This is a genomic window from Daejeonella sp. (genome assembly GCF_044348475.1).
Taxonomy (GTDB): Bacteria; Bacteroidota; Bacteroidia; order Sphingobacteriales; family Sphingobacteriaceae; genus Daejeonella.
In genome coordinates this window covers 1-57,671 of record NZ_JBIKSU010000008.1, presented here as the reverse complement: position 1 = coordinate 57,671, position 57,671 = coordinate 1, and the positions used below count along the sequence as shown (strand labels likewise).

General features: G+C 36.2%; 50 protein-coding genes, 2 tRNA genes, 1 other RNA gene and 1 pseudogene (1 of these 54 running past the window's edge). 32 read left to right on the top strand and 22 right to left on the bottom strand.

Annotated elements, in window-relative coordinates; translation table 11 throughout:
• Nucleotides 1–223, top strand: partial view of an MFS transporter gene (locus ACIQZ6_RS03925; RefSeq protein ID WP_395808403.1) — the 3' portion only. It extends 917 nt beyond the left edge of the window; only the last 223 of its 1,140 coding nucleotides appear in the window; its start codon lies off the left edge, out of view; it ends in the stop codon at nucleotides 221–223.
• A 3-nt stretch (nucleotides 224–226) separates the two neighbouring features.
• On the opposite strand, the gene ACIQZ6_RS03920 is transcribed toward ACIQZ6_RS03925, so the two are convergent.
• Nucleotides 227–1,270, bottom strand: a complete 1,044-nt coding sequence (locus ACIQZ6_RS03920; protein WP_395808401.1) for an aldose epimerase family protein — start codon at nucleotides 1,268–1,270, stop codon at nucleotides 227–229.
• Between the two features lie 106 nt (nucleotides 1,271–1,376).
• Here ACIQZ6_RS03920 and ACIQZ6_RS03915 point away from each other — a divergent pair, with 106 nt between their 5' ends.
• A complete protein-coding gene (locus ACIQZ6_RS03915; RefSeq protein ID WP_395808399.1) occupies nucleotides 1,377–1,913 on the top strand; it encodes an RNA methyltransferase in 537 nt (178 codons plus the stop codon).
• A 22-nt stretch (nucleotides 1,914–1,935) separates the two neighbouring features.
• Nucleotides 1,936–2,736, top strand: a complete 801-nt coding sequence (locus ACIQZ6_RS03910; RefSeq protein ID WP_395808397.1) for a GNAT family N-acetyltransferase — start codon at nucleotides 1,936–1,938, stop codon at nucleotides 2,734–2,736.
• Between the two features lie 58 nt (nucleotides 2,737–2,794).
• On the opposite strand, the gene ACIQZ6_RS03905 is transcribed toward ACIQZ6_RS03910, so the two are convergent.
• Both ACIQZ6_RS03905 and gltB read right to left on the bottom strand, forming a co-directional pair.
• On the bottom strand, nucleotides 2,795–4,270 hold the full coding sequence (locus ACIQZ6_RS03905) for a glutamate synthase subunit beta (protein ID WP_395808395.1): 1,476 nt from the start codon (nucleotides 4,268–4,270) through the stop codon (nucleotides 2,795–2,797).
• An 8-nt stretch (nucleotides 4,271–4,278) separates the two neighbouring features.
• Complete coding sequence (gene gltB, locus ACIQZ6_RS03900; RefSeq protein WP_395808393.1) at nucleotides 4,279–8,796, bottom strand: glutamate synthase large subunit; 4,518 nt, start codon at nucleotides 8,794–8,796, stop codon at nucleotides 4,279–4,281.
• A gap of 216 nt (nucleotides 8,797–9,012) precedes the next feature.
• On the opposite strand from gltB, the gene ffs reads away from it, so the two are divergent.
• The 3 genes from ffs (at nucleotide 9,013) to fsa (ending at nucleotide 10,305) form a co-directional block, all read left to right on the top strand.
• Nucleotides 9,013–9,112: signal recognition particle sRNA small type (gene ffs, locus ACIQZ6_RS03895), an RNA gene on the top strand.
• A 43-nt stretch (nucleotides 9,113–9,155) separates the two neighbouring features.
• Entirely contained in the window at nucleotides 9,156–9,446 is a 291-nt protein-coding gene (locus ACIQZ6_RS03890; RefSeq protein ID WP_395808391.1) for a four helix bundle protein, read from the top strand.
• A 199-nt stretch (nucleotides 9,447–9,645) separates the two neighbouring features.
• Entirely contained in the window at nucleotides 9,646–10,305 is a 660-nt protein-coding gene (fsa, locus tag ACIQZ6_RS03885) for a fructose-6-phosphate aldolase (protein ID WP_395808389.1), read from the top strand.
• Between the two features lie 602 nt (nucleotides 10,306–10,907).
• Here fsa and ACIQZ6_RS03880 read toward each other — a convergent pair.
• Nucleotides 10,908–11,393 (bottom strand): D-glycero-alpha-D-manno-heptose-1,7-bisphosphate 7-phosphatase, encoded by a 486-nt coding sequence (locus ACIQZ6_RS03880; protein WP_395808388.1) that lies wholly within the window; start codon nucleotides 11,391–11,393, stop codon nucleotides 10,908–10,910.
• A 100-nt stretch (nucleotides 11,394–11,493) separates the two neighbouring features.
• Between ACIQZ6_RS03880 and ACIQZ6_RS03875 the strand changes: the two genes are divergently transcribed.
• Together ACIQZ6_RS03875 and ACIQZ6_RS03870 are read left to right on the top strand one after the other, a co-directional pair.
• The gene (locus ACIQZ6_RS03875) at nucleotides 11,494–13,545 is read left to right on the top strand and encodes an OPT family oligopeptide transporter (RefSeq protein WP_395808386.1); all 2,052 of its coding nucleotides are present in this window, start codon (nucleotides 11,494–11,496) and stop codon (nucleotides 13,543–13,545) included.
• Between the two features lie 64 nt (nucleotides 13,546–13,609).
• A complete protein-coding gene (locus tag ACIQZ6_RS03870) occupies nucleotides 13,610–14,731 on the top strand; it encodes a hypothetical protein (RefSeq protein ID WP_395808384.1) in 1,122 nt (373 codons plus the stop codon).
• A gap of 174 nt (nucleotides 14,732–14,905) precedes the next feature.
• Here ACIQZ6_RS03870 and ACIQZ6_RS03865 read toward each other — a convergent pair whose 3' ends face one another.
• Together ACIQZ6_RS03865 and ACIQZ6_RS03860 are read right to left on the bottom strand one after the other, a co-directional pair.
• Entirely contained in the window at nucleotides 14,906–15,496 is a 591-nt protein-coding gene (locus tag ACIQZ6_RS03865; protein ID WP_395808382.1) for a DUF502 domain-containing protein, read from the bottom strand.
• On the bottom strand, nucleotides 15,489–17,948 hold the full coding sequence (locus tag ACIQZ6_RS03860) for a bifunctional UDP-N-acetylmuramoyl-tripeptide:D-alanyl-D-alanine ligase/alanine racemase (RefSeq protein WP_395808380.1): 2,460 nt from the start codon (nucleotides 17,946–17,948) through the stop codon (nucleotides 15,489–15,491). The genes ACIQZ6_RS03865 and ACIQZ6_RS03860 overlap by 8 nt, the downstream gene beginning before the upstream one ends.
• Nucleotides 17,949–18,007: 59 nt before the next feature.
• On the opposite strand from ACIQZ6_RS03860, the gene ACIQZ6_RS03855 reads away from it, so the two are divergent.
• From ACIQZ6_RS03855 to ACIQZ6_RS03815, 9 genes are all read left to right on the top strand, one after another.
• Nucleotides 18,008–18,496 carry a regulatory protein RecX gene (locus ACIQZ6_RS03855; protein ID WP_395808378.1) on the top strand — a complete coding sequence of 163 codons (489 nt, stop codon included), beginning with the start codon at nucleotides 18,008–18,010 and terminating at the stop codon, nucleotides 18,494–18,496.
• A gap of 68 nt (nucleotides 18,497–18,564) precedes the next feature.
• Nucleotides 18,565–18,640 (top strand) — tRNA-Gly (locus tag ACIQZ6_RS03850).
• A gap of 57 nt (nucleotides 18,641–18,697) precedes the next feature.
• A tRNA-Leu gene (locus tag ACIQZ6_RS03845) sits at nucleotides 18,698–18,783 on the top strand.
• 210 nt (nucleotides 18,784–18,993) lie between these two features.
• A complete protein-coding gene (locus tag ACIQZ6_RS03840) occupies nucleotides 18,994–19,239 on the top strand; it encodes a DUF6364 family protein (RefSeq protein ID WP_395808377.1) in 246 nt (81 codons plus the stop codon).
• The gene (locus ACIQZ6_RS03835; RefSeq protein ID WP_395808375.1) at nucleotides 19,236–19,649 is read left to right on the top strand and encodes a type II toxin-antitoxin system VapC family toxin; all 414 of its coding nucleotides are present in this window, start codon (nucleotides 19,236–19,238) and stop codon (nucleotides 19,647–19,649) included. The genes ACIQZ6_RS03840 and ACIQZ6_RS03835 overlap by 4 nt, the downstream gene beginning before the upstream one ends.
• A 270-nt stretch (nucleotides 19,650–19,919) precedes the next feature.
• Nucleotides 19,920–20,249 carry a nucleotide pyrophosphohydrolase gene (locus tag ACIQZ6_RS03830; protein ID WP_395808373.1) on the top strand — a complete coding sequence of 110 codons (330 nt, stop codon included), beginning with the start codon at nucleotides 19,920–19,922 and terminating at the stop codon, nucleotides 20,247–20,249.
• Nucleotides 20,239–22,446 (top strand): DNA/RNA helicase domain-containing protein, encoded by a 2,208-nt coding sequence (locus ACIQZ6_RS03825; protein ID WP_395808371.1) that lies wholly within the window; start codon nucleotides 20,239–20,241, stop codon nucleotides 22,444–22,446. The genes ACIQZ6_RS03830 and ACIQZ6_RS03825 overlap by 11 nt, the downstream gene beginning before the upstream one ends.
• A gap of 573 nt (nucleotides 22,447–23,019) precedes the next feature.
• Complete coding sequence (locus tag ACIQZ6_RS03820; RefSeq protein ID WP_395808369.1) at nucleotides 23,020–23,211, top strand: helix-turn-helix domain-containing protein; 192 nt, start codon at nucleotides 23,020–23,022, stop codon at nucleotides 23,209–23,211.
• 165 nt (nucleotides 23,212–23,376) lie between these two features.
• Nucleotides 23,377–24,414, top strand: coding sequence for a LacI family DNA-binding transcriptional regulator (locus ACIQZ6_RS03815; protein ID WP_395808367.1), 1,038 nt, complete (start codon nucleotides 23,377–23,379; stop codon nucleotides 24,412–24,414).
• A 20-nt stretch (nucleotides 24,415–24,434) separates the two neighbouring features.
• Here ACIQZ6_RS03815 and ACIQZ6_RS03810 read toward each other — a convergent pair whose 3' ends face one another.
• The 6 genes from ACIQZ6_RS03810 to ACIQZ6_RS03785 all read right to left on the bottom strand — a co-directional run bounded on the left by ACIQZ6_RS03810 (nucleotide 24,435) and on the right by ACIQZ6_RS03785 (nucleotide 34,321).
• The gene (locus ACIQZ6_RS03810) at nucleotides 24,435–26,711 is read right to left on the bottom strand and encodes an FAD-dependent oxidoreductase (RefSeq protein ID WP_395808365.1); all 2,277 of its coding nucleotides are present in this window, start codon (nucleotides 26,709–26,711) and stop codon (nucleotides 24,435–24,437) included.
• 27 nt (nucleotides 26,712–26,738) lie between these two features.
• Nucleotides 26,739–28,433: a sodium:solute symporter family protein gene (locus ACIQZ6_RS03805; RefSeq protein WP_395808363.1), complete on the bottom strand. Its 1,695-nt coding sequence runs from the start codon at nucleotides 28,431–28,433 to the stop codon at nucleotides 26,739–26,741.
• A gap of 98 nt (nucleotides 28,434–28,531) precedes the next feature.
• The gene (locus ACIQZ6_RS03800) at nucleotides 28,532–30,229 is read right to left on the bottom strand and encodes a hypothetical protein (protein ID WP_395808361.1); all 1,698 of its coding nucleotides are present in this window, start codon (nucleotides 30,227–30,229) and stop codon (nucleotides 28,532–28,534) included.
• Nucleotides 30,230–30,459: 230 nt separating this feature from the next.
• On the bottom strand, nucleotides 30,460–31,356 hold the full coding sequence (locus tag ACIQZ6_RS03795; protein WP_395808359.1) for a dihydrodipicolinate synthase family protein: 897 nt from the start codon (nucleotides 31,354–31,356) through the stop codon (nucleotides 30,460–30,462).
• 228 nt (nucleotides 31,357–31,584) lie between these two features.
• Nucleotides 31,585–32,826, bottom strand: a complete 1,242-nt coding sequence (locus ACIQZ6_RS03790; protein ID WP_395808357.1) for a dipeptidase — start codon at nucleotides 32,824–32,826, stop codon at nucleotides 31,585–31,587.
• A gap of 97 nt (nucleotides 32,827–32,923) precedes the next feature.
• A complete protein-coding gene (locus tag ACIQZ6_RS03785) occupies nucleotides 32,924–34,321 on the bottom strand; it encodes a hypothetical protein (RefSeq protein ID WP_395808355.1) in 1,398 nt (465 codons plus the stop codon).
• Between the two features lie 307 nt (nucleotides 34,322–34,628).
• On the opposite strand from ACIQZ6_RS03785, the gene ACIQZ6_RS03780 reads away from it, so the two are divergent.
• Nucleotides 34,629–35,774, top strand: coding sequence for a serine hydrolase domain-containing protein (locus ACIQZ6_RS03780; RefSeq protein WP_395808353.1), 1,146 nt, complete (start codon nucleotides 34,629–34,631; stop codon nucleotides 35,772–35,774).
• Between the two features lie 692 nt (nucleotides 35,775–36,466).
• Here the strand turns inward: ACIQZ6_RS03780 and rlmF are convergent.
• The 4 genes from rlmF to ACIQZ6_RS03760 all read right to left on the bottom strand — a co-directional run bounded on the left by rlmF (nucleotide 36,467) and on the right by ACIQZ6_RS03760 (nucleotide 39,637).
• On the bottom strand, nucleotides 36,467–37,387 hold the full coding sequence (rlmF, locus tag ACIQZ6_RS03775) for a 23S rRNA (adenine(1618)-N(6))-methyltransferase RlmF (RefSeq protein WP_395808351.1): 921 nt from the start codon (nucleotides 37,385–37,387) through the stop codon (nucleotides 36,467–36,469).
• 247 nt (nucleotides 37,388–37,634) lie between these two features.
• On the bottom strand, nucleotides 37,635–38,234 hold the full coding sequence (locus tag ACIQZ6_RS03770; RefSeq protein WP_395808349.1) for a TIGR04282 family arsenosugar biosynthesis glycosyltransferase: 600 nt from the start codon (nucleotides 38,232–38,234) through the stop codon (nucleotides 37,635–37,637).
• Nucleotides 38,235–38,243: 9 nt separating this feature from the next.
• Entirely contained in the window at nucleotides 38,244–39,293 is a 1,050-nt protein-coding gene (arsS, locus tag ACIQZ6_RS03765) for an arsenosugar biosynthesis radical SAM (seleno)protein ArsS (RefSeq protein WP_395808347.1), read from the bottom strand.
• 8 nt (nucleotides 39,294–39,301) lie between these two features.
• On the bottom strand, nucleotides 39,302–39,637 hold the full coding sequence (locus ACIQZ6_RS03760) for an arsenosugar biosynthesis-associated peroxidase-like protein (RefSeq protein WP_395808345.1): 336 nt from the start codon (nucleotides 39,635–39,637) through the stop codon (nucleotides 39,302–39,304).
• A 240-nt stretch (nucleotides 39,638–39,877) separates the two neighbouring features.
• Here ACIQZ6_RS03760 and ACIQZ6_RS03755 point away from each other — a divergent pair.
• The 11 genes and pseudogenes from ACIQZ6_RS03755 to ACIQZ6_RS03705 all read left to right on the top strand — a co-directional run.
• A pseudogene (locus tag ACIQZ6_RS03755) lies at nucleotides 39,878–40,066 on the top strand (ubiquinol-cytochrome c reductase iron-sulfur subunit); the annotation flags it as partial.
• Complete coding sequence (locus ACIQZ6_RS03750; RefSeq protein ID WP_395808343.1) at nucleotides 40,063–40,497, top strand: thioredoxin family protein; 435 nt, start codon at nucleotides 40,063–40,065, stop codon at nucleotides 40,495–40,497. The pseudogene ACIQZ6_RS03755 and the gene ACIQZ6_RS03750, both read left to right, overlap by 4 nt.
• A 43-nt stretch (nucleotides 40,498–40,540) precedes the next feature.
• Nucleotides 40,541–41,437 (top strand): FAD:protein FMN transferase, encoded by an 897-nt coding sequence (locus ACIQZ6_RS03745; RefSeq protein WP_395808341.1) that lies wholly within the window; start codon nucleotides 40,541–40,543, stop codon nucleotides 41,435–41,437.
• Nucleotide 41,438: 1 nt separating this feature from the next.
• On the top strand, nucleotides 41,439–41,669 hold the full coding sequence (locus ACIQZ6_RS03740) for a DUF4266 domain-containing protein (protein WP_395808339.1): 231 nt from the start codon (nucleotides 41,439–41,441) through the stop codon (nucleotides 41,667–41,669).
• A gap of 17 nt (nucleotides 41,670–41,686) precedes the next feature.
• Nucleotides 41,687–42,916, top strand: a complete 1,230-nt coding sequence (locus ACIQZ6_RS03735) for a DUF3570 domain-containing protein (RefSeq protein ID WP_395808337.1) — start codon at nucleotides 41,687–41,689, stop codon at nucleotides 42,914–42,916.
• A 299-nt stretch (nucleotides 42,917–43,215) separates the two neighbouring features.
• Nucleotides 43,216–44,304, top strand: coding sequence for a tRNA 2-thiouridine(34) synthase MnmA (gene mnmA / locus ACIQZ6_RS03730; RefSeq protein WP_395808336.1), 1,089 nt, complete (start codon nucleotides 43,216–43,218; stop codon nucleotides 44,302–44,304).
• Between the two features lie 141 nt (nucleotides 44,305–44,445).
• Complete coding sequence (topA, locus tag ACIQZ6_RS03725; protein WP_395808334.1) at nucleotides 44,446–47,031, top strand: type I DNA topoisomerase; 2,586 nt, start codon at nucleotides 44,446–44,448, stop codon at nucleotides 47,029–47,031.
• Nucleotides 47,032–47,104: 73 nt separating this feature from the next.
• Nucleotides 47,105–47,524, top strand: a complete 420-nt coding sequence (locus ACIQZ6_RS03720) for a hypothetical protein (protein ID WP_395808332.1) — start codon at nucleotides 47,105–47,107, stop codon at nucleotides 47,522–47,524.
• Nucleotides 47,525–47,598: 74 nt separating this feature from the next.
• On the top strand, nucleotides 47,599–48,312 hold the full coding sequence (locus tag ACIQZ6_RS03715; RefSeq protein ID WP_395808330.1) for a 3'-5' exonuclease: 714 nt from the start codon (nucleotides 47,599–47,601) through the stop codon (nucleotides 48,310–48,312).
• A gap of 96 nt (nucleotides 48,313–48,408) precedes the next feature.
• Nucleotides 48,409–50,541: a ribonuclease R gene (gene rnr / locus ACIQZ6_RS03710; protein WP_395808328.1), complete on the top strand. Its 2,133-nt coding sequence runs from the start codon at nucleotides 48,409–48,411 to the stop codon at nucleotides 50,539–50,541.
• 104 nt (nucleotides 50,542–50,645) lie between these two features.
• Nucleotides 50,646–51,617 carry a polyprenyl synthetase family protein gene (locus tag ACIQZ6_RS03705; RefSeq protein WP_395808326.1) on the top strand — a complete coding sequence of 324 codons (972 nt, stop codon included), beginning with the start codon at nucleotides 50,646–50,648 and terminating at the stop codon, nucleotides 51,615–51,617.
• Between the two features lie 53 nt (nucleotides 51,618–51,670).
• Here ACIQZ6_RS03705 and rpmA read toward each other — a convergent pair whose 3' ends face one another.
• The 4 genes from rpmA to ACIQZ6_RS03685 all read right to left on the bottom strand — a co-directional run bounded on the left by rpmA (nucleotide 51,671) and on the right by ACIQZ6_RS03685 (nucleotide 54,658).
• On the bottom strand, nucleotides 51,671–52,108 hold the full coding sequence (gene rpmA / locus ACIQZ6_RS03700; protein WP_395808324.1) for a 50S ribosomal protein L27: 438 nt from the start codon (nucleotides 52,106–52,108) through the stop codon (nucleotides 51,671–51,673).
• A 133-nt stretch (nucleotides 52,109–52,241) separates the two neighbouring features.
• Nucleotides 52,242–52,553, bottom strand: a complete 312-nt coding sequence (rplU, locus tag ACIQZ6_RS03695; protein ID WP_306550108.1) for a 50S ribosomal protein L21 — start codon at nucleotides 52,551–52,553, stop codon at nucleotides 52,242–52,244.
• 131 nt (nucleotides 52,554–52,684) lie between these two features.
• On the bottom strand, nucleotides 52,685–53,191 hold the full coding sequence (locus ACIQZ6_RS03690) for a hypothetical protein (RefSeq protein ID WP_395808322.1): 507 nt from the start codon (nucleotides 53,189–53,191) through the stop codon (nucleotides 52,685–52,687).
• Nucleotides 53,192–53,239: 48 nt separating this feature from the next.
• Entirely contained in the window at nucleotides 53,240–54,658 is a 1,419-nt protein-coding gene (locus ACIQZ6_RS03685) for a dicarboxylate/amino acid:cation symporter (protein WP_395808320.1), read from the bottom strand.
• 65 nt (nucleotides 54,659–54,723) lie between these two features.
• Here ACIQZ6_RS03685 and ACIQZ6_RS03680 point away from each other — a divergent pair, with 65 nt between their 5' ends.
• Genes ACIQZ6_RS03680 through ACIQZ6_RS03670 form a run of 3 tightly spaced genes read left to right on the top strand, consistent with a single transcriptional unit; the run spans nucleotide 54,724 to nucleotide 56,366 of the window.
• Nucleotides 54,724–55,242 carry a hypothetical protein gene (locus tag ACIQZ6_RS03680; protein WP_395808318.1) on the top strand — a complete coding sequence of 173 codons (519 nt, stop codon included), beginning with the start codon at nucleotides 54,724–54,726 and terminating at the stop codon, nucleotides 55,240–55,242.
• Nucleotides 55,243–55,282: 40 nt separating this feature from the next.
• Entirely contained in the window at nucleotides 55,283–55,777 is a 495-nt protein-coding gene (locus ACIQZ6_RS03675) for an RNA polymerase sigma factor (RefSeq protein ID WP_395808316.1), read from the top strand.
• A complete protein-coding gene (locus ACIQZ6_RS03670) occupies nucleotides 55,764–56,366 on the top strand; it encodes a hypothetical protein (RefSeq protein ID WP_395808314.1) in 603 nt (200 codons plus the stop codon). The genes ACIQZ6_RS03675 and ACIQZ6_RS03670 overlap by 14 nt, the downstream gene beginning before the upstream one ends.
• 191 nt (nucleotides 56,367–56,557) lie before the next feature.
• On the opposite strand, the gene ACIQZ6_RS03665 is transcribed toward ACIQZ6_RS03670, so the two are convergent.
• Both ACIQZ6_RS03665 and ACIQZ6_RS03660 read right to left on the bottom strand, forming a co-directional pair.
• Complete coding sequence (locus ACIQZ6_RS03665) at nucleotides 56,558–57,004, bottom strand: hypothetical protein (RefSeq protein WP_395808312.1); 447 nt, start codon at nucleotides 57,002–57,004, stop codon at nucleotides 56,558–56,560.
• Nucleotides 57,005–57,190: 186 nt separating this feature from the next.
• Nucleotides 57,191–57,671 (bottom strand): NAD(P)/FAD-dependent oxidoreductase (locus tag ACIQZ6_RS03660; protein ID WP_395808310.1); only part of this gene is annotated, 481 nt, incomplete at its 5' end.

Sequence of the window (57,671 nt, the reverse complement as noted above, 5' to 3'; positions counted from 1 at the left end):
CTGGACCAGCAGATCAAATTCAAATAACCGTGGAGAATACGCAGCACTATATACTATATCTTGGTCGATAGCCCAGATCATAGGTCCGATCTATGGTGCCTTATTAATAAGGCACGGTGGTTATTCTTTGTTATGGTGGTCTATATGCGGTATTTGTATACTTTCATCATTAGGGTTCTTTACCTTAAACCATTTAAATCAGAAGAAAACAAGATCCAATTAAACTCTATCGACTAGTAATGCAATAACTTGTTTTATGTCTGTAAACCTGACCGGGACGAAGTAGCGTTGAAGGAAATTCAGGGATATTTATAGCATTACAATGATGCTGTGTCTCGAAACAAAATCCTGAAAATGGCTCATAGAACTGTCCATTTTTAGCATTTGTAATTCCAAGATGCATTCCTGAATAAAAATGAACAGTTGGTTCATCTGTAAAAACCTCTAATTGAATTCCACTTTTTTCAGAATATGCTGTAGCCGCCATACCGTAAGCACCATATTCTTTATCTAAAACAAATGATTGATCGTATCCTGAAACAGGGTCCCAATCCTTATTAATCTGCTTTGAACTATTAAAATCATATTTTGTTCCATTAACTGAAAGTATTTCGCCATTAGCCAGATTATCTGAATACTGACCAAGATATAATCCGGATGGTATTTGAACAATATGATCGTCTATTCTACCAGATCCATTGAGATTAAAGTAGTCGTGATGCGTCAAATTAATAGCTGTTGGCTTATCTGTTTCCGCCTCTGTTTCGATCATCAATTCATTATCATCATTCAAAGAAAAGCAGACCGATACCTCCAAATTTCCGGGGTAACCTTCTTCATTGTCTTTGCTTAGGTATGACATTTTAAGCTTCCCCTCAGAAAGTTGGTCTGAATTTTTAATTTGCCATACCTTATTCTCAAATCCTTCAAAACCACCATGTATTTGATGAGGAGGCCTATTGGGTGATAATTGATATCTCTGACCGTCAATTACTATCGATGCATTACCTACCCTGTTTGCGTATCTTCCAACAATAGCGCCTAGGTAAGAGTTATTATTCAAGTATTCGGAAGATAAATAGTGTTCCATCGTATCAAAACCAAGAACGATATCTAGTACATTTCCATCTCGGTCTGGGACTTTAAACGACTGTATAATAGTTCCTAAATTGCTGATGCAAACCTCAAGGCCAGCTTTGTTTCTAAGTGTAAAAAGAAAAACATCATGCCCCTTATGCTTAAACAAAGCCTCAGACTGTACTATCTTCATGATCTAGATTTAGTATTTAAACAAAATTTAATCGAATGGTTTAAAATACTGCAAAAACTTGAATAAAACATATAGCTCTTTCAATTTGAACAAGCTATTTTTGAACATGCGAAAATTAAAAACAGATGAACTTGGCCGTGTAGGTATTGATGCCTTTAAAAAGCAGGAAAAACTACCCCTTGTTGTAATTCTTGATAATGTACGAAGTATGCATAATATCGGTTCGATCTTTCGTACTTCAGATGGTTTCGCCATTGAAAAGATTTATTTGTGCGGAATTACTGCTCAACCACCGCATCGAGATATTGAAAAAACAGCACTTGGAGCTACTCAATCAATGGAATGGGCGTATTCAGCAAACGTTTGTGATACAATAAATGAGTTAAAATTGGAGGGATACACCATCATTGCCATAGAACAGGCAGAAAACAGCATCATGCTGAATAATTATATTCCAGATAATTCTATGAAATATGCACTTATTTTTGGCAATGAAGTAAATGGTGTAAGCAATGAAGCCATGAATTTGATTGATACCTGCATAGAGATTCCACAATTTGGCACTAAGCATTCTTTTAATATTGTGGTATCGGCCGGAATTGTGCTTTGGGACTTTTTTGCTAAATTGAAGCTAAACAGTTGATATATACTGGTGTTAAAAAATAATGATAACAGAAAGAATTCAAAATCAGGATATTGATCTTTTAAATGAACTTCAACCTCCTGGTTGGGAAGATATCAGGCCCTATTTTTATTATTATATTTCCTCTCCATCATGCGATCCTATTAAAATATCTGTCGATAATAAAATTGCGGCAGTTGGTACAACCATTAGGCATCCTGATACTGCTTGGCTTGCTCATGTAATTGTTCATCCTGATTTTAGGAATAATGGACTCGGACTAGCATTGACTGAGGCTCTTATAAACCGATTAGATTCAGAAAAGATAAAAACTGTTTACCTGGATGCTACAGATATGGGATATCCTGTTTACAAAAAAATTGGTTTTGAAGTTGAAGCCGAATACATACATCTCGATGGTGATCTTATCAATCAAAATCTTAACAATCCAGCAGCTGTTATCCCTTTTCAAGAAAAATTTCGTGATGCAATTTTACAGCTCGATAAACAAACCTCAGGCGAGAACCGTGGTTTAATTTTGCATGATCATTTTAAATCATCGCTCATCTATTTAAAAGATGGGATTGTTTGCGGAGTTTATTTCCCTCATTTTTTTGAAAAGGCCATTATTGCAAATGATCCTGAAGCAGGCACAGAGCTTATGAAATTGAGAATGCGCGTGAATAATAAGTTCAGGTTTCCGATTGAGAATCAAAGTGGTATATATTTTTTGCAACAGAATAATTATCAAAAAACGAGAACTTCTAGGAAGATGATCTTAGGTATAAAGCGAGAGTATTCTGGTGAATATAATTACAATAGAATAAGCGGTGGAATCGGATAAAAAACACCCTGCCTTTGTCTATTCTGGATTAAAGCAGGGTGCCAATAATTAGTATAAATTATAAATTCACATATTCATTGATACGATCTTTGCTTGGCAAATTGGTTCGACCCATCAAAAACTCATCTGCTTTACGTGCAGCTTCCCTACCTTCAGAAATAGCCCAAACTACTAATGATTGACCACGTCTCATATCACCTGCTGCAAAAACTTTTTGAATATTAGTTTGGTATTGACCTTCAACTGCTTTAACGTTCCCTCTGGCATCAAGTTCAAGGCCTGAATTTTGAACAAGCCCCTCATACTGCGGATGCAGGAAACCCATAGCTAATAATATCAACTGGCAAGGAATTTCTCGTTCTGAACCTTCTACTTCGTTGAACTTTACCGGACGTCCTAAAGAATCAAGTTCCCAACTTACATCAGAAACAAGAATTGCCCTTAATTCACCTTTATTATCCCCCAAAAACTCTTTGGTATTGATACCCCAGAACCGTTCACATCCTTCTTCATGCGAGCTTGTTGTTTTTAGAATCATTGGATAGGTTGGCCATGGCATATTCTCGTTGCGTTGTGCCGGTGGCTGTACCATTAGCTCAAACTGTTTCACTGAATTTGCATGTTGCCTATTCGAGGTTCCAACACAATCAGATCCCGTGTCACCACCACCGATTACCACTACATCCTTGCCTGTAGCAAGAATACGCTCACCAGGTATTGCAGCATTACTTACATTTTTATTCTGTTGCTTTAAGAAGTCCATTGCAAAATGAATCCCTTTAAAATCACGGCCTGGAATAGTTAAATTACGAGGAATAGTAGATCCCGTAGCCATAATTACAGCGTCATGTTTGTTAATAAAGGATTTCATATCATCTTTGACACCAATTTCAGTATTACATATAAACTTGATGCCTTCCTGCTCCATTACCTCCAAACGACGATCAATCACTGATTTTTCAAGTTTAAAATCAGGAATTCCATAACGCAATAAACCTCCCGGACGATCATCTCGTTCATAAACAATTACCGTATGACCAGCTTTGTTCATTTGTGCTGCTGCAGCTAATCCTGCAGGGCCTGAACCTATGATAGCTACGTTCTTACCCGACCTTGAAATGGGTGCATTCGGCTTCACAAAACCTTTAGAAAACGCAATTTCAATAATATGTCTTTCAATTTCCTCAATAGCTACTGCGGGTTTATTGATTCCAAGAACGCAGGCAGCCTCGCAAGGTGCCGGACAAATACGACCTGTAAATTCAGGGAAATTATTAGTAGAAGAAAGAATAAGATAGGCTTCTTCCCATTTACCCTGATAAACTGCATCATTAAACTCAGGAATAACATTGCCAAGCGGACAGCCTGAATGACAAAAAGGAATTCCGCAATTCATGCATCTGGCTGCTTGCTCATTTAATTTTTCAGGCTCATATTCCTGAACAAATTCATTGTAATTTTCTAATCGCTCTGCAGGGGCAATTTTATTAGGAAGCTCCCTGTCATACTCTTTAAATCCTGTAACTTTTCCCATTATCCTGCTTATTGTTGTAATTGTTGTTGCTGTAAAACCTTTTTGTATTCTGAAGGAAACACTTTTATAAATGATGCAGAAGCATTTTTCCAATCATCAATAATATATTTAGCTACCTGGCTTTGGGTAAGCTTGAAGTGTTTTTTGAGCAAAATCAAGATCTCTTCTTCATCTTTTGGAGTAAGTGGATCCAATTCCACCATTTCGGTATTACAATTACTCAAAAATGAGTTATCGGTATCATAAACCCAGGCAATACCTCCACTCATTCCAGCAGCAAAGTTCCGTCCTGTTTTACCCAGTATTAGGGCTCTTCCTCCAGTCATGTATTCGCAGCCATGATCACCGACTCCTTCAACTACTGCAATTGCACCTGAATTTCTAACTGCAAAACGCTCTCCTGCTTGACCTCTGACAAATAATTCACCCGAAGTTGCGCCATAAAGTGCCACATTACCGATAATGATATTATCCTGTGATAAAACCTTACTCTTTACAGAAGGATAAATAGCCAATTGAGCACCTGAAAGACCCTTACCAACATAATCATTAGCCTCACCCGTCAATTCAAAGGAAATACCCTTAGTACAGAAGGCGCCAAAACTCTGACCTGCAGAACCCGTAAATTTATAATTTATCGTATTTTGAGGTAAGCCTGCAGACTGATATTTCTTAGTAATCTCATTAGATAGCAATGTACCAGTAGTTCGATCTGTATTTTTTATATCAAAATCTGCAAATACAGGTTCTTTTGTATCTATGGCATTTTGAGCCTGTTCCAATAGTTTCCAATCCAGTATATGATCTAAATTATGATCCTGATTTTCACTATTATAGAGGGTCATACCCGATGGATTATCCATAGCGTATAAAATAGATGAAAGATCAATATTTTTAACTTTCCAATGATCTACATCATCACGCATTTTAAGAAACTGGACCCTTCCAACCATATCATTAATGGTTCTGAATCCTAGTTCAGCCATGATCTCACGTAATTCTTCGGCAATGAATCTGAATAGATTAACGATGTGTTCGGGCTTACCAGAAAATAATTTCCTTAACTCTGGATCCTGAGTTGCAACACCAACAGGACAAGTATTTAGATGACATTTACGCATCATGATGCAACCACCAGCAACCAGAGCTGCAGTAGCAACACCCCATTCTTCTGCACCCAAAAGGGTAGCAATGGCAATATCTTTACCAGTTTTTAATTGTCCGTCGGTTTGAAGTACAACCCGGCTTCTTAATTTATTCTTAACTAAAGTTTGCTGAGCCTCGGCAAGTCCAAGTTCCCAAGGCAAACCAGCATGCTTGATAGATGTTAATGGAGAAGCTCCTGTTCCACCATCATAGCCGGCTATAAGAATTACATCAGCATGTGCTTTGGCCACACCAGCTGCAATTGTTCCTACACCTGCTTTAGATACCAGTTTTACGCTTATTCTAGCTGCACGATTGGCATTTTTTAAGTCAAAAATCAGCTGAGCAAGATCTTCAATTGAATAAATATCATGATGTGGTGGAGGTGAGATTAATCCTACACCTGGAGTTGCATGACGAACTTTAGCGATCCATTCATCCACTTTATCTCCTGGTAATTGACCACCTTCGCCAGGTTTAGCACCCTGAGCCATTTTTATCTGTAATTCATCTGCGTTGGTCAGGTAGTTAGCGGTTACGCCAAACCGACCAGATGCAATCTGCTTAATTGCTGAACGCATTGAACCTCCATCTGCCAAAGTCTCATATCTCAATTCATCCTCTCCACCTTCGCCCGTATTACTTTTTGCGCCAATACTATTCATTGCAATTGCAAGAGTGCTGTGCGCTTCATGTGATATTGATCCGAATGACATCGCACCGGTTGCAAATCGCTTAAGGATAGTTTCTACAGGTTCAACTTCATCAAGAGGAACCGGCTGACGGTGATGTGCAAAGTCAAGTAAACCACGAATAGTATATAAGGAATCAGTTTGCTTATTAATATGCTGTGCATATTTCTTATACACTTCGTAATTATTGGTTCTGGTTGAATTCTGCAATAAATGAATAGTTTCCGGATTAAAAAGATGAGCCTCACCCTTTCTTTTCCATTGATATACACCACCCTCTGGTAGCAATTTGGCTTCTACGCCTGTGCGTCTAAAACCCTGGTAATGTTTGCGCAATGCTTCTTCAGCTAGATCGTCAAGCCCCATACCACTGATACGTGAAACGGCTCCTGTGAAATAGTTTTCAATTACATCCTGATTCAATCCAATGATCTCAAAAATCTGAGCTCCATGGTAAGACTGAAGTGTAGATATTCCCATTTTAGAAAATATCTTTAAAAGCCCATCGTTAATAGATTTAGTATAGTTTTTATATAAATCCTTCAAATCTAATTGAGTATCTAGCTTCTCATCAGTTTTTAGTTTACGGATAGTTGCACGTGCAAGATATGGGTTAACAGCAGTTGCACCGAAAGCAATAAGGCATGCAAAATGGTGAACTTCCCAAACATCACCTGCTTCAACCATGATTCCTACGGCACCACGAAGACCTTTTTTGATCAGGTGATGATGTACCGCTGAAACAGCAAGCAATGAAGGAATCGGTGCATGCTCAGAGTCAATTGCACGATCTGAAAGAATCAATACCTCAAAACCATCATGAACGGCATCTTCAGCATATCTACATAATCGTTCTAAACCTCTTTGCAAAGAACCTGATTGTCCGTCAGCTTTAAAATAAGTTTGCAATGTTTTGGCCTGAAAAGATCCGGTATCAATACTTCTAATCTTTTCGAGCTCCGTATTGCTTAATACAGGGTGAGGTAAAGCCACACAATGACAGTGCATTTCATCTTCATCAAGCATATTACCATTATTCCCCATAAATCCGGCAAGACTCATGACCAATCGCTCTCGTATTGGGTCAATTGGCGGATTAGTTACCTGTGCAAACAACTGCTTAAAGTAATTTGCAAGGTGTTGAGGCCGGTCAGAAAAAACTGCCAATGGAGTATCAGTACCCATAGAACCAATTGCTTCCTTGCCAGTAAGTGCCATCGGCATAATTAGGGTTTCAATATCCTCTCGGGAGTAACCAAATACCTGTTGATACTTAAACGTTGATTCATTAGATAATAGTGTAAAGGCAACTCTAGGCTCATCAAGATCTTCTAGTTTGATTTTATAAGTATCAAGCCAAGTACCATAAGGCTGCTGAGAAGTAATTTCCTTCTTTATTTCATCATCTTCAATAATTTCACCTTTAACAGTATCTACAACTAACATTTTGCCTGGCTGTAAACGACCTTTCTTAATTACTTTTGACTCATCTACAGGTAAAACACCTGCTTCTGAAGCAACAATGATCTGATCATCACTGGTAATCACAAAACGCTGTGGACGAAGCCCGTTACGGTCAAGTGTAGCACCAATTAAGTGACCATCAGTAAATGCAATGGCTGCTGGTCCATCCCATGGTTCAATTAATGTTGCATGGTATTCATAAAATGCCTTTGTAGCAGGATCCATTTGCTCGTTGCCATCCCATGCTTCAGGGATAAGCATCATCATAACGTGGGGCAATGAACGTCCGCAATGAAAAAGTAATTCAATCACATTGTCAAGACAGGCAGAATCTGATTGATTATTATCAATAACTGGCAAAAGCATATCCATCTCATCTTTAGAGAAAAATGGAGATGCAAAAGAGCGAATACCAGAGTAAAACCAGTTCAAATTACCCTTTAGCGTATTTATTTCGCCATTATGGGCAATAAACCTGAAGGGTTGTGCAAGACGCCAAGATGGAAAAGTATTGGTAGAAAAACGTGAATGGATCATACCAAAAGCAGAAGTCAATTTAGCCTCATTCAAATCAGGAAAATAGATTCGAACCTGACTACTGGTAAACTCTCCTTTGTAAATGATGACATTTTGGGATAATGAAACAATATAAAATTGCTGCTCTGCCCCTATTACAGTTTCTCTTATTAATTTAGTTAAATAGTTTTTTAGTACATATAATTTTCGCTCAAAATCTTCAGCACTATGAATATTTGTAGGTTTAGCTATAAAAACCTGCTCGATATCCGGCTCAGAAGAAAAAGCAGCTTCACCGATAATACCCATATTAACTGGAACCTTACGGTATCCCAGTATTGTTAATCCTAGCTTTTCTGCCGCCTTGCCAATTGCCTTGCGGCAAGCCTCCTTAATTGTTGACTTTTTTGGCAGAAATATCATTCCTACGCCGTAACTACCAGCTTTATCGAGATTGATATTAAGCTTTTGAGCTTCTTGTTTAAAAAAATCATGAGGGATCTGAATTAATATCCCTGCCCCATCACCTGAATCCGGATCACAACCGCATGCGCCGCGGTGTTCCATGTTTTCTAAAATAGTAAGGGCATCACTCACTATTTGATGTGATTTCTTTCCCTTAATATTTGCAATAAAACCAACTCCACAGGCATCGTGCTCCATTGAAGAGTTGTATAAACCTTGTGTTTGGCTGTCAGTATTTGTCATCAAAAAATTAAAATTTATAAGCTCACTAAAATAACAAAAAGCGATATCATTACTTAATTTACAATGATTTTTATCATTCAATCAAAAAATATCATTTTACATTAACAAAATTAGAATATTTGTAATTTATTGCAAGAATTGTTGCCATAATGCTATTTCATGCATCATGTTTATGCCTTAAGGTCAATAATTCCTTTTTTTTTTTACTTTTGTGACGGGCAAGTCTTTTACGACCAGCTCCCTTTGAACTCCCCCAGGGTGGGAACGCAGCAAGGGTAGAAGGTTGTAGCGGTGCGATAAAAGGTGCTTGCCCATTTTTTTTCTTTAATTTGTCGATTAGATAATTTGTCGATTTGTCAATGACTACAAAAATCCCTCTTCAGGATAATATTATAGTAGAAAAGACATTTCAATTTTCCGTTAAGATTCTTAAATTTTCACCAACCTTACAGGATCTAAAACAGTTTGTTTTAGCAAATCAATTATTGCGATCGGGAATGTCGATTGGTGCAAATACCAGAGAGGCTCAGAGTGCAGAAAGCAAAGCCGATTTTATACATAAATTTAAGATAGCGGCAAAGGAAGCCGATGAAACAGAATATTGGCTTTTATTGGCAAATGAAATAGTAAAAGATCGGCTTATTCAATAATTATTAGATGATTTAAAGATCATTCAAAAAATAATAACAAAAATAATTGCCACAACAAAGAACCAAGTAGCAAATAAACAAGTTGACAAATCAATAAATTTATAAATTTAACCTGAAGTTTAGGAAATGAAATAATCATGATTGGTATTCGGAATCCAATTGATAAATTAACAAATAGACAAATTAACAAATTAGAAAAATGAAATTTTTCATAGACACCGCAAACCTTGCCCAGATCAAAGAAGCCCAGGCACTCGGTATTTTAGATGGAGTAACCACCAATCCTAGCCTGATGGCAAAAGAAGGCATCACCGGACACCAAAATGTAATCAATCATTATAAAGCTATCTGTGCTTTGGTTGATGGTGATGTGAGTGCAGAAGTTATTGCCACCGACTTTGAAAATATGGTAAAAGAGGGCGAAATACTAGCTGCTCTAGACCCAAAAATAGTAGTAAAAGTTCCGATGATTACTGAAGGAATAAAAGCAATAAAATACTTTAGTTCTAAGGGTATTAAAACCAATTGCACCCTGGTATTTTCTTCAGGGCAAGCACTTCTAGCTGCTAAAGTTGGTGCAACTTATGTTTCTCCATTTATTGGTCGTTTAGATGATGTTTCAACTGATGGCTTAACCTTGATAGAAGATATTCGGCTTATCTATGATAATTATGGATTCGAAACACAGATACTTGCTGCTTCAGTTCGTCATCCAATGCATATTATCAACTGTGCTAAAATAGGCGCTGATGTAATTACAGGACCTTTATCTGCCATGATCGCCCTTTCAAAACACCCATTGACCGACAGCGGATTGGCTCAGTTTTTGGCTGACCACGCTAAGGCTGCAGGGAAGTAAGGGGAAAGGGGAAAGTAATAAGTAATAAGTTATAAGTAATAAGTTATAAGTTATAAGTAATAAGTAATAAGTTATAAGGATAAAGCTAAAAGCCTGATTTAGCTTCATTTCATATGAGCACTTCAGACAACTGATAACAGATAACAGACAACTGATAACTGATAACAGATAAAAGGTGAAAGTAATAAGTTATAAGTAATAAGGATAAAGCTAAAAGCCTAAAGCTAAAAGCTGAAAGGGGAAAGCCTAAAGCTGAAAGCTGAAAGGGGTTTAACTATGTTCATCATGTTAAACCTTTGTATTCTGTAGCTATAGAGGTAATTACAGTTACTAGTAAAGACTCGGTACCAGTTTGTCAAAATTGTCAGGCAATGCTAAACAGAAAAAAGAGTATATAGATTACTTAAGAACTGACCCAAGTAACTACTAAATAGTATTGAGTAGTGAGTAGTGAGTATTGAGATAATTTAGCTTCATTTCTTAGCACCACCTCAGGTCTAAGATCTCAGACCTCCTACCTCAGACCTCATACTTCAGACTTCAGACCTCATACTTCAGACAACTGATAACTGATAACAGATAACAGACAACCAATAACAGTTTTAAATAATTAAACTCAATACATCCCCAATCGGCTGGTCGCTATCAATCAAAATACCGGTTACTCCGGCAGCTTGGCCTGCTATAACATCTCGTTCACGGTCGCCAATAAAATAAGATTGGGAAGCATCGATTTTAAAACGGGCAATTGCTTTTTCAAGCATCAATGATCCCGGCTTACGACATAAACATTTGCCATTAAACTCGGGATGATGATTACAGTAATATACCTCAGAAATAAACACTCCATGTTCAGCATAGGTGCTTTTTAAATGAGCATGCATTTGATCAAGAACTTCTACTGAATACCAACCCTTAGCAAGACCGCCCTGATTTGTAATCACAATCAATAGGTACCCCCTATCCTGCAAATCCTTTAAAACTGCAAAATTATGTTCAAGTACTTTAAAATCATCAAAACGACACACATAATCGCCCAATTCCTTATTTAATACCCCATCCCTATCCAGAAAAACAGCTTTTTCCATACTAATAATCAAGTTTCCCAGCTTTTATTAATTATTTCTACAATTTCAAATATCAGTAAAAGAAGTATCTTTAACTCGTTAAAATCTAATCAAATTCAATATGTCTGAAACAAGTACAAAAAAAGAGTTTAAACCCTATGTACCATCCAGTAGTTCTGTTGCTGAATTTACCATTAAATCAGTTCTTTTAGGAGCCATTTTCGGGGTTATATTTGGCGCAGCAACCGTTTATCTGGCATTGAAAGCTGGACTAACCGTTTCGGCTTCAATCCCAATTGCTGTGCTTGCCATTTCAATTGGTAGAAAATTTTTTAAAACAACCATTCTTGAGAACAACATTATACAAACCACTGGTTCAGCCGGAGAATCTATTGCTGCCGGAGTTGTTTTCACCTTACCTGGTTTTCTTTTTTTATCAGCCGGAAGTAACAGTGAATCATTCTTCTCGTATTGGCCAATCTTTTTTCTTGCTGCTTTAGGCGGAATTTTAGGCACATTAATGATGATCCCATTACGAAAATCATTGATTGTTGATGAACATGAAAGTTTGCCTTACCCAGAAGGTACAGCCTGTGCTTCTGTCTTAATAGCTGGAGAAAAAGGCGGTGATTTTGCAAAAACAGCGTATTACGGACTTGCTTTTGCTTTTGGTTATGCCATTCTGCAAAAGGTATTTCATTTAATAGCTGAAGCACCTACTTGGGCAACAAAGCAAACGAACAGATTCTTTCCATCAGCTACAATTAATGGAGAGATCACTCCTGAATACCTAGGTGTTGGCTATATCATTGGGCCTAAAATAGCAGGAGTTCTTGTTGCAGGTGGGGTACTTGCCTGGTTAGGACTTATTCCATTATTAGCCACTCTTGTTCCAGCCGAAACCATTGCCTATCAATTAGTTAAACTAGGTTATCTGAATAACGTCTACGCTCCCGGAGGCCCTGGAAATTACGATCCATTGAATATGGTGTTTGAAAATACTGCCATTGCTATCTATCAGGCCTATGTAAAACAGATCGGCGCGGGCGCGGTTGCTGCGGGTGGATTTATTACTTTATTAAAAACTATTCCTACGATCATATCTTCGTTTAAATCAAGTTTGTCTTCCATGAATAAAAGCAAATCTGAATTAAAAGTGATCAATCGGACCGATAATGATCTGTCTTTCAGAATTGTAATCTTTGGTAGCTTGGCTTTGGTATTACTTATGGCAATTTTACCTCAAATTCCTGGTGATTCAATCTTAAATAAATTACTTATCGGAGTTTTAGTGATCATTTTCGGATTTTTCTTTGTTACCGTTTCAAGTCGTATTGTAGGTTTGATTGGAACATCATCAAATCCAGTATCAGGAATGACTATTGCCACGCTAATGGGTACCTGCTTAATTTTTATCAGTATTGGATGGACAGGCCTTAGCTATGAGCCCATGGCATTGGTAGTTGGAAGTATGATTTGTATTGCAGCGGCAAATGCTGGAGCCACATCACAAGATCTTAAAACAGGTTATATTGTGGGTGCAACTCCCAAATATCAGCAGCTTGCCTTATTTGTAGGCGCTATTGTATCTGCTGTAGTAATCGGTGTCACCTTATCAATACTTGACAGGCCTACCACAGAAATGGCTGCACAGGGAATAAAACATGCCATTGGAACCGATACCTATCCTGCTCCACAAGGAACCTTAATGGCTACATTGATCAAAGGATTATTATCATTCAACCTTGACTGGCAATTTGTGCTTGTTGGTGTGTTTTTAGCCATAACCGTTGAATTATGTGGTGTAAAATCACTTTCATTTGCTGTTGGCGCTTATTTACCACTATCAACTACGCTTCCCATCTTTGCAGGTGGGGCAATTAAAGGTTTGGTAGATATGAGATCCAAGAAAAAGGGAATTAAAGAAGAAGATGATGAACTTGGGCAAGGAAATCTTTTTGCTACCGGTTTAGTTGCTGGCGGAGCCCTAATGGGCGTTATTTATGCCTTTTTGATGGCTTTTAAAACCACGGCTATTCCCGTTGGAAAGCTAAATATGGAAGAGCATTTAAGCGCCATGCTTGGTTCTGGCGGATACCAAATCATGGGATTTGTATTCTTTGTAATTATGGGACTTTCATTGTATAAAATAGCTACGAGAAACAAAAAATAATACCTATTCAAAATTTGGAATGTTTTTTTTTTTAAATTTGATATTTTGAAATTCTATTTTATTTATGAAAAGAACACTACTAGTACTAATCATACTTTTTTTAACTCAACAAAGTTTTGGACAAGGTTGCGTAGCTGTGAGGCACTTTGGCACCTGCTCAGCTAATTTGAGTCATAATACCTTTGGGAAAGGTGATATTCAGGCTGGAATGAATTATCGTTATTTTAAATCATTCAGGCATTTTAGAGGAACTCATGAAGAGCCAGATCGAATTACCAGTGGAACAGAGGTAATCAACCATTCCAATAACTGGGAATATTCTGTTAGTTACTGGTTATCAGGAAAAACAAATCTGGCAATTGGAATCCCAACTCAGATTAATGCCCGCTCCTCTTTGTATGAGCACGGAAGAACAGAGAGGCACCATTCATTTTCAAGAGGATTAGGAGATATCCGATTTGGCATTCAGCAATGGCTGCTTGAACCGGGTATAAAGCCTTGGAATATTCAAGTTGGATCATCGCTAAAGCTACCTACAGGTAATTATAACGCTTCAGATATTTTTTACAACGTAGGTGTAAATGGCAATCCTGAAGTGCGGCCCGTAGATCAATCTATTCAATTAGGAGATGGAGGCCTTGGGCTTATCGTAGAAACTCAAATGTATTTAAAACTAAATGAAAAGTTTTATCTCACAACGGGTGCTTTCTATTTAGTAAACCCAAGAGAAACAAATGGTACCAGAACGTTCAGAGAAAAACTAAATGTACTGCTTAAAAACGAGGCAATTACATCTGTTCCTGATCAATTTTCATCTAGGATTGCCATGAATTATTCACCAAATGCAATTTCAAATATTTCAATTGGTGGGCGTTATGAAGGTGTTCCCGTGCATGATTTAATAGGCGGAAGTGCTGGTTTTAGGCGTCCCGGTAATATTGTATCGCTTGAACCTGTTTATTCTTATATGAAGAACAATTTGACATTGAATTTTGGCCTTCCCATTGCTGTTCGAAGAAACCGTCCTCAAAGCTATACAGATTTGGAATATTCAAGAACTACAGGAGTATTCAGGAATGGTGATGCAGCTTTTGCTGATTATGCTATCAATTTGGGTATACAGTATACTTTTAAAGCAAAGCAAAAAACAAAAACCGCACCTCAGTTTGTGATTCCACAGAATTAAGCATAATCAAAAAATATAAAGCGCTTAATTAGAAAAATATAATTCAATAAAAAAGGCTCAGTTTTATTGACTGAGCCTTTTTCTATTTCAGATATCAAGAACAGAGAAATCAACTACAGAGTTAATTCATTAAAGCTAAATTAAATCAGTTGTTTTTCTGAAACAGCTAATCATTTATAACTGACTCACGCCACCTGAGACAATAAATTTCATGGCCTCACTTGCACTCATTTTCAATGGTTTTACGCGATCAGTATTCACAAGGCATAACTGCCCAGCAAAAGAATACGATAAAGGAAAGTAAACTGCTACATCACCAGGATAACCAATTTTAGATAGATCTTTTTGGGTCAGAAAACCTATTTTCTTTAATCCAGTTTCATTAACCTCTACAACTACAGGTTCACTAAACTTTTTGTCATCGCCAACAAATGCCTCAGTAAGATCCTTAAAAGAGGTATAAATTACATTAAAAACCGGCAATCTATTAAACCAGCGGCCAACCCATTTCTTGATAGGGGCTGTTACAAAGTTTGTAACTATAATACCTACAACAATTAGCAGTAGGATGACAGTAAGAATTCCAAGCCCGGGAATATATATAGGCTTACCTGCTTGATCAACCCAGAACACATTGCTTAAATTAAGTGCAGAATCAACCTTTGAAACTGCCCAATAAATAAAAAACAAGGCGGCAGCAACAGGTAATATAACCAATGCACCTCTTACCAGGTAGTTAAATAATGCTTTAACAATTCTATTCATAATAATATATTCGTTTTACTCGCTGCGAAATACCAGTCAAAACTTCGTATGGGATGGTGTTCAGCTGCGAGGCAATATCTTCAACACGGATAACATCATTAAATACAATAACCTCATCTCCTTCTTCTACGTTTATACCGGTAATATCAATCATGCACATATCCATACAAATTTTACCAATGGTTGGAACTATTTTACCTTTTACAAGCATTTTACCCTTTCCATTTCCCATCATTCGACTATAACCATCGGCATATCCTATTTTGACAGTAGCTATGGTACCGCCATCTGGCATTTTTCCTTCACGGCTATAACCAACCGTATCGCCAGCAGGTATCTTTTTAATCTGCGAAATACTGGTTTTCAGCGAAGTTACGGTTTGTAATGGAGAATTATTGCCGAATGAAGAATCAATACCATATAATCCAATACCCAGGCGCACCATATCGAATCGCGCATGCGGCCACCGATGAATAGCTGATGAATTTGCCAGATGAAGTATAAATGAATAACCTAGTACTTCTCTAATCTTATCGGATAGTTTGATAAAAAGATCTATTTGATAGGATGTATAATCATCATGCTCAGGATTTTCGCTGGCAACTAAATGAGAGAATACGCTTTGAACATGCATCAGTTTATTCAAATTTATAACTGATAACAATTCATCAAGCTCTTCAGGCAAAAAGCCCAATCTATGCATGCCTGTATCCAGTTTTATATGTACAGGATAATTTTTTAGATTTTTACTCTTTAAAACTGCTTCAAACTCTCTTAAAACACGAAGAGAATAAATTTCAGGTTCTAATTCATGTTTAATAATAGTTTCAAAAGCCATCACATCTGGACTCATAACCATTATGGGAAGACTTGTTCCAGCTTTCCTTAACAAAACACCCTCATCGGCATAAGCCACGGCCAGATAATCTACCTTATTAAACTCTAATAAATTTGCAATTTCAAAACTCCCGCTACCGTATGAAAAAGCCTTTACCATAGCCATTATCTTAGTATCTGTGCCAATTTCAGATTTGTAGTAATTAAGATTATGTTCTAAGGCATTCAAATTGATCTCAAGAACTGTTTCATGAACTTTTTGTGTTAAAAGCTGACTGATATTTTCAAATCCAAATGCCCTGGCACCCTTTAACAAGATGGTTTCATTCTGGAATTTTAACGTGTGAAATTGGTCAAGGAGCTCTGCAGTTGATTTGAAAAGTTCCACCTCGCAAGTAAACATTGATGCATATTTGCTGATTTTTTCGCCAACAGCAATCAATCGATTCACTGATTTATTTGCAAGAAGATGACTTACTTTTTCATAAACAAGCTCAGAATCAAGACCTGGAATATCAGAAAGAATTAATGTTCTGCGCGGATGCTGATTTTGCTGCTTTAAAAAATCTAAAGCAATTGCAAGCGAAGAAAAGTCAAGGCTATAGGAATCGTCAATTACAGAGCAATTGTTTATACCATTTTTTAATTCAAGCCTCATCCCAATTGGAGTAAGCTTTTCAAGCCTTAAGGCAGCTTCTTCGATTTTATAACCCATTGCCAACAAGGTTGACCAACAAATGACAGCATTCTCAATAGATGCCTGATCTTTGAAGGGTATAACTGCTTTTACCTTTTCTCCTAAATATAGTGCGTGTAAAATCTGAAAATTAGTGCCTAATGCCTCAATTCTGCAGATTTCAAGATCTGCATTTTCATTGAAGCTCCAGGTAAATTTAGTTTTACCAGGCAATTTTCCTGGATATTCACTCAGGTATTTTTTTGAGTAAATAAAAAGATCTATATGCTCGAATAGCTTTAACTTCTCGTGAATTTTTTCTTCAACAGATTTAAAACCAGTTTGATGTGCCTCGCCAACATTGGTTAAAATGCCAATAGTAGGTTTAATAACATGAGCCAAATTTTCCATTTCACCTGCTCTAGAAATTCCTGCTTCAAAAACTGCAAAATCATTCAGCTCATTCATTTCCCATACAGAAACAGGAACACCAATCTGTGAATTAAAGCTTTTGGGACTACGGACAATGTTTTTTTCAGACGATAGAAGTTGAAAAAGCCATTCTTTAACAATCGTTTTACCATTACTTCCGGTAATTCCGATTACAGGGTAATCAAACTTAGTACGATGAGCGGCAGATAATTCTTGTAAAGCAATCAATGAGTCAAAAACCAAGTAAAAATTAGCATCTGTAAACTGATCAATTGAAAAATCAGGATCTGAGATCACAAAATTCCTAACTCCCTGACTATAAACCTCTGATATAAAACTATGGCCATCTCTGCGGGCCTTCAAAGCAAAAAACAACGCCTTTGCTGGATCAATCAACTTTCTACTATCTGTCAACAATGTTCTGATAACAGATCCCTTATCTCTGATAAAAGCTCTGGCATGCAAAATCTTTGTCAACTCTTGAACGTTATAAGAAAGATGATTCATGAAGTAAATTTGAATAAATTTAAAGGAATCCTGTCAAATATTTACGATATTTCAATACTTTGAAAAATGAACAATCAATTCCGAAGATATTTAGCCGAGAGCAGGCTAAAGTAAAGGCAGAAAGTTATTGTGCCTATCAGGAAAGATCACAGTTTGAAATTCGTAACAAACTTTATGAATGGGGTTTGCATCAAAAAGATGTTGAAGAGATCATATCAGAACTGATAGAACTAAATTTTTTGAATGAAGAACGATTTGCTCTAGCTTATTCACTTGGAAAATTCAGAATTAAAGGCTGGGGTAAAAATAAGATCAGGCAAGGTTTAAAACTGAAGCGAATCACGGATAAGTTGATCATAAAATCGCTGAAATCTATAGAGGATGATGATTATCTGATGATGTTAAAGAAAATTTTGCAAAAAAAAACAAATACTATTTCCGAAAAGGATCCTTATAAGAAAAGATATCTTTTAACTCGCTATGCATCAAGCAAGGGATATGAGTCAGACTTAATCGCAGACTTACTGATTAACAATAAGTTAGACTAATTGTTATAAAAAAAATAAAAAATACTTGTCAGAATAGCTTTTCTACATATATTTGCACTCACCAAAATGCGAAAGTAGCTCAGTTGGTAGAGCACGACCTTGCCAAGGTCGGGGTCGCGAGTTCGAATCTCGTCTTTCGCTCCAATAAGAAACTCCCTCCTCACAGAGGGAATTTTTGTTTGAAATAGTAAATAACCATCTGCTCGGATGGTGGAACTGGTAGACACGCAGGACTTAAAATCCTGTGACCCTTAAAGGTCGTGCGGGTTCGATTCCCGCTCCGAGTACAATAAGCCCAATATGAAAGTATTGGGCTTTTGTTTTTTTTATAGGTTTTTGAATCCCTTTTATTGCGATTATTGTAGTTTGTCCCGATAGCTATCGAGACCCTCTCCGAGTACAAGTAACCGCTCTTATTTAAATCTAAGGCGGTTTTGTTTTTTATACATTTTTGAATTCTATTGTAAATACGTATCTTTGATTTATAAATACGTATCATGACAACCAAGTTAACATTGACTGTAGAAAAGACAATAATAGAAAGGGCAAAATCATATGCAAAGAAAACGGGAAGGAGCCTGTCTGAATTGATTGAGAACTATCTTGAAACAATAACTGAAGAAGATAGTAATTCGGACATGTCTCCCAAACTTAAAAAGTTAGTTGGGTCGGTTCAATTACCTGCAGACTTTGACTACGATAAAGAATTACGTTCGGCCATTGAAAAGAAACACCTACTATGATCAGAGTTTTTCTTGACACTAATATTTTGGTCGATTTGATAGCAGACAGGAAGCCATTCAGTAAACATGCAATTGAAATTTTTAAAAGTGCTGAGGAGCACAAAATGCAACTTTATACTTCCTCACATTCAATCGCAACTGCGCATTACCTTCTAAAAAAATATGTGGACGAAAAGGAACTACGAAATATCCTGTCCAATCTACTGGAATTTCTTGATGTGATTCCTGTCGACCTCGATGTGTTAAAAAAAGGGTTACGCTCCATTCATAAAGATTTTGAAGACGCCATACAAATTCTTTGTGCTTCTTCAATCACTGGAATTGATTTCATCGTGACCAGAAATACAAAGGATTTTAAAACAAGTGAAATTGCAGTTTTAACTCCAGATGAAATGTGTTTAAAATTATAGTTCAGCCACCCCCCTTTCATAAGTAAATAATTTCTTTTCTGTTGCTGATATCCTTAAACTGCGGGGATTATCCTGGAAAGATAGATGCAGACTAATTCTCAATTTTAATAGACAGACTAATTATTTTTACTTTAAATTTATAAAATACACAAGATTCTTTGTCAGACAAATCTGACTATATTAGAATAGATTATGATGATTTTGTCAGGGGTATAAATAATTTAGTGGCAACCCTAAAGAAATACTTGCAACTTTTAAGTTATATTAATAATGAAAGAAAGCGAAGAAATAATACAAGCACTTTTGAAATTCAGAAATGAAAGAGATTGGGAGCAATTTCACAATCCAAAAGATTTGGCTTTGGCTATTAGCATTGAATCTTCTGAACTTTTGGAATTATTTCTTTGGAAGAAAGCAGAGGATGCAAATACTGATAAAGTAAAAGAAGAACTTGCTGATATTTTCACATTTGCCTTTTTACTTGCTGAAAAATATGGATTTGATGTTAAGGAAATTGTTTTGGACAAAATTAAAACAAATGGAGAGAAATATCCTGTAGACAAAGCAAAAGGAACATCAAAGAAATACGATGAACTATAACCAAGATTTTGAAATAAACAAAATTACGTTCAATAATAATGGTTTGAATTCTATTCAATCACAATATTTTGTAAGCGAAAATTGGCCTGTAGTATATATTTTAAATAACAATGGCGTAAGTCAAGCCTATGTTGGTGAAACCATTGATACTAATTCTCGAATTTTCACACATTTACAAACACCAAGCAAAAGCCATTTACAAGATGCTCATTTAATTTCCAGTAGAAAATTCAACAAATCGGTAACATTAGATATTGAATCGAATTTAATAAAATATCTACATGCTGATGGCAAATACAAATTATTAAATGGCAATTTAGGACTGGTAAATCACTCTTATTATCAAAGAGATGAGTTTTATTGGGATATGTTTAAAAATATTTGGAATGGACTTATTAGTAAAGGAATTGCTCAGCATAGTTTAGAACATATCTCAAATAGCGACTTATTCAAATATTCGCCTTATAAGACTTTATCTACTGATCAAAGAAAAAATTTAATGCTAATTATTGATGCACTTCTTTCTGAAAATAAAAAATCAGTATTGGTAGAAGGCGGTGCAGGCACAGGCAAAACTATACTCGCTATTTTTCTTTTTAAATTAATGCTAACTTCTGATGAAGATTTTAATTATAGAGAATTCGGTGAAGACGAAAAAGAATTTGTAGATAAAGTAAAACAATTAAAGATAAAATTTCCAAATCCTAAAATGGGTTTGGTTATAGCAATGGGTTCTTTTCGAAAAACTATTAAAAAGGTTTTTCGAAACATTAATGGCTTAAATTCTAATCTTGTTATTGGCCCTTCAGATTTGGAATATGAATCATATGATATTCTATTTGTGGACGAATCTCATCGTTTGAGAAAAAGAGTTAATCTTGGCCCGTACTTCGCAATTTATGACAGGGTTTGTAACGCACTAAAACTAGACAAACTAAACACTTCGGAATTAGCTTGGACTCAATTAAGGTCAAATAAAGTATTATATTTTTACGATGCTAAACAGTCTATAAAACCTTCTGATGTTGATGCTGTTGATTTTGAAAACTTAAAAAATTCTTCTAACTCTATAAACGTCAAATTACATTCGCAGTTCAGAGTAAAAGGAGGCAATGGATTTGTTGATTTTGTAAATAATTTATTAGACAATACTTTTAAGAATAAAGAGTTCAAATACAACGATACCAATTATGACTTGCAACTTTTTGAGAATTTTTCTGATTTTGTGAATGAACTTAGAGAAAAGAACCATAAACATCAGCTTTCAAGATTCATTGCTGGCTATGCTTGGCCATGGATAAGTAAGAATGACCCTGATGCATATGATATTGAAATAGAAAACATTAAACTAAAATGGAACTCAACTGCAATTGATTATATCAATTCTGATATTGATGCACAAGAGGTAGGTTGTATTCACACCACTCAAGGTTACGACCTCAATTATGCGGCAATAATTTTTGGACCCGAAATAATATACAATCCAATATCAAAAGAAATAGAGATAGTCAAGGAAAATTATAAAGACAGAAACGGAACTGCAACAATAAAAGATAACGCAATACTGAAGGATTATGTAGTAAATATTTACAAAACTATTATGCTCAGAGGCATACTAGGCTGCTATATTTATGTATGTGACGAAAATTTGCGAAATTATTTTAAAAAGCATATTTGTTTATTTGAGGAAAATAAAAAACCAAAAGTTGAGATAGCTGAGTTAAAAGAAATTAAACTGATTCCATTTGAAAATAGTGTACCATTATATTCATTGAAAGTTGCAGCAGGTGCTTTGAGATTAAATGAAGAATTTCCAAGTCAACAATTTATTTTGGTTCCGGAAGGCGTTAGAATTACAAAAGACCATTTTGCATGTAAAATAATAGGTAACTCTATGAGTAAAATAGTGCAAGATGGTGAGATAGGATTGTTTAAATGGTATGAAGGAGGCAGTAGAAATGGTTTAATGGTAATTGCAGAATGTATAAATCTTCAAGATTCTGATTATAGTTCTTGTTATACTTTTAAAGAATATTATAGTCAGAAAGTTGTCACTGAAGAAGGGTGGCATCATGAAAAAATTATACTCAAACCAAAATCACATGACCCCTCCTATCAAGATATAATAATAGATCCTGAATCAATATATGAAAGACCAATTGAGGTAATAGGTATATTTGAAAGAGTTATTGAATAAAAATAAATTTTCGACTATATATTAGTCCATTTACAAGCCACACAAGCCAAAGCTTTTAAAAGAGTTGCCTTTCCAACAGCACAGACAAATCGTCACAGCAGACAAACAAACCACAACAGACAAGAACGACAGCCTATAAAAGCACCTACCCAAAATTCCCACCTTCAATGGTAAAATCAACCTTTACGCTTCCTATCAAATGTACCTCGTGCCTAAAATTATCCCAACCCATCTCTTAAACATTAACTATTATTCACAAATTAAAAACCAAAACAAAATTTATAATATTTAGAATACTAATAATTTAATCTGTAAGTTACATTACTTATTAAATGGCCAAAAGCAAAATTCCATTCTGTAATTAAACAGTTTGTATTCTTTTAACCCAAAATTTGCTCCATTTTTCAAGCAATTACTTTTTTTTACAAATCACCCTATTGATAATTGGGCCATTATCGCCAATACTACATCATTTGCGATGTTGTAAACTCTTTATGGTTACTCGTTTCCGATTATATTTTTTTTATTTTACTATAGAAGATTATGAAGAGCTCAAAAGTAATAATAGGGTCAATGATAAAATCCCGAAGAAAAGAAAAGCAATTTTCACAGAAGCACTTAGCCGATCTTCTTGATGTTGATCGTCAGTATGTTTGGCGTCTAGAAAATGGCAAAGTTAATTTAACTATGGATTATCTGGATAAAGTGATCATTAAGCTGAATTGCCTTAATAAGGATTTTATAGTAATCCCAAAAGAAGTATAATCATTAACGCCTACAAGACTCCATTAAGAGTATTTTCAGAAATCGAATATTTGCCCTCAAAAGAATAATCTGGAAAATATTTAGGAAAAATTATATCCACCATATATCTTATATCTCAATAGCATTAAGAATAATTAATCTTATTTTTAGGCATTCGGGATTAAAATGAAGTTACGCCAAACCACAATATATGACATTGCTAGGGATTTAAATATATCCAAGTCAACGGTTTCACGCGCATTAACAAACCACCCAGAAGTAAAAGCTGAAACCCGAAAAGCCGTTCTTGAACTTGCTGAAAAACTAGATTATCAGCGAAATATGCTCTCCATTAATCTAATTTCAAGAAAAAGTAATCTGATTGGAATTATAGTTCCTGAATTTGAGACCTCATTTTTTCCGCAGGTAGTAATTGGTGCCCAAGAGTTGGCGAGTAAATATGGTTATAATGTCATAGTATGCCAATCGAATGAAAAATTCGAGACCGAAGTAGCGAATACCAAGGTGATGCTAGCTAGCCAAGTAGACGGAATATTAGTTTCAATTTCGAAAGAAACACGAAGCTATGAACACCTGAAAATTTTTCAGAAAAAAGGTATTCCGATGGTTTTATTTAACCGAGTTTGCGATGAACTGATTGTGCCTAAAGTGGTTATCAATGATTATGAAGCTGCATTTGGTGCTGTAGAACATCTTATCCAGACAGGCAAACGAAGAATAGCCCATTTGGCAGGTCCTGATTCGCTAATAACGAGTAGAAAACGTCTAAAAGGATATCTAGATGCCCTCAAGAAACATAAAATTCCAATTGATGAATCATTGATTATCCCATACGATTTTACCCTAGAAAAAGTTAAAATCTATATCCGTCATTTAATGGAGCTTCAATATCCACCTGATGGATTATTCATTGCCAATGATCCTGCCGCAATCGAAGCAATCCGTACGATCAAAAATATGGGGATACAGATTCCACAACAAATAGGAATTGTTGGTTTCAGTAATGACTATGGCTCCAATCTTATTGAACCCGGACTAACTACTGTTGATCAGCCTAAAAGGCTGATAGGTAGTACAGCGATGCAATTATTACTAGACCTCATAGACAAGGAAGTTTCGCAATGGAAAGCTGTTACTAAAACCCTTGATTCAAAGCTGATAGTAAGAAACTCAAGCATGTTACAGGAGTCAGAACCCGCTTAATTGCTCATAGTTTAATTCAATTAAAATACCTGAACCTCAAATATTGCTGCAGGAACATTGTCAGAAGGATGTTCCGGGAAAATCCGGATTGAACCTGTATTTATTGCATGCTCCAGAATTAGTTCATTAACAGCTTGATAATTTCCAGTCTTTTCAAAAATCATTTTATTATCAGCATCCATAATCCTGTAATTTCTGACTGTATGAGGCACTACACGCTCAGGATGAACCCTTAAGGTTGATTCAAGTGGATGGTCAAAATCTGAATCAAAAAATAAAACAATTCGCTTGATCTCAATTGGTTCATCCCAAGTTAAGGTTACACATGGATGTTCATCATTCAAATCAGCTACCCAGACATTCGCGGCATTAGTTGGGCGACACAAGCCATTAATCAGGTTTGACACGTTAAAGGGCTTGATCGCAGTAGCTAGTTTAAATGCCAGGTTTTGTTCTGCCGGTCTTCTTGAAGGAAGCCAGAACTCAAAGGAATCGATTCCAATTCCATCAGGTGGTAATTGCACTCCACTGGTGGCCACAGATTTGTCATACCTATTCATCAACATCATGGTACCACTCAGAAACATTTTGCTTGTTTGAACTGAAACCAACTCATTTTTGAGAATACAAACAAATACGTACTGATCTTTTGTGGTGATATGAGCAAAATCTGTAGTTAATATACTTTTTCCAGGGTTTACAGAAATTTCTCTGCTTTCTATAATTATTTCTGGCGTATAATTGATTGGATTAGCACTAACCCGTAATTGCATAGTTAAATTAGTGCTTTCCTTTGCATCAATATCAAAACTAATTTTTATCTTATCTCCTTTTGCGGTAGGTAAGATTTGGGCAGTAGAATATTCAAGTTTCTGCCAGCTTCCATCAGCCTTAAGTTCTTTCAATTTATATTCAGAACTGGCACTAAGAACCGCTTGATGCGCTAAATTTGTCTTTTCAGGCGCTAAGCCTGGAATAAAATGTCCGTTTTGCATTAATTCTTGTCTCAATTCCTGAACTTTTTCAGAATTGGCTAGCGTAGAAGGAGTAATTCCATTTTTAAGACAATATTGAGTTGCTAAACCTATCACTTGTGCCGAATAAGATACCGTGGCCATTACTCTGGAGGAACCGAATGCCACATGACTAGCGCTTATAATTCTGCCGGCTAACCACAGATTTTTAATGTTTTTGCTGTACATGCATCGTAGCGGAATCTGATAAACCCCTTTTGAATGCCATTGATTACAACCCGGCCTTTCACTAAAAACTCCGTCGGCAGGATGCAAGTCTAATGACCATCCCCCATAAGACACTGCATCTGGATGCTCGAGCTGTTCCACAACATCTTTTTGAGAAAGAATATAATCTCCTTCAAACCTCCTGCTTTCACGCTTACCCGGAATTTGTCCGACCCATTCTAGGGTTAAGTTTTCGGCTTCGGGATATTTTCCGGAGTTTTTAACATGATCCCATATTCCATAGATCACTTTCCATAACTCCCATTTAATTTCTTCGGTTTGATGTATGGTATCCAACCTTCCTCCGTATTCAAGCCACCAAAGCTTACAACCATGAACACTGGTATCATATGAACGGTATTTAACTATTGAAGAAACATCTTTTAAGGCATAAGAAGGAGCAGTAAACGTAATTGGACGACCGGCGTCCTTAGTGAAAAAGTAAATAGAATGACCTAAAAGTTCGCCATATTCTTTATCGGGTGCAAAACCCTCATCAAATTCATCTTTTGACTCTGCTCCCATCCTGAAAGCTGCACCTGCCTGAAATGCTACAATTCCGTCACCAGATGAATCACAAAAAAAAGATGCAGATAATAGGTAGCGGGTAGAATTCTGACTGCAAAATCCAATAACCTCTTTGATTACATCGGGAGCAGATTTTACAACTTCATAAACGGCAGTATTCAATAGAAGTGTTAAATTCTGCTCATTTTTTACCTTTTCTAACAAAATGGTATCCAGAATAATTGCATTCCCATCTGGATTTCGGTACATATTTTCAATCAAGATCTCACTCAAAACCCCACCTTCTCTTGACCAGCGGTTATTGTTTCCCATGCTGGATGTTGCTCCTAAAATCCATAATCGCACTTCGCTCGAGGCATTTCCACCAAGTACCGGCCTATCTTGAACCAAAACAACCTTTAAACCCTCTCTTGCTGCAGCAATGGCTCCGCATGTTCCTGCGATACCACCCCCAATAAAAACCAGATCAGCATTAATTGACTGCTCATTAATTGAACGACCGATAGAGGAAAACTCACTTTTAATCATAAATAATAATTAATCTTAATAAATAATTTAATTCTTGGAATAGAATACAATCCTTTTTGAAGCCCTCCATGGAATAATAGCGAGAACAAAAATCAATGCCGCTATCGTGCCCAAAAGACCAATATTATCTTTAGTAATTAAGCCCAAAATCAATAAGAGAAATGCTGTAAATGCGAGAGCAAATGCAGTGATTTTCAAACCAAATTTATTTTGTTGTAAAGATTCACTTATTTCTTGCGCTGTTAAATTTTCCTTCTGAACCTTTCTTGCGCTTTTATAGGTTTGAAATTCCAAATATTGTGGACTAAGGTAATTGGCGTAATAAGCTCTGATTTCATTCGCTATAAGAAGTAAAAGCGGTACTCCAACACCTATCAACATTTCTTCGGCCCTGCTAAGCGTGAAATCGATAAGGATGGGGAAAATGATTTTAAAGATCAGATTGATTCCCAAACTAAAACAGGTTATTATCAATGTTGCTTTCCCGCTAAGCCTTTTGGAGAATAAAGCCCAGATTGGTGGAGCTAAAATCGGGCCTCCGGTAATAGCACCCACGCTGAGCGTAACATTCACCAAACCACCGATATATGGAACCATAAGCGCAATAGCGATCATCCCTAGGCCAATTGCCCAAGATGACAGACGGGCCACACTCATGAGTTTACGGTCAGTTGCCGCAGGATTAATTCTACCTTTATAAATATCATTCGTAAATACTGCAGAAACAACATTTAAGGTTGTATTGGCAGATGCAGAAGTTGAAAAATACATTCCGGTTAGCATCAAGCCCAATAATCCGGGAGGAAGCACTAACTGACAAACCATTAGATACGCATTTTCGGTATCCAAACCTGTCAGGGATGGGTTAATGGTCTTGTAAATCATTGGGGGCAACATCCATAAAACCGGACTGATCAGGTACAAACCTGCAAAAAGATAGGCAACTTTTTGGGCAGATTTACTATCCTTAACACTGGTATAACGTTGTACAAAGGTCCAGTTACCTCCAATATAGAAAATATGGTAAAGTGTAAATGCAATGATAAATACTAAGGTAAATTCACCATTGATCAAATCAAAAAAGCCTTCCTGTGCATTCGCCTGAAATTTTGATATGCCTCCCGCTGCGTCAAAAGAAAGAGGGAGTATGATCAGTACCGCAGCAGTTAAAATCACAAACTGAAGGATATCAGTTACCATAACAGCCCAAAGTCCGCCAACAGCAGTATAAGCAATCATAAATAAGCCCATAACAATGGTTGAAGGCATTAATGGATAACCCAATGAAGCACTGACAAGCTTGGCAACCGGATACAAAACGGTTCCTTTAATGAATAAAGAAACCATCATAAAAATATAGATATAGGTTTTTTGCACTTGAGGACCAAGGCGTTCTTTGATAAACTCGGCAGCTGTAAGGTTTCCGGTTGATTTCCATAAGGGAGCCAGATACAAACCGCTGAATAAAGCTCCAATACACATGGTCCACTGAATGGTAATGGCTACCCATCCATATTTATAGGCTATTGAACCCCAGGCAACAAATGTTCCAGCCGAAAAAAAGCTCATAAAAAGAGACAATCCTCCAATAAACCAAGGCACAGACTCTCCTCCTGCAAAAAAGGATTTTAAATTAATTCCTGTTCTAGAAAATATGAGTCCAATGCATAGTACGAATGCAGAAAAAACAAGAATGACTAGGGTATCAATAGTTGGACTCATAATTAAAATTAGTTTAAATGGACTGTAATAATCAATAATAGTGAAAAACTATATTGTCAATTACTATATAAAGTGTTAGGCAAAATCGTTTTTAAAAATCAAGATGTAAGTTCTTTGTGTTTTAAAATCATTTTCTTCATACCTAGATGTATTATGAATGAAATAAGTAAGAGGATAATGCCAAAAATAGCAATAATCATTCTTCCGCTATTAGTCATTGATGAAAGAAAAAACAAACCAATTGAACAAAAAACTAAACTTACGATTATAACTTTTCCTGGGAATGTGTCAAATACTTTTGGCGCTGCACCAGCCTTTAAAACTTCAATAGAAGAGATGCGTAACTTTTCAATAGCTGTCCACCCTTTATCAACCTTATTTTTACCTAAATATTCAATTATTATTAGAAGCAAAATAGGAAACAGTACTCCTACTAAAATATCAATATCATTACTTTGGATTGAAAGACCAAAACGAAGAATGCCACCAAGTGTAAAACTTGTTAAAGTAACAATACACATTTCCTTGAAACCAATACTACGACTAAACATTCCCCATAAAGTAGGAGCTAATAAAGGTAAAACCAATAAAGAGTTGATGGAGATTATTACTTTTTCTGCTCCTCCCATACTAGGAATAAGTAAAGCGAGAATAATTAAGACTAATCCGAGTACTGCCGTAAGAATACGCCCTACTTTAACCAAAACTCTTCCTGATGCTTTTGGGTTAATTAATGGGCGATAAAAATCAGTAGTTAGAACACCTGCAAATACGTTAAGTTGCCCACTTGCAAAACTGGCTGTGGCAGAAAACATTGCCGAAAACATCAGCCCTAAAACACCAAATGGTAAAACAGATTTAGCAGCCAAGATATAAGCTTGCTCCGGATTAGCATCAGGGTTGATTCCTCGGTAAATTAATGGTGGTAAAAACCATAAAATTGGTGATATCAAGTACATAATCCCAAAAATATAAGCAGATTTTTTAGCATCAGATGGTGATTTAACTGACAAAAAACGTTGAACAAAAGCCCATTCTGCTCCACAAATAAAAAAGTTGATGGTAACCCATCCTACTAAAAATAACCAGCCATAATCATTGGATGTTGGAGAGAAGAAATTTTCCGGCAGCGTAAGCATTAATTCACCAAAGTCATCAACTTTAGCTATCATCAAGATAACAACTAGCAATACAACTAATACCAGTAAGATAAATTGGACTACATCGGTCATTAGAACGGCCCATAATCCACCTATCATGGTGTATATAACCACAATAGATCCAAAAATAATTACAGCCCAGGTAAGGGATAGGTATCCGGTGGTCGAATTTCTAAGGAAGTTTCCTTCATCTAAAGGGATTAAAGCTACTAAAACAATTGCTAGTGCATAAAATGAAACTGCTACTGCAATCATTTTTTTTATCATCAATGTCCAAGTGTAAAAATGGAGTCCGATTTTTCCAAATCGTAAATTGATGTATTCTGCCGGTGAGGTTACACCGAGTTGATTCCATTTACCTGCAACAAAATATCCAGCTAGTAAAGACGCTACTCCATAACACATATTGATAACTACCGCTACAAGTCCCATTTTGTATGCAATACCTCCCCAAACAACAAAGGTACCCGCTGAAAACATCGTCATAAAACTACTGATTCCAGCAGCCCACCAAGGCGCCTGTCTATCTGCTACAAACATATCTTTTTGATTATTAGTTCTCTTGGCAGAAAAAAAGGCAATAGCAAACATTCCTAATACATAAATTATAATTGTATAGTAATCGAATTTTCCCATTATAGTCTTAATTAAATTTTACAAATAATCTTGTTTATCAACCCTTAAATATTAGTGTTATAACATTTTTACCCATATATCTTTTGAATAACACATAGCCCCTTTGACCACATTGGCTTTGCTTACACTTTGAATGTGAGCATTTCAATAGTCAGTTCAACTAGACTTCACTTAGTTGATTGTAGTCCTTAAAATACAGTCAATTGACGGTTGAGCTTAATTTTTAAATTTCACATCAAAATATTTTCTTCTTCTAGATCTTGTAAAATCAAGTCTAAATCTAGTTTAGCCTGAGTATCTAATTTTGGTAGAGGAACCCTAACATGTAAGGCATCGACAATACCTCTTTTTTTGAGGATATATTTTGTGAGTTCCATTCGATATATCATTTGAGCAGTCAATAGTGGAAGACTCATTCGATACAAATTTCGAGCTTGTTTTGCCTCTCCTTTTTGATGTGCATGATAAATAGCAACATGCAAATCAATGATTTCAGCAGCCGGGAAGGCTCCTAAAGAACCTCGGTTGAGTTCATCAATTATAAATCGTGCTCCAGCACCGCCAAAAACTCCCAATAAATGCGGCAAATTACTATTCAACAAAGCCGTAATGGTTGGACCCGAAGGGAGGGTTTCCTCTTTAATGTATTTAATAGCTTCATTATTTTTTGAAATAAGTATTAATTCTTCAGCATTAAGGCCAGCTCCACTTGGTGAAGGAGCATTTTGAAGTACTATTATTCCATTTGGCAATGCCGCAGCGACATCCTGAAAAAACACTCTGTGTTTATCTATATCCTTTTCAAACTCCTTTGGAGCCATAAGCATAAAATGATCAATACCGTTTTTCATGACTTCTTTACCCAAAAGAATGGATTCTTCTTTACTGGAAGCACCAATCCCTGCTACAATAGGCAAACGCCCATCAACTTCTGCAACAAGTAATTTTATTAATTCCAACCGTTCCGAGGAAGTCAGATAATTATACTCACTTGCCAATCCAGGGAAAACAATGCCATGTGCTCCCGCAGCAATTACGAACTGAATAACTTTTTTCTGTGCTTCCATATCGATTTGGTTATCTATGGTAAAGCAGGTTGGTATTGCAGGTAAAATTCCTTTTAACATAATTTATTTTTTAAATATTACAAATTGAATACGGCCCTATTGATGAGCCATTTTTAGTGCATTGGTACTATAATAACTTAACTTATGGTGATAAATTTTTAAAAAAATCGGCAGAACATTTTCCTTTTGATCTGTAATCCAACTTTTAACTATCACTCTGAATGATCTTGATAATAAATAATTGCCTATTTATTTATATAACTCCTTAATACTTTTCTATGGTATTACTTATTTCCCTTCAGTCACATCTCTTATCAATCGAAGCCAATTCAGTCCCATCACCTTATTGATACGGGATTGCGAATAGCCAATTGACTTTAATGCTTTATACATTTCAGGATAATCACTCGCATCTTTCATTTCCTTTGGAAGAGCAATCCCGCCATCAAAGTCTGATCCTAGCGCAACATGATCTTCTCCAACCAAGCGAATCCCATAGTCGATAACTTTGGCCAGTTGATCAGTACCCATTCTATACTCATCTGGTATAACTCCACGAAAGACATAAGGCAAACGTTTAGCAACTTCTTTATCTGCATCTTCTATTGTCAAAAACGGTTTCTCCAATTCTACCTTTGGTATTGCAGAATTTGGCTTTGAATTTTCCCAATTGAAATATTTTGGACCATTAAAGTAGTTCCCAAATTGAAGACCAATTACACCACCTTTGGCCGCCACAGCTTTAGCAGCATCATCAGAAATATTTCTTTTTATGTCAACAATTCCGCGAAAGCCACCATGGGTGAATGCAACTGGATGTTTACTGACATTAGCAGCTTGTATAATTGCATTAGATGAGGCATGGGCAACATTAATAACCATCCCTAGTTTGTTCATCTCTTCAATTATAGTTCGACCTTTTTCATTAATACCATTCCACAATTCTTTACCATTACAAGCATCAATAAATGAATTAGTTTCGTTGTGAGCAGTGAGTTGCATAGATCTTAGCCCCAAACGATATAGCGCCCTCAGCAGATTTAAATCCCCTTCCATGTCGAAACTTCCTTCAAGATCTAGAAATGCTGCCATCTTTCCTCGGCTATTGATCTCCTCAATTTGGGAAGCATTTAATGCCAGTTCAATAGTTGCATTATTCTTTTGTATCTGATCCAGTGCTAATGATATAACCCGAAAGGTATTCTTAACCTCAAAATGTCCCGAATAATAAGGCTCAGGTGTATAAACAGAGAAAAACATGGCATTTATTTTTCCCTTCTTTAAACGTGGTAAATCTACCAGACCATCTGAATAAAATTGGCCAATGTCAAGACCTTGTAAAAGCTGCCGGGACATTACATGAACATGTCCATCCATAACAAATGCAGGCTCGCTAAGGATTTCAGAAGAACTTAAAGATGAATGTGATCCTTTAAGTAACAAAGTTGAACTTGATGCAGATTTTAGTCCAAATAGATTTTTAGCCATTGGAAGGAGAACCATTCCTTTAATTAATTCTCTACGTTTCATTCGTTTTATTATTTATAAAAAAAGATAATATACCTCCTCAAACTTATTTCCATCATCATATTTATAGTTAATGAAAATAAAATAGTTGCATTCTGTTCTACTTTTTGTTTATAAACTCATACCCTTTTGGTGGCCAAATGCCTGTACTTTGTTCGGTTGGAGGCCAAGGATTTTTAGGTATATATGGTTCATACCCTTCGCCTGAGTATTTCATGTCCAAAAATGGGGTCATCTTTAATTTACCACCTTCATTAAGTGATCGGATACCCATATCAATAATACTACTAGTGAATAGGCTTCGTTCAAAAGGTGCAGGTGGCTTGCCCGTAATAATAAATTGTTCGATATTATAACACAGGTAGCTAGTGTGATAGCGTCCAACACTCGCATCAAGAACAAATTCTGTAGAAATAATTTTACCATCAGCATGGGCTGCATAAGCCCATCCCGACCTATTATTCAGGCCATCTGGCCTAGTAAGTTCTTGAATTCCATTTAACATTAGAACTACCCCTCTTGTACCGTCAATGTAGGATACTTTTACTGCATAGGGCATTTTAACTAAATCGCGAATTGAACCTGGAAGCTTAAATGAAATCCTATCATAAGCTGCTTGAACTAATTTCCAAGATATTTCTCCCAAATCCATTGCAGCCCATACCTCATCACCTTTAAGCGTTTGAACGCTTGCAACACCCGTTTCTCCGCCAGATCTGCGCTCATGCATTAACTGAAGAATTTCTGTTACATGGAAGCCATAAGAATCGAGAGTAGATGGTCCAATTGCCACAGATTCAGTAATTTTTGTACCTAAAGGATGAACTAGATAAGGATCACGCGAGGTATAGGTCAAAGATGATCCTGTCATCATAGGAACATTTAGTTCTTTTGCTCGATCAAAAATCCACTTGCTATCAAGCCAACTATAAGACAGGGCCTTGTCTGAATAAATTGGAACTGATTTATTGGAAGCATCAAATACTCTGAAAATTTGTTCTAAAGTATTCATACGAGGATACATTTTTTCGCCAAAGCGATTATTTGGGTAATCGCCATGCTCCCCGATGTAAACAACAGCATCAACCGCCAGTTTATCTCCTCCCAGTGTTAATGCATCAGCAATAGTGGGATATAAAGTGACGCCATTCTTTTTGGCCATCTGAACACCAATATCATTAGATCCAATTTGTGCAATATACATTGACACTATCTTTATTTTTGGAGGTACTATACCCTGGCCCTGATCCATCGGACTTCCCAAAAAAAGTTTAGTGCCTATAGCATCAGCATGCGATATACTGAAATATATATTACATATAAAAGCTACAGTTTTAAGTCCCTCAGGATTATTTAATTGATCGTCGGATTTTTGAAGAAGAATAGGATTTATGCCCTCACTTCCAAAACTCAATCCTGGGACAATTGATAAACTAGCTAAAGCTAAGCCCGTCTTTTTAATAAAGTTTCTTCGGTGATTAAATTTTTCTATTTTCATTATATTCAACATTTAATACTATATGTTAGCAATCGAAACTTATATAAATGTATTATTAAGAGAAAGAAAACTTGATAGATTTCGACCGAAAAAATATCGGGAACGGTCCCAAATTTCGGGAGCGCTCCCATAATATCCGGAAGGTTTTCTGATTTACACAGTTATATGAGAATTATATTTTAATTATATAGTAACCCAAGAGTCAGAAATTTATACTTATCAAAATATATCAATCATTTTTATCAATGTTAATTCAAAAGCCCAAAAGCTCAAAAAAATAGTGATAGATTTATTAAAAATTAAAACTATGATTAAAGTAAGTTTCTTTAAGATTTTATCCATCCTATTCCTACTGTCCTGTTCATTATCTGTTTCCGCTCAAAATGAAAAAGCAGAAGCTGATATACAAACAATTATGAAAAAGCTCGACGTAGTGGGTCTTTCTGTTGCCGTAGTAAAAAAAGGCGAGATCATTTATACCCATTCTTTTGGAGTGAAGGATAACACCACAAACCATCCACTAACTGATGAAAATATTTTCCGGATAGCATCTATTTCAAAATCATTCTCAGCCACTTCAATCATGCAGTTGATAGAAGCTGGAAAGCTTTCACTAGATGATGATTTTAGTGATCTGGTGGGCTTCAAAATCAGAAATCCGAAATTTCCGGAAACAGTAATCACCTTGAGAATGATCTTATCACACACTTCAAGTATTAATGATAGCCAAGGTTATTTTACACTTGATGCCATTAATCCGGCAAAAAATCCAGATTGGCAAAAATGCTATAGCGATGTAGCACCAGGAACAGATTATCGCTACTGTAATCTAAATTATAATATGATTGGGACAGTAATTGAGAAATACTCAGGAGAACGATTCGATAATTATGTAAAAAATCACATCATCAATCCATTGGGTTTATATGCTGGATACAATGTTGATTCTATGGATGCTATGCGCTTTGCCACTTTACACGAATACAATACAAGCACTAAAAAATTAAGCCCTTCACCTCTAGCTTATGCTCCCAGAAAAGAGGAAATAAAGAATTATGTAATGGGATACAGTACTCCTATTTTTTCTCCCACCGGCGGAATGAAGATATCGGCCACTGACCTTGCAAAATATATGACCATGCATATGAACTATGGTAAATATAAAGGAACCAGGATCATGTCAAAGAAAAGTGCGCGCTTAATGCAGACTAAAATCTCTGAAGAAGAAGGCTATGGAATGGCTATAGCAAATCGTGAAGATGTTATACCGGGTAAAATAATGACCGGACATACTGGATCTGCCTACGGACTATACAGTGCCATGTTTTTTAATCCTAAAGAAAAATTTGGAATTGTAGTGATCACAAATGGCTGTAATCCAAGCTCAAGCAATGGATTAAATGATGTTTTAAGAGCTGGATTGAATAGTTTGTACGAGAATTTTATTAAGTAGTATCAGGAACCAGGAACAAAAAAAGCTGAAAGCTGAAAGTCAAAAGCCGAGAGCCAGGAACCAAGAACCAAGAACCAAGACGAAGGACAATTTAATGCTAATTTGAGTATTGAGTATAGAGTATTGAGATAATTCTGCTTCACCTCATACCTCATACCTCTGACAACAGACAACTGATAACAGATAACCACTATTTGAGTATTGCGTATTGAGATAGATTCTGCTTCAGACCTCATACTTCATACCTCATACTTCATACCTCTGATAACTGATAACTGATAACCACTATTTGAGTATTGCGTATTGAGATAGATTCTGCTTCATACTTCATACCTCTGATAACTGATAACTGATAACTGACAACTGATAACCACTATTTGAGTATTGAGTATTGAGTATTGAGATAGATTCTGCTTCATACCTCATACTTCATACCTCTGATAACTGATAACTGACAACTGATAACTGATAACCACTATTTGAGTATTGCGTATTGAGTATTGAGTATTGAGATAGATTCTGCTTCACCTCATACCTCATACCTCTGACAACAGACAACTGATAACAGATAACCACTATTTGAGTATTGCGTATTGCGTATTGAGTATTGAGATAGATTCTGCTTCACCTCATACCTCTGACAACAGACAACTGATAACTGATAACTGACAACTGACAACAGACAACTGACCTCATCCCTCTACGTAAGTCCATGCTAGTATCCTGCTCACCTTCTGTCCGTGTTTCATATCAATGGTTCTAACATCTGTTGCACTTAATCTTTCAAGAGCCTTATAACATGCGGATAGGGTTTCTTTCTTGGAAACCAAGGAGGTAAACCAATGTACTGATTGGGCAAATCGGGCACTCTCTTCAATCATCCTCAGAAGAAATCGCTCCTCACCGCCTTCACACCATAATTCTGCATTTTTACCGCCAAAATTCAGGCCTATTCCTTCTTTTTTATTTTTACCCAGATTTTTCCACTTTCTATCGGTGCCTTCGGCAGCTTCCTGCATTGAAGAATGAAACGGGGGGTTGCAGATACTCAAGCTGAATTTTTCTTCGGTATGAATAATATCTGTAAATATCTGATCTGCAGAGCGCTGCCTGCGGATACTTATAAATTTTGAGAGTCCATTAGCATCAATAATATTTGTTGCAGCACGACTGGCAAGTTGATCAATCTCAGAACCCACAAAAGTCCAGCCGTATTCATACTGGCCAATCAATGGGTAAATGCAGTTCGCTCCAACTCCAATGTCCAGTACTTTAATATGTTTGCCTTTAGGAAGCTTTCCATCCTCTCCAATCAATAAGTCGGCTGCGTAATGAATATAATCTGCTCTTCCGGGTATGGGTGGGCATAAGAATCCTTCTGGAATATCCCATAAATCAACACTATAAAACTGCTTTAATATGGCTTTATTCAGTGCTTTAACGGCTTTTGAATCTGAAAAATCAATAGAAAGATCCTGATATTGATTTGGAGTAACATAATCGGCCAGTTCAGGGCAGGCTATGATCAGTTCCGGGAAATTATATCGAAGTCTGTGACGGTTTCGGGGGTGGAAACCATCCTTTTCAACCGGTATTGATTTCTTTTTGGGCATTCTGCTAAATTATCTAAATAACCCGAATTAGATATTAAACTATCTAAAGAATAAGAATTAACCACATAGATTGACTTTTATTATATTCTAAAGGAAACATAGATTGTAAATTACATAGATTGAAGCGAAGCTTCAAGGCTATTTGTGTCTAAATATAGGTTAGAAGCTATAAATTACTATGCTTCTATGTGGTTTTTTTATAGTTTACCTTAAACATAGTGAGCTAAGAATGAGTACCCAACCTTATTCAAATTGAAATCCCATTTTCCTCAAGGTCTGTGATATCATCTATATCACTGAGCTCTTCTAATAAGGCATACGAAATACCCTGATTATTGAAATCATCAATCGTTTTAGTAAGAACCTGGTTGGTACTCCATGGTTTATTAACAAATAACTCTGGATACAATTTAGTTAAGCCAAGCAGATAATAGCCACCATCACTGGCAGGCCCTATAACAGCGGTATTAGATTCTAGTAAAGTTACAGCCTCTTGCAGGTTTTCAGTTTGTAACTGTAAACAATCACTGCCAATGATAACAATTCGGGTAAAACCCTGCTCAAATAGCTCTTTGAATGAATTTAACATCCGTTCACCAAGATTAGTTCCGCTTTGCATTCTTTTAGTATAGCCTGGAACGCTCCAAAGGTCATAATCACTAACTTCATCAGCATAGTAAATAAACTTTCTGAAACTAAGGCTTCTGGTAATTTTAAGGGTATGTTCAAGTAATTGAAGATAAATTGCAAGAGCCCGTTCATCACCTATATCCTTTGCAAGACGTGTTTTTACCTGCCCTAAAATTGGGTTTCTCACAAATATTACCAAAGCGGTTGAGCTGAGCATAGTCATTTTTTAACTGATAAGGCTTCCTCCACAGCTAGATCCTTCGCCGGCAGTACATCCAAAACAATGCTGTTTTATTACAATATCTCTATTTTTTAACCGCTCAAAATCAAAATCCGAAATATGTTGACTAGTTGAAGTGCTTACTTTAAGGTCAAGCATCTGATTAAAATCGCAATCGTACAAATAGCCATCCCAGCCTACAGACAGCATGGTTCGGCACATGAGATTCTGGACAGATGTAGGATTAAACGCAGATATCAGTTTATCCATGTACCTTTCATAATTTCCTGAGGTTAATAAATAGTCTAAATACCTGCTTATTGGCATATTGGTAATAGCAAACAGCTGATTGAATAAAATACCATACCGAGACGACAACTCCTTTTTATATTCTTTCTCTAAAGCTATTTGAGATGGTGGAAGAAAAGCTCCTGCAGGATTGTAGACAAGATTAAGAACCAATTCACTTCCCTCCTGCCCGTATCCGACAGCATTTAGCATGCGCAAAGCTTTTATAGAATCTTCAAAAACACCATCACCCCTTTGCCTATCTGTTCGGTCTTGGGTAAAACTCGGCAAAGATGAAACAACCTCAACCTGATGCTCTTTAAAAAATTCGGGAAGATCATTGAACCGCTTATTAGCCACAATAATGGTCAAGTTACAGCGAACTAGGATATGCTTCCCCAATTTTTTAATTTCTTGAACAAACCAACGAAAATCAGGATTCAACTCAGGAGCTCCTCCGGTAAGATCCACTGTTTTAATTTCTGAGTTTTTTAAGATATGAAGACATAATTCCATGGTTTGCCTACTCATGATCTCTTTTCGGTCTGGCCCTGCATCAACATGGCAATGCCTGCAGGTCTGATTACACATCTTACCCAAATTGATCTGGAAAATTTCTAGCGCTAAAGTTTTCAGTGGAAACAGTCCAAATTCATCAAGCCTGGCCTTAAAAGAAGACTTTGAATGATCTGAATCAGGCTCTAGCAGCGCAAGCTGATTAAGAGAATCAGAAAGCGGATGGTGTAAAACTTTGAGTGATTTAATCATAACTGGTATTACATCCCAATTTCTTTGACCTTGTTCATCATTTGAACCCCATGAACAAGCACTGCTCCGCCTTTTATAGCTGATGCCACATGAACAGCTTCCATCATTTGTGCCTCACTATAGCCTTTTTCATAGGCATCGCTGCTATAGGCATCAATGCAATATGGACATTGTACTGCATGTGCAACAGCAAGGGCAATAAGCGATTTTTCTTTTGCAGTTAAATGACTATCCTTAAATACTTCACCGTAATAGGAAAAGAATTTATCTGCAAGTTCTTTCTGGAATTCAGCAATGTTTCCAAATTTACCCAGGTCTTTTGAGTTATAATAATGATTATCCATCTTATTTTTTTTAAAGTGTTCAATATATAAACTCCAATCCTATTTCTTATAATTTTTTGAGGATCAAGTTCGTTAAGAATAAAACGATGCTCAATAGCATCAATACTTATAGTTTATACTGCTATCCAAACTGTTTTAGAAGAAAAAAGGATTATCTAAGGATATAGAATTCTGGCCTCTTACTAAGTAAAAACTGTATATTTGTATGTTAAATGTTAAAAAAGCTTAGGTGTATTTTTTGCGATCCAAAAATATTCTACTCACGCTAATGTGAACTTAACTTATCAAACTTCTATAAATAAATTTTATTGTAGTACTCACGGTGCTACTTTTTCAGAAAGCGGAGCAGTAGGCAATGGCCCAGCAACCCGACCATTGAACGTTTATCAAACAGAATTAACAGGAACTACCTTAAGAATATACGGATGAGATTTATATTTTTTTTATTAATTGGATTGATTCCTACACCAGCTATCTGGTCAGGTAATTTCAATGAAACAGCAAAAATTGCAAAAGAATCAAATAAATTGATCCTAATTAATTTTTCAGGATCTGATTGGTGCGGTCCATGCATCAGGCTTAAAAATGAAATCTTTGCGACTGAAGTTTTTGAAAAATTTGCTTCAGAAAAACTATTGCTAGTTAGAGCTGATTTTCCAAGACAAAAGAAAAATAAGCTTCCTGAAACTCAGGTTAAATTAAATGAAATGCTTGCAGAGCGTTATAATAAAGATGGGAAATTCCCTTTTACATTGCTTGTAAATAGTGAGGGTAAGATTTTAAAAACATGGGACGGGCTCCCAAAAGAAAATGCTGCTCAATTTGTCAAGCAATTAGAGCTTCTGAGTCAAAAAAGATAGAAACATGAATTCTCAGAGTTTGTGCAACAGGGTTCTTAAATTAATGGGCAACCGTTTTGAGTTCACTGTTATTGCTGAGAATAAAGAAATTGGAAATCAAGCAATTGATCAGGCAATAGTTGAAGTAAAAAGGATTGAAGAATTACTCTCTACATTTAAAACTAGTAGCCAGGCTAATGAAATAAATGATCAAGCCGGTATTAAACCAGTAAAAATAGATAGAGAAGTATTGCAGTTAATCAGCAGGGCTAACAAGATCTCAGCAATCACAGATGGTGCTTTTGACATTACCTATGGTTCAATCGACAAAAGCCTATGGAACTTTGACCTAAACATGACCAGCCTGCCAGATCAAGAAACGGCCTTAAAAACTGTAGAACTGATCAATTATCGCCATGTGCTGATCAATGATGAAGAATGTACAGTCATGCTAAAAAATAAAGGAATGCGAATTGGTTTTGGAGGTATAGGCAAAGGCTATGCAGCAGACAAGGCCAAACAAATTCTTCAAAATTTGGGTATTAAAAGCGGAATTGTAAATGCTGCCGGCGACCTAATCACCTGGGGAGAACAATTAAATGGTTCTGCATGGACCATTGGAATTGCTGATCCTGACCAAAGCGGCCGGCCATTTTCTTCTTTAAATATCAGCAATATGGCCATCGCTACCTCTGGCAATTACGAAAAATTTGTGATCATTGATGGCAAACGTTATTCGCATACCATTGACCCCAAAACTGGCCTACCAGTAAGCGGTATAAAAAGTGTCAGTATTCTATGTCCTAGTGCAGAACTTGCTGATGCTTTAGCAACTCCAGTGGTGGTTATGGGAGTTAAAGTTGGATTAAACCTTATCAATCAGATTCAACACGTAGAATGTGTGATCATAGATGACCATGATAAACTTTATACCTCTAAAAACATTATTATAAAGGAATAATATGAAATCAGTAAACAAATTAACAAGAATTTTTCTGCTTGGGATATCAGGAATAAGCATTTTCTGTTCTTGCAGCACAGTAAAATCTTATCAGAAAAATAAATTAAACGATTCAGAGATGGCATTAACATCCAGAAAGATCCAAAAATTCGAACAAAGTTTCCAATTATATCGTGAAGGTGCTTCTGGCTCAAATGGCGGTAAAAGTGGTGGTGGCTGTGGCTGTAATTAATTGTTGAAACAAAGGAAATGAGAAGAATATACCTATTTGTTTTTGTACTTTATCTTGGAATATTAAATAGCTATTCACAAACAAAGGCACAGCGCACAGCATCTGCAGCAAATGACAGCACAAACTACCAGTCCAGAAAACTTCATGTAGATGAGGTTAATATTGTATCCGCCTATTACCATCAAGACGGTAATAACTCAGCGGTTACTGGAGGAATTGGAACTGAAAAGCTAAGTGACATTGCAAACACATTTGACCTGCAGATCTCAAAATTTGATAAGTGGGGTAAAAAAAACACATTCACATTTGAAATTGGCGTTGATTATTACACCTCTGCATCATCTGATAAGATAGATCCGAATAGTATCTCATCAGCATCTATGCAAGATACACGAGTTTACCCATCCTTAAATTGGACAAAATCAAATGAAAAAACCGGAAATTCATATGGATTTTCAGGTTCATACTCATATGAATATGATTATAAATCTATTGGTGCAGCTTTTAATTTAACTCGTTTATCTAAAAATAAAAATACTCAGTTTGATTTTAAGCTTCAGGCATTCCTTGATCAATGGTCAGTCATACTTCCAATTGAATTGAGAACATTCAGTGCCAAAACTAAAGACGATGATGATGATAATGGACCTTTAAGTCCGAGGAATTCATTCAATAGTTCATTTTCCATTTCGCAGGTCATTAATCAGCAACTACAGGCTATGCTGATTATTGAACCATCCTATCAGCACGGTTTACTTGCTACAAAATACCAGCGGAGTTATTTTACCAATGGCACAGTAAAATCTGAAAACCTTCCGGATAATCGTTTTAAACTACCCATTGGTGTACGATTGAATTACTTCCTGAATGACCAATTTATCATACGAACCTTTTACCGCTATTATCAGGATGATTGGGGTTTAAAAGCGCATACCGCTGAGCTAGAGATCCCTACTAAAATAAGTCCATTCTTTTCTATAAGTCCGTTTTATCGCTATAATAATCAAAGCGGAATTAAATATTTTGCAAGCTACGGGCAACATAATCCTGCTGCAACCTATTTTACAAGCGATTATGATTTATCTAGCTTAAGTAGCGATTTTTATGGGACAGGAATCCGCTTTACTCCTCCTAAAGGTGTTTTTGGAGTACAGCGATTAAATATGGTTGAATTAAGATATGGGCATTATGTGAGATCAACCAGTTTACTTTCTGATGTGGTTTCTTTAAATCTCAAGTTTAAATAAGTTAATCAGTTCTCAAAGTTTAATTAAAAAAGACAGGTTCGCTCCTGTCTTTTTTTGTTAGTTCAAAATACCGATAATTTGTACCTATTAAAAATATATATTATTTATAAAACATTGTTAATCAATAATTTATATACATTAATATTACTAATCAATACTATTCATTTTTCCTGTTTTCTATAAATAAACTAACAAAATTTATAATTTACCCCACTTTGACTGTCTACCTGTCAGAATATTCAATAAAGCCTTATCTTTACAACTAATTCAAGAGGGGCTATAAGCCCGTTAATAATGCAATGAGCAAAAGAGGTAGAGTATTGGTTGCCATGAGTGGCGGAGTAGACAGTTCGGTAGCAGCAGTTATGCTTCACGAGCAGGGCTATGAAGTGATTGGGCTAACCATGAAAACCTGGGACTATGCCTCTTCGGGGGGCTCTTCCAAAGAAACCGGATGCTGCAGTTTGGATAGCATCAATGACGCTCGTGCATTAGCAGTTGCTTATGGATTTCCACATTATATACTCGACATTAGAAGCGAATTTGGTGATTTTGTGATTGATAATTTCGTTGATGAATATTTATCTGGCAGAACCCCTAACCCCTGTGTTTTATGTAATACCCATATTAAGTGGGAAGCATTACTAAAACGTGCCGATAAACTAGATTGTGAATTTATAGCTACCGGACATTATGCTAATATTCGTGTTCAGGATAGTGGCCGATATGTAATTTCTAAAGGAAAAGATGAACATAAAGATCAATCTTATGTGCTATGGGGTGTTTCTCAAGAAAATCTGGCCCGTACACGCTTTCCTCTTGGAAGCTTCGCAAAATCTGAAATCAGACAAATGGCAAAAGATATGGGGCAGCTTGAATTGGCTAACAAATCTGAAAGTTATGAGATCTGTTTTGTGCCTGATAATGATTATAGATCCTTTTTAAGAAATAAAGTAGATGATTTGGACGAACGCATCGGACCGGGTAATTTTATGCTCAGCGACGGCAGTATTGTAGGTAAACATCTTGGTTATCCTTACTATACTATAGGTCAGCGTAAAGGATTAGGCCTTGCTTTTGGACACCCAATGTTCGTAACTAGAATTCTACCTGAAAGCAATACGGTTATGTTAGGTACCATCGAAGAGCTTGAAAAATCAGAAGCAATTGTTAGAAATATTAATCTAGTAAAATATGAAAATATATCTGAGCCTATAGATGCAATAACCAAGATCAGATATAAAGATGCGGGTGCTATGAGTACTCTTGTGCAGGATGGAGATCGTATTAAAGTAAATTTCCATCATTCGGTATCAGGTATTGCTCCTGGACAATCGGCTGTATTTTATGAAGGTAACGATCTCCTAGGTGGTGGTTTTCTGGTATAAAATTTTAGGGTAATTAGCGTAAACGAATTCCAATTTCACTTGATTTTTGTGTTATTTCAGCATGTATTCTGCGATTTTGCAAATCACTAATTTGTCATTCCCTTTAATAATACCTTTATTTGCATTATATCATTGAACTGAATGGCTAAAAATTTACTTATTGTTGAGTCGCCGGCAAAGGCCAAAACAATTGAAGGGTACCTTGGAAAAGATTTTCTTGTTAAATCAAGCTATGGTCATATTCGTGACCTAATCAAGACCGATGATGCCATTGATGTTAGCCATAATTTCGAACAGCGTTATGAAGTTCCAGCCGATAAAAAAGCAGTTGTCAATGAATTAAAAAGATTAGCTAAAGATGCAGAAATGGTATGGCTTGCATCGGATGAGGACCGTGAAGGAGAAGCAATTTCATGGCACCTTTTTGAAACATTAGGCTTGAAAGAAGATCAAACCAAGCGTATTGTTTTTCATGAGATCACCAAAACTGCTATTCTTAAAGCCATTGAAACGCCAAGAAAAATAGATTATAATTTAGTTTATGCTCAACAAGCCCGTCGTGTTTTAGATCGTTTGGTAGGATTTGAGTTATCGCCGGTGCTTTGGAAAAAAGTAAAACCATCCCTTTCTGCCGGACGTGTACAATCAGTTGCCGTTCGTTTGATTGTTGACAGAGAGCGTGAAGTAAATAAATTTACAGCTACAGCCGCATTCAAAATCGTGGCACTATTTTATACCGATAAACTAAAAGAACTATTCAGAGCTGAACTACCCGAACGTTTTGAAAAGGCACCTGAAGCAGAAAATTTCCTTAAAGATTGCATAAATGCGGTTTATACGGTAAGAAGCCTCGAAACCAAACCAACAAAAAGAAGTCCGTCGGCTCCATTTACCACTTCCACCCTGCAACAAGAAGCCAGCAGAAAGTTAGGCTTTTCAGTTGCAAGAACTATGCAAGTGGCGCAAAAATTATATGAAAGTGGAAAAATCACGTACATGCGTACCGATTCAGTAAACTTATCAGATACTGCTTTAAATGCTGCAGCAGCAGAAATAAAATCGGCTTACGGAGAAAAATACCATCAGGTAAGAAAATATAAAACCAAATCGGCTGGTGCACAAGAAGCGCACGAAGCCATACGCCCTACTTATTTTGAACAGCATACCATCAGTGGCGACTCCTCAGAACAAAGATTATATGATCTGATATGGAAACGTTCTATTGCTTCACAAATGTCTGAGGCCAATTTTGAAAAAACTACGGCTAAAATCAGCATTTCTTCGCGCAGTGAAGAGTTTGTTGCCAATGGCGAAGTGATGAAATTCGATGGATTCCTGAAGGTATATATGGAGTCAACTGACGAAGAAGACACGGAGATCAATTTGGATGAAGATAATGATAACTCAATCCTACCTCCATTAGCCAAAGGGCAAACGCTTAATTTGCGTGAAATGAACGCCACAGAGCGCTATTCAAGACCACCGGCACGTTATACAGAAGCAAGCCTTGTTAAAAAGCTTGAAGAGCTCGGAATTGGTCGTCCATCAACTTATGCTCCAACGATTTCAACTATACAGAATCGTGGATATGTTGTTAAAGAAGATCGCGAAGGAAAACAACGTTTGTTTCAATCAATCAGCCTAAAAGATGGCCAGGTCAACGCAACAAAAAAGACTGAAAATACTGGAGCAGAAAAAAATAAACTATTTCCAACTGATATTGGTGCGGTAGTGAATGATTTCCTGGTTGAACACTTCAATGGAATCGTAGATTTTAATTTCACCGCAAAAGTTGAGAAAGAATTTGATGAAATAGCACAGGGATTGAAAAACTGGACAGAGATGCTCCGCACCTTCTACAACCCTTTCCATTTAGAAGTTGAAACTACGTTACAAAATGCAAACCGTGCAAGTGGTGAACGTGAATTAGGCTATGATCCTGAAAGTGGTAAAAAAATATCTGTCCGTATAGGGCGCTATGGTCCTTTTGTCCAAATTGGTGAATCAGCAGAGCATGAGGAAGACGAAAAACCGAGGTATGCTAGTCTGCGATCCGGACAAATGATCGAAAGCATATCATTAGAAGAAGCCCTAGATCTTTTTAAACTTCCATTTCAATTAGAAGCTTATCAGGAAAAAGAGTTGAGTGTTGGTATAGGCCGCTTTGGTCCTTATATTAAATGGGGTGATAGTTTCATTTCATTACCTAAAGGTGAAGATCCTTTATCAGTCAATTTAGATCGTGCAGTAGAACTTATCAATGAAAAAAATATTGCAGATGCTCCTATTGCACATTTCCAGGACTTGCCTGTAACTAAAGGCAAAGGGCGTTTCGGGCCATTCATTAAATGGAATAACCTTTATATTAATGTGCCTGCAAGGTATAATTTTGATATTCTGGCTCAAGCTGAGATAGATGAACTAATCAGTAAGAAAATTGAGAAAGAATCAAATCGTTTTATCCAGGAATGGCCAACTGAAAAGATTGCTATTGAAAACGGCAGATGGGGACCTTTCATTCGTTTTCAAAAAGAAATGCTGAAACTTGGCAAAAATCCAATTACAAAAGATAAATATACAGCTGAAGATCTTTCCCTACTTTCTATTGATACAGTAAAAAAACTAATTACAGATCAAATTCCTGATGCCTTTACCGTAAAACCCAAAAAGACTGCAAAGAAATCTCCTGCAAAGAAAAAACCAGCTAAACGCCTTGTAAAAAGATAAGATAATCATGCTTTTTTTCAGCTTCTTAGCTATTCGCTAAACCTTTACTAGGTTTAATGATAAATACCCTCAGATGAAAAAAGATCTTCCTGAAAACTTAGTCGAAAATATAGCCATAGCTATCGTAATGGAATCAGCCACTCCAGAAGCAAAATTTTGGAAGGTGTATTTAATCAATTTGAAGAATGATGCACTTGAAACTGTGCTGGTAAGCTCAAAGGGATATGGAGAAAAAGACGGCGAAAAAATAAAAACATCCATCCTACGACATTCAATAGGTAATGTACCTGCAAAATCATTTATAGAAATAGAACTTATTGATGAACAGGTATTTGGATTAACCAATGAATATTGGTTAAGTTATTATTTAGGCGGTCAAATTTTTGATAAAAAATTTATTTTCGTACCTGAAAGTATCGTTGATACCAATATGACCCGAGTACCCCTATTGAACAAACCGGGTGTACTAATTGGACATTTAATAAATAACTGAGTTGACCGTTTACTCAATAAAGTATTAAATTACAGATGAATAGTGTAGCTTGAACATCTTGAACGCATTAAACTATGCTAGAAAACATTGATCTGCAGCAGGTTCTGGTGCTCGATATAGAAACTGTTCCGCAATATCCATCATTTGAAGAACTACCAGCAGATTTCCAAGACTTATGGGAGCAAAAAACCAGGTTTCAGCGTAAAGATGGTGAAAGCCCTTCCGATTTTTATGCACGTGGTGGAATATTAGCAGAATTTGGAAAGATAATCTGCATTTCTGTTGGTATCTTTTCAAATAAAACCAAAAACATTTCTCTTCGAGTTAAATCATTCTATGGCGATGAAGAAAAAGTTGTATTACAATCATTTATAGCCTTATTAAAAACCCAAGCAGATTCCCTGATCCTGTGTGCTCACAATGGAAAAGAATTTGATTTCCCCTATTTATGCCGCAGAATCTTGATCAATGGATTGCCTATACCCGTTCAGCTAAACCTTCATGGCAAAAAACCCTGGGAAATTATGCACCTCGATACCATGGACTTATGGAAATTCGGAGATTTCAAAAACTATACTTCACTAAAACTTTTGGCTGCAGTTTTCAATATACCTAGTCCAAAAGATGACATTGATGGAAGCATGGTTAATGGAGTTTACTGGAAAGAGAATGATCTAGAAAGAATTCGCGTTTATTGTGAAAAAGATGTCATCACAACGGCCCGCATTTTACTCCGTTTCAAGTCTATCTCAACACTTTCTGATGAGGATATCACCATAGTTAAATAACAATCGCCATAATAAATCGGTTATTGTTATGTTATCAAATTATTAGGTAGGCTTTTATTTATGGCGAAGCCTTATCTTTAAATAAATTAGTGAAAAATGTCTAAAAAGAAATCAAATAGCTTTAACCTGGTTCTAACCAAACTCATTACTGATGTGTTTGAAAAATCAGGCAATAAGCCTCTAAATTATAAACAAGTTGCATCCAAACTCAACCTTCATGATGATGAATCAAGAGGTTTAATTCTGGAGATATTACAAGAAGAAACAAAAAAAGGAATACTAAACGAACCTGAAAAAGGGAAATTCATACTCAAACAATTAAAAACTTTTGTAAGCGGAAAGGTGGATATGACCTCAGACGGTTCAGCCTATATTGTAAGTGAAGATGACTTTGAAGATGATATATATGTAGCTCCTCGTAAACTGCGCAATGCCCTGAATGGGGATATTGTTAAGGTTTATGTCTATGCAAAAAATAAAGGACGTAAAAAAGATGGCGAAGTAGTTGAGATCTTGCAGCGGGCAAAAATGGATTTTACAGGAATTATAAACCTATCCGATCGTTTTGCATTTTTCATACCTGATGACCGTAAAATGCTGCATGATATCTTCATCCCGATTGATAGCCTAAAAGGAGCAAAAGACAAAGATAAAGCCATTGCAAGAATTGTTGATTGGCCTGAAGATGCAAAAAATCCAATTGGAGAAATTACGCATGTGCTAGGAAAACAAGGTGAGAATAATGCCGAAATGAATGCCATACTAGCTGATTACGGCTTTCCTCTTGCCTTTCCGGATGAGGTTGAAAAACAGGCAGAAGCCATTGAAGAAATCATCCTTGCCGAAGAAATTGCTAAAAGAAGAGATTTCCGTAAGATATTAACCTTTACCATCGATCCAGCTGATGCAAAAGACTTTGACGATGCCATCTCATTCAGGAAGCTTGACAATGGAAATGTTGAGGTTGGTGTTCATATCGCTGATGTGTCACATTATGTAAAACAAGGTACTGCACTTGATAAAGAAGCTTTTGAGCGTGGTACCTCGGTATATCTTGTTGATAGAGTAATTCCTATGCTACCTGAGCGACTTTCAAATGGATTGTGTTCATTAAGGCCTAATGAAGATAAACTTTGTTTCTCAGCAGTATTTGAGCTTGATCAAGAGGCTAATGTTGTTGAACAATGGTTTGGAAAAACCATTATACATTCAGATACACGGTTTAGTTATGAAGATGCTCAAGAAATTCTTGAAAATAAAACTGGAAAACATAGCGAAGAACTGCTGAAATTAAATGAATTGGCCTATATTTTAAGGGAGCGTAAATTTAAACATGGTGCAATAAGTTTTGAAAGTGTTGAAGTAAAATTCAATCTGGATGAGCATGGAAAACCTTTGGGTGTATACGCTAAAGAACGTAAAGACGCACATAAGCTCATTGAAGACTACATGCTACTGGCAAATAAGAAAGTTGCAGAATTTATAGCTAAAAAAGGTAAAGGGAAGCAAAAATTAACCTTTGTGTACCGCTCGCACGATTCTCCTAAAGAAGATGCACTCTTAAGTTTTTCACAGTTCGCACTAAAATTTGGTTATAAAATTGATATAAGTTCAGGCCGTGAAACTGCAAAATCTCTAAATTTCTTAATGGCTGATGTTGAAGGCAAAAAAGAACAGAATGTTCTTACAAAACTTGCGATCAGATCAATGGCTAAGGCAGTTTATACAACTAAAAAACATAGCCATTATGGACTGGCATTTGATTATTACACCCACTTTACCTCTCCTATTCGACGTTATCCGGATGTGATGGTTCACCGTCTTTTAGAACTTTACCTTGCCGGAGGAAAATCAGTTAGTGAAGATGAATATGAGAAGTTTTCCATGCATTCTTCACAAATGGAAAAGAAAGCTGCAGATGCTGAACGTGCTTCTGTAAAATATAAACAAGCTGAATTTCTACAGAATAATGTTGGAATGGAATATGTCGGTATCATATCTGGTTTGACAGAATGGGGTATGTATGTTGAAATTATTGAAAATAAGTGCGAAGGCATGATACGCCTTCGAGATTTAAATGATGATTTTTATGTGCTCGATGAAAAGAACTATTGCATCATTGGTCAAAGAAGAAAAAAGAAGTACCAGCTTGGCGATGAAGTTACAATTCTTGTGAAAAAGGTTGACCTAGCGAAGCGTCAGATAGATTTTAGCTTGGTAAGAGATTGATTTTTAAAATACATTAGTATAATTCTCTTGGTACAAACGGCTCTCAAAAGAGACCTTAGATTAAAGATTTTTACTTATTTTGTAGCAAATTCCATTTTTCATAAATGCATTCAATAGAACAACTTCAGTACCTGGTTAACAAGGCAATTGCCGATACAAAATATACCGAACAACCTGCGGAACTATATGAACCCATCAGTTACCTGATGCAATTAGGTGGCAAACGCATGCGACCAGTGTTGGTTCTGATAGCTACAGAGATATTTGATGGAAATGTACTAAAAGCCTTAGATGCTGCAATTGGTATCGAGCTATTCCATAATTTCACACTTATGCATGATGATATCATGGATAAAGCCCCGCTTCGAAGAGGTAAGCCTACCGTTCATGCCAAATGGAATGAAAGCGCAGCTATATTATCTGGAGATGTGATGTTTGTAGAGGCCTATAAACTCATGATCAAGGTAGATGATAGTATTTTAAGAGAAGTACTCGCTATTTTCAGCGATACGGCTTCAGGTGTGTGTCAAGGGCAACAGGCAGATATGAATTTTGAAAAGAGAGATGATGTAAGCCTTCCTGAATACCTTGAAATGATCAGACAAAAAACTGCAGTTTTACTTGCAGGAAGTATGCAGATTGGTGCTCTTATTGGTGGAGCCGTACCAGACCAAGCAAATTTAATATACGAATTCGGCGAAAACCTCGGGCTTGCCTTCCAATTACAGGATGATATTCTAGATGTATATGGGAATCCTGAAAAATTCGGTAAACAAGTTGGAGGCGATATCCTCTCTAATAAAAAAACCTTTATGCTAATTAAAGCAAAGGAGCTTGCTACAGGGAATACCAAGTCTGATCTTGATACATGGTTAAATAGCTCTGATGATCCACTAGCTAAAATCAAAGCCATTACCTCTATTTATAACCTGCTCGAGGTTAGAAAACTGGCAGAAATAGAAATGGAAGAATATGTTAATAAAGCTCTCAGAGCATTGGATATGATTTCCGTGAATCGCTCCAAAAAAGACCTCTTAAGAGGATTTGCAGAGCAATTACTAATCAGAGAGAATTAAAAAAAGCCCTGATTCTCATCAGGGCTCTCCTATTTAAAATTTTATAATTTAGATTATGCTTCTTCAGTTGGAGCAGCATCCTGAGCAGCAGCGGCCTTTTTAGCAGCTGGTTTAGCAGCAGCTTTCTTAGGAGCTGGCTTTGCAGCAACTTCAACAACTTCTTCAGTTGCAACTACTTTCGGAGCAGCAACCTTTTTAACCTTAACAGGAGCTGCATCTTCTACTACTACAGAAACCTCTCTTGGTATGATAGAAACATATGATTTATCATCAGATTTTTTTCTGAAAAATACAGTACCATCAATTAAAGCAAACAGCGTATGATCTTTTCCAATTCCAACATGCTTATCAGGATGATGTTTTGTACCGCGCTGACGCACGATGATGTTTCCTGCAATTGCAGCCTGACCACCGAAAATCTTAATACCTAAACGCTTGCTATGTGATTCGCGACCGTTTCTGGAACTACCGGCTCCTTTTTTATGTGCCATTTTATTTTTTATTTATGAATTGACAATCATCAATTCAGGATTTTAAACTTGAGAATGAAAAACGTAAAACCTACAACTTATAACCTATAACTTATAACCTATAACTTATAACTTATAACCTACAACTTATAACTTACAACTTAATATTAGTAATCTCTATTTTAGTGAACTGTTGACGATGTCCGTTTTTCTTTTTGTAACCTTTACGACGTTTCTTTTTGAAAACAATCACTTTATCACCTTTTAAATGTGACAGTATCTTAGCAGTAACTTTAGCTCCCTTCAATGCAGCAGCACCGATAGAAAATTTACCATTGTTCTCAGCTAATAATACGTTGTCAAATTCAATACTAGCGCCTTCTTCTCCTTGTAATCTGTGTACAAAAAGATATTGGTCTTTAGCAACTTTAAATTGCTGTCCGGCTATATTTACTATTGCGTACATTATTATTTTATTTTTTAAATGAGGTGCAAATATAAGAAATTTATTCTTTGAAAGAAAAACTAATTTCAATTATAACCGGAGGGTCTGATATTCACATCTCAATTCACATCTCACATCTCATATCTCATATCTCAATTCATATCTCTATCCCTCACATCATTGATCATATTGCTAACCTCAGTGATCAATGTTTTTGCTGCATCATTTAATTTAGGATCATCTCTGTAAGCTGCATCAAAAAGAATATGCTTAGTCTTATTCTTGTATTTATATTCCAAATAATAATGAGGCGTATTTTCAGGCTTTCCATTTTCAGTATCGCTCTCAATATTTTCAGGAAAGTTCCAGAAGCCTAACTCTGCTGCCTTACGATGAAGATATAACAGATCATCTTTTCGAAGATTAACCTTCGTTTTTACCAAAGAATCTCTGCTATTCACATATTGGTAGTATCCTGTTTTAGAATCAAACTTATTAACCAGGCTATCGCCAAGACCATATTTAAATGTCAATGATTCAAAATCAGCAAACCTGTAGGGTGCATTTTTTACCATTATCGAGTAATAATACACCATATAAATCAGAAATGGTGCGATGATACAAACACCTAAAAATATCTTTTTTCCTCTATCACTCATGTTTATTAGTATATCGACAAACAAATATCCATCATTTAACTATAGATTTCAATGTTTTTCTATCTGATTTTCCAGTTTATGAATTCTATTTTCATCAGGTGCTAGCAAATCATCTGCTGGAGGATGAAATTCTCCTTCCCATTTGGCAATGACCACCGTTGCTAGACAATTACCAATAACATTCACAGATGTTCTAGCCATATCCATCAGCTCATCAATTCCAAGTATGATAAAAATAGGCCATACAGGCATACCAAACGATGCAGCAGTACCTAAAAGGATAACTAGCGAAGCACGTGGTACTCCAGCAACACCTTTACTGGTTAACATCAGGGTAAATACGATCAGCAATTGCTGCCCAAAGGTTAAGGGCATTCCTGCAGCCTGTGCAACAAATATTGCTGCTAGCGAAAGGTAAAGAGTTGTGCCGTCCAAATTAAAGCTATACCCGGTAGGCATAACAAATGCTACAATTTTTCGAGGAACTCCAATTCGTTCCATTGCTTCCATTGCCCTTGGAAGTGCTGCCTCTGAACTGGTAGTTGCAAATGCAATAGAAACGGGCTCTGCAATAGCCTGCAGGAATTTTTTTATGGGTACACCCACAATCAGGGCAATTGGCAATAAAACACCCAGTAAAAAGACAAATAAGGCTATATAAAGCGTCATTAATAGTTGGAACAGGTTAACTAATATCCCTAAGCCCATATGCCCAACAGTATAAGCTATGGCTGCCCCAACCCCGATTGGTGCAAAATACATAATGATATTAGTGAATTTAAACATCACTTCAGAAAGACTTTCAGTTGCACGCAACATGGGTTGGCGTTTATCTTCGCGAACCATGGCAAGCGCAATACCAAAAATTATGCTAAAAATAACAATCTGAAGCACCTGCCCTTCAGCTATTGACTTAGCAATATTCTCAGGAAAAATATGCAGAATAATATCATTAAACGTTTGCGGAGCTACCTTTTCGAGTTCTTCATGAGCACCAGGAGGAAGTGTGATTCCCATACCTGCCTTAGAAATATTAATAGCAGCTAAGCCTATGAACAAGGCAATTGTTGTAACCACTTCAAAATAAAGGATTGATTTCCATCCCATACGGCCAACCTGTTTTAAATCAGAGTGTCCTGCAATACCATAAACAAGGGTTGCAAAAAGCAATGGAGCAATAATAGTCTTGATCATTTTCAGAAAGACCTTACTTAATACCTGAAGTTTTAATCCAGCTTCAGGAAAATCATTACCTATTTCAGCTCCAACTACCATAGAGATTAATATCCATGTGGTTAGTGATTTCTTTTGAAAGCCATATAGAAATAAACCAGCAATAGCTAGCCATCTAGAAAACAGGAGTGCTATTTCTGGAATATCAACAATCATGTAATGATCCAGGAAGATAAGTAGCGCAGAAAATGTAACTGCAATTAATGCAACTATACCAAAACTTTTAAATTTCATAATAAGTGGTTAGCGTATCGAACAAAAGTAATTAATTAGATTTACCCAGCAAATGTAAGTAGAAGATGAAACCAGATAAATTAAGTGATTTAAAAAAGGCACTATTAGTGCTTAATGCTACTGAACTCACAGAAATTTGCTTAAGATTGGCAAAATACAAAAAGGAGAACAAGGAATTACTAGCCTATCTGCTTTTTAACGCAAATGAACCCATGAACTATGCTGAAGATGTAAAATCATTTCTCATCGCTGATTTTATTGCCATACAAAAGCATTATTTCTACAGCACAAAAAGTTTGCGTAAAATTATTCGATTGGTAAATCGCTATTCAAAATATACAGGTTCAAAACAGGTTGAAACAGAACTTACTGTTTGGTTTTGTACAAATTATATGATTTATGTTGATCTTAACACCAATCATAAGCCTTTACAAGGATTGTTGACCAGGCAGTTTGAAAAAATAACAAAATTACTACCCAAACTACACGAAGACCTTCAGTTTGATTATCAGAAAGAATATGAAACATTGATAATAAAAGCTGCACAACAGATCAAATGGTTTAACAAAAGTGATTTTTTGTAACATTTAAGGTTATTTTTAATCTAACAGCAAAAATAAGGGTTTGAGCAAAGAAGCACTTTTCAAAGAAATTTTTCAGGCTAACTCCAAAAAGATTTATCATTTATGCTATGGTTATACGGGCGATGATGAAACCGCGAATGACCTGATGCAAGAAACCTTTATGAAGGTTTGGCAAAACCTAGATAAATTCAGAAATCAAGCCTTAATATCAACCTGGATTTACCGAATTGCGGTAAACACCTGCCTATCACACTTGCGTATTGAAAAAAGGCATCCAAAAGATGAACTTACTGATAATATAATTGAAACTAAAGCTGAAGAAATCTCAGAAAAAAATGAGCAGGTTTCCGCTCTCTATAAATGTATTGCCCAACTAGAAGAAAATGAGCGTATTATAATCACTATGGTTCTTGATGAAGTACCATATGCCGAAATTGCCTCCATTTCTGGAATCTCTGAAGGAAATTTAAGAGTAAAGATTCATCGAATTAAACAAAAATTGACTGAATTATATAATAGAAATGAAAGATTTTGAAGCACTGAAAAGCATCTGGCACGACCAGATAACGCTGCCGAAAGTCGGTCACGAAGATGTATTAAAAAAGATACGAAAGACGAGAAACGGTCTTTCAAGCAAATTATTGATTGAAATGATTGGTATGGGAATTGCAACAGCTGTAATTACCTATGTCTGGATTGACGGTCCATTTAAAATGTGGACTACTCATTTGGCCATGATCATATTTATTGCTTGTTGTATCTATTATATCGTTGTATTGATTGATGATTACCGAAGAATCAATTATACTAATTTGATCGATAAACCTGAAGATTATATTACCTATTTAAAGAACTATAAACACGATCGTTATATTTTCAATACTCGAAAATATTCCATCTATTCGATATTTTTGACGGCAGGCTTTTTACTTTATTTTGTGGAGATTTCCTTTACGGCATCTTTATGGGTTACCCTAGTTGGTTTTATATTAACTTTTATATGGGTTGCAATTTGCTATTTTGTATTGATGAGAATGTATATCAAACGAGAAGAATCGAAACTGGAAGACATGATACAGAATCTGGAAAGGCTTCAAAAACAGTTCGAAGACAATGATTTGTAGGTTTATTGTTTTTTATCCGCTGTCTTTTCTTCTTTAATTTCCTTAAACTGCAAACTATTGTTTCTTAAGGTATATTCAACTTTTCGAACATCTCCTGTTGCTACACCTGTTGAGTCGTTTTTATCATAAACCAAAAACTCACGTAAGAGTTTTCCTTCCTTGATGTATACGGAATCGTTTCCACGGTAGCCTTATTTTAAGGATGAACTAAGTTCGGGAAAACGAATTTGCTGATTTGATCCTCCTTCACTGTATTCGTAGATATACATACTAAGGTAAGAGCCTTTACCCTCTCCTTTTGCGTGTATATATAATTCCGGGTTCCCATCAGTATCTAGGTCCATATCCCAGGCATCCATTATTTTACCATCTAATTCACCCGCTAAAGATTTATATTTAAGGTTGGTAGAATCTGATCTGAGAATCAAATAGCCTCCTACTGAGCTAGAACCCCTACCCCAGCTAACAATATCCAAGGTAAGGCCAGGTTTCACTTCTATAGCTTTATGAAAGCGAAATGGTTCCATGATCATTTTAACTTTTGGCTTTACTGCAACTTTCTTTTCTTCATCTCCTGAACAAGATGTGAATAATGTACTTGCTAAAAATATTCCGGATAGTATCGTTTTCAAATTCATCTTTATGCTTTCAATAGTAGAATATTGCCCTTGCTCAAATTTAATAAATTAATTGCCCCTGATTGTGTGCAATTATCAAATAAATATAAAACCTTCTACGCCAATAACCTTCTTATTTATTAAAACAGTAAAAAAAAAATGCCCATGCAAAAGCAAGGGCATTTTCATAAATATGATCAATAAATACTAGTCTTGTTTGGCAGCCAGATAACGCTCTGCTTCAAGAGCTGCCATACAACCTGTACCTGCAGCTGTAATGGCTTGTCTCCATAATTTATCCTGAGCATCTCCACAGGCAAATACGCCTTCAATATTAGTTTTTGTACTGTCAGGTTGTGTGATCAGATACCCAGTTTCATCCATATCCAGCCATCCTTTAAAAATATCTGTGTTTGGATTATGGCCAATTGCTACAAAAAACCCGCTCACATCAATGGTGGTTTCTTGACCTGTTTTATTATTTGACACCAAAATTCCGGTAACATTTTTACCATCGCCAAGTATTTCTTTTGTATCTGAATTGTAATGAATTTCAATATTAGGAGTATTTAAGACCCTGTTTTGCATGGCCTTAGATGCTCTAAATTCATCTCTTCGAACAAGCATATGTACTTTATTACACAGCTTAGCAAGGTAGGTAGCCTCTTCTGCTGCCGTATCTCCAGCA

Coding starts and splice junctions, on each gene's coding strand:
- ACIQZ6_RS03920 (WP_395808401.1), bottom strand. CDS start 1,270: ATGAAGATAGTACAGTCTGAGGCTTTGTTTAAGCATAAGGGGCATGAT.
- ACIQZ6_RS03915 (WP_395808399.1), top strand. CDS start 1,377: ATGCGAAAATTAAAAACAGATGAACTTGGCCGTGTAGGTATTGATGCC.
- ACIQZ6_RS03910 (WP_395808397.1), top strand. CDS start 1,936: ATGATAACAGAAAGAATTCAAAATCAGGATATTGATCTTTTAAATGAA.
- ACIQZ6_RS03905 (WP_395808395.1), bottom strand. CDS start 4,270: ATGGGAAAAGTTACAGGATTTAAAGAGTATGACAGGGAGCTTCCTAAT.
- gltB (WP_395808393.1), bottom strand. CDS start 8,796: ATGACAAATACTGACAGCCAAACACAAGGTTTATACAACTCTTCAATG.
- ACIQZ6_RS03890 (WP_395808391.1), top strand. CDS start 9,156: ATGACTACAAAAATCCCTCTTCAGGATAATATTATAGTAGAAAAGACA.
- fsa (WP_395808389.1), top strand. CDS start 9,646: ATGAAATTTTTCATAGACACCGCAAACCTTGCCCAGATCAAAGAAGCC.
- ACIQZ6_RS03880 (WP_395808388.1), bottom strand. CDS start 11,393: ATGGAAAAAGCTGTTTTTCTGGATAGGGATGGGGTATTAAATAAGGAA.
- ACIQZ6_RS03875 (WP_395808386.1), top strand. CDS start 11,494: ATGTCTGAAACAAGTACAAAAAAAGAGTTTAAACCCTATGTACCATCC.
- ACIQZ6_RS03870 (WP_395808384.1), top strand. CDS start 13,610: ATGAAAAGAACACTACTAGTACTAATCATACTTTTTTTAACTCAACAA.
- ACIQZ6_RS03865 (WP_395808382.1), bottom strand. CDS start 15,496: ATGAATAGAATTGTTAAAGCATTATTTAACTACCTGGTAAGAGGTGCA.
- ACIQZ6_RS03860 (WP_395808380.1), bottom strand. CDS start 17,948: ATGAATCATCTTTCTTATAACGTTCAAGAGTTGACAAAGATTTTGCAT.
- ACIQZ6_RS03840 (WP_395808377.1), top strand. CDS start 18,994: ATGACAACCAAGTTAACATTGACTGTAGAAAAGACAATAATAGAAAGG.
- ACIQZ6_RS03835 (WP_395808375.1), top strand. CDS start 19,236: ATGATCAGAGTTTTTCTTGACACTAATATTTTGGTCGATTTGATAGCA.
- ACIQZ6_RS03830 (WP_395808373.1), top strand. CDS start 19,920: ATGAAAGAAAGCGAAGAAATAATACAAGCACTTTTGAAATTCAGAAAT.
- ACIQZ6_RS03825 (WP_395808371.1), top strand. CDS start 20,239: ATGAACTATAACCAAGATTTTGAAATAAACAAAATTACGTTCAATAAT.
- ACIQZ6_RS03820 (WP_395808369.1), top strand. CDS start 23,020: ATGATAAAATCCCGAAGAAAAGAAAAGCAATTTTCACAGAAGCACTTA.
- ACIQZ6_RS03815 (WP_395808367.1), top strand. CDS start 23,377: ATGAAGTTACGCCAAACCACAATATATGACATTGCTAGGGATTTAAAT.
- ACIQZ6_RS03810 (WP_395808365.1), bottom strand. CDS start 26,711: ATGATTAAAAGTGAGTTTTCCTCTATCGGTCGTTCAATTAATGAGCAG.
- ACIQZ6_RS03805 (WP_395808363.1), bottom strand. CDS start 28,433: ATGAGTCCAACTATTGATACCCTAGTCATTCTTGTTTTTTCTGCATTC.
- ACIQZ6_RS03800 (WP_395808361.1), bottom strand. CDS start 30,229: ATGGGAAAATTCGATTACTATACAATTATAATTTATGTATTAGGAATG.
- ACIQZ6_RS03795 (WP_395808359.1), bottom strand. CDS start 31,356: ATGTTAAAAGGAATTTTACCTGCAATACCAACCTGCTTTACCATAGAT.
- ACIQZ6_RS03790 (WP_395808357.1), bottom strand. CDS start 32,826: ATGAAACGTAGAGAATTAATTAAAGGAATGGTTCTCCTTCCAATGGCT.
- ACIQZ6_RS03785 (WP_395808355.1), bottom strand. CDS start 34,321: ATGAAAATAGAAAAATTTAATCACCGAAGAAACTTTATTAAAAAGACG.
- ACIQZ6_RS03780 (WP_395808353.1), top strand. CDS start 34,629: ATGATTAAAGTAAGTTTCTTTAAGATTTTATCCATCCTATTCCTACTG.
- rlmF (WP_395808351.1), bottom strand. CDS start 37,387: ATGCCCAAAAAGAAATCAATACCGGTTGAAAAGGATGGTTTCCACCCC.
- ACIQZ6_RS03770 (WP_395808349.1), bottom strand. CDS start 38,234: ATGCTCAGCTCAACCGCTTTGGTAATATTTGTGAGAAACCCAATTTTA.
- arsS (WP_395808347.1), bottom strand. CDS start 39,293: ATGATTAAATCACTCAAAGTTTTACACCATCCGCTTTCTGATTCTCTT.
- ACIQZ6_RS03760 (WP_395808345.1), bottom strand. CDS start 39,637: ATGGATAATCATTATTATAACTCAAAAGACCTGGGTAAATTTGGAAAC.
- ACIQZ6_RS03750 (WP_395808343.1), top strand. CDS start 40,063: ATGAGATTTATATTTTTTTTATTAATTGGATTGATTCCTACACCAGCT.
- ACIQZ6_RS03745 (WP_395808341.1), top strand. CDS start 40,541: ATGGGCAACCGTTTTGAGTTCACTGTTATTGCTGAGAATAAAGAAATT.
- ACIQZ6_RS03740 (WP_395808339.1), top strand. CDS start 41,439: ATGAAATCAGTAAACAAATTAACAAGAATTTTTCTGCTTGGGATATCA.
- ACIQZ6_RS03735 (WP_395808337.1), top strand. CDS start 41,687: ATGAGAAGAATATACCTATTTGTTTTTGTACTTTATCTTGGAATATTA.
- mnmA (WP_395808336.1), top strand. CDS start 43,216: ATGAGCAAAAGAGGTAGAGTATTGGTTGCCATGAGTGGCGGAGTAGAC.
- topA (WP_395808334.1), top strand. CDS start 44,446: ATGGCTAAAAATTTACTTATTGTTGAGTCGCCGGCAAAGGCCAAAACA.
- ACIQZ6_RS03720 (WP_395808332.1), top strand. CDS start 47,105: ATGAAAAAAGATCTTCCTGAAAACTTAGTCGAAAATATAGCCATAGCT.
- ACIQZ6_RS03715 (WP_395808330.1), top strand. CDS start 47,599: ATGCTAGAAAACATTGATCTGCAGCAGGTTCTGGTGCTCGATATAGAA.
- rnr (WP_395808328.1), top strand. CDS start 48,409: ATGTCTAAAAAGAAATCAAATAGCTTTAACCTGGTTCTAACCAAACTC.
- ACIQZ6_RS03705 (WP_395808326.1), top strand. CDS start 50,646: ATGCATTCAATAGAACAACTTCAGTACCTGGTTAACAAGGCAATTGCC.
- rpmA (WP_395808324.1), bottom strand. CDS start 52,108: ATGGCACATAAAAAAGGAGCCGGTAGTTCCAGAAACGGTCGCGAATCA.
- rplU (WP_306550108.1), bottom strand. CDS start 52,553: ATGTACGCAATAGTAAATATAGCCGGACAGCAATTTAAAGTTGCTAAA.
- ACIQZ6_RS03690 (WP_395808322.1), bottom strand. CDS start 53,191: ATGAGTGATAGAGGAAAAAAGATATTTTTAGGTGTTTGTATCATCGCA.
- ACIQZ6_RS03685 (WP_395808320.1), bottom strand. CDS start 54,658: ATGAAATTTAAAAGTTTTGGTATAGTTGCATTAATTGCAGTTACATTT.
- ACIQZ6_RS03680 (WP_395808318.1), top strand. CDS start 54,724: ATGAAACCAGATAAATTAAGTGATTTAAAAAAGGCACTATTAGTGCTT.
- ACIQZ6_RS03670 (WP_395808314.1), top strand. CDS start 55,764: ATGAAAGATTTTGAAGCACTGAAAAGCATCTGGCACGACCAGATAACG.
- ACIQZ6_RS03665 (WP_395808312.1), bottom strand. CDS start 57,004: ATGAATTTGAAAACGATACTATCCGGAATATTTTTAGCAAGTACATTA.